Source organism: Nocardia amikacinitolerans NBRC 108937, from assembly GCF_001612615.1.
Classification (GTDB): domain Bacteria; phylum Actinomycetota; class Actinomycetes; order Mycobacteriales; family Mycobacteriaceae; genus Nocardia; species Nocardia amikacinitolerans.
Genome location: NZ_BDAU01000020.1, coordinates 1 through 57671, shown reverse-complemented (window position 1 = coordinate 57671; position 57671 = coordinate 1). Strand labels below are relative to the sequence as shown.

At 68.4% G+C, this 57671-nt stretch carries 49 protein-coding genes; 25 read left to right on the top strand and 24 right to left on the bottom strand.

What is annotated here, in order from left to right; translation table 11 throughout:
* Positions 1 to 159 precede the first annotated feature (159 nt).
* The 3 genes from NAM01S_RS16925 (at position 160) to NAM01S_RS16915 (ending at position 3179) form a co-directional block, all read left to right on the top strand.
* Entirely contained in the window at positions 160 to 1110 is a 951-nt protein-coding gene (locus tag NAM01S_RS16925) for a ParA family protein (protein ID WP_246124243.1), read from the top strand.
* A 70-nt stretch (positions 1111 to 1180) separates the two neighbouring features.
* Positions 1181 to 2200 carry a ParB/RepB/Spo0J family partition protein gene (locus NAM01S_RS16920; protein WP_067786321.1) on the top strand — a complete coding sequence of 340 codons (1020 nt, stop codon included), beginning with the start codon at positions 1181 to 1183 and terminating at the stop codon, positions 2198 to 2200.
* Positions 2201 to 2450: 250 nt separating this feature from the next.
* A complete protein-coding gene (locus tag NAM01S_RS16915) occupies positions 2451 to 3179 on the top strand; it encodes a hypothetical protein (protein WP_067786416.1) in 729 nt (242 codons plus the stop codon).
* 58 nt (positions 3180 to 3237) lie between these two features.
* Here NAM01S_RS16915 and NAM01S_RS16910 read toward each other — a convergent pair whose 3' ends face one another.
* The 8 genes from NAM01S_RS16910 to NAM01S_RS16875 form a co-directional block, all read right to left on the bottom strand.
* Entirely contained in the window at positions 3238 to 4434 is a 1197-nt protein-coding gene (locus tag NAM01S_RS16910; protein ID WP_067786319.1) for an N-acetylmuramoyl-L-alanine amidase, read from the bottom strand.
* A gap of 161 nt (positions 4435 to 4595) precedes the next feature.
* The gene (trxA, locus tag NAM01S_RS16905; protein WP_067786317.1) at positions 4596 to 4922 is read right to left on the bottom strand and encodes a thioredoxin; all 327 of its coding nucleotides are present in this window, start codon (positions 4920 to 4922) and stop codon (positions 4596 to 4598) included.
* A 32-nt stretch (positions 4923 to 4954) separates the two neighbouring features.
* On the bottom strand, positions 4955 to 5941 hold the full coding sequence (trxB, locus tag NAM01S_RS16900) for a thioredoxin-disulfide reductase (RefSeq protein ID WP_067786315.1): 987 nt from the start codon (positions 5939 to 5941) through the stop codon (positions 4955 to 4957).
* Between the two features lie 90 nt (positions 5942 to 6031).
* Complete coding sequence (locus tag NAM01S_RS16895) at positions 6032 to 6865, bottom strand: RsmA family anti-sigma factor (protein WP_067786313.1); 834 nt, start codon at positions 6863 to 6865, stop codon at positions 6032 to 6034.
* A 119-nt stretch (positions 6866 to 6984) separates the two neighbouring features.
* A complete protein-coding gene (gene sigM, locus NAM01S_RS16890; RefSeq protein WP_067786414.1) occupies positions 6985 to 7533 on the bottom strand; it encodes an RNA polymerase sigma factor SigM in 549 nt (182 codons plus the stop codon).
* A 315-nt stretch (positions 7534 to 7848) separates the two neighbouring features.
* On the bottom strand, positions 7849 to 12105 hold the full coding sequence (locus tag NAM01S_RS16885; RefSeq protein ID WP_253798935.1) for a murein biosynthesis integral membrane protein MurJ: 4257 nt from the start codon (positions 12103 to 12105) through the stop codon (positions 7849 to 7851).
* A gap of 288 nt (positions 12106 to 12393) precedes the next feature.
* Entirely contained in the window at positions 12394 to 14985 is a 2592-nt protein-coding gene (locus NAM01S_RS16880) for a DUF6049 family protein (RefSeq protein ID WP_084483014.1), read from the bottom strand.
* Positions 14982 to 15518 carry an NUDIX hydrolase gene (locus NAM01S_RS16875; protein WP_067786306.1) on the bottom strand — a complete coding sequence of 179 codons (537 nt, stop codon included), beginning with the start codon at positions 15516 to 15518 and terminating at the stop codon, positions 14982 to 14984. The genes NAM01S_RS16880 and NAM01S_RS16875 overlap by 4 nt, the downstream gene beginning before the upstream one ends.
* Positions 15519 to 16015: 497 nt before the next feature.
* On the opposite strand from NAM01S_RS16875, the gene NAM01S_RS16870 reads away from it, so the two are divergent.
* A complete protein-coding gene (locus NAM01S_RS16870) occupies positions 16016 to 17473 on the top strand; it encodes a CCA tRNA nucleotidyltransferase (protein ID WP_067786412.1) in 1458 nt (485 codons plus the stop codon).
* Between the two features lie 15 nt (positions 17474 to 17488).
* On the opposite strand, the gene NAM01S_RS16865 is transcribed toward NAM01S_RS16870, so the two are convergent.
* Positions 17489 to 18304 (bottom strand): hypothetical protein, encoded by an 816-nt coding sequence (locus NAM01S_RS16865; protein WP_067786305.1) that lies wholly within the window; start codon positions 18302 to 18304, stop codon positions 17489 to 17491.
* Between the two features lie 138 nt (positions 18305 to 18442).
* Between NAM01S_RS16865 and NAM01S_RS16860 the strand changes: the two genes are divergently transcribed.
* The 3 genes from NAM01S_RS16860 to NAM01S_RS16850 are packed head-to-tail and all read left to right on the top strand — an operon-like array spanning position 18443 to position 20739.
* Positions 18443 to 19195: a LamB/YcsF family protein gene (locus NAM01S_RS16860; protein WP_067786303.1), complete on the top strand. Its 753-nt coding sequence runs from the start codon at positions 18443 to 18445 to the stop codon at positions 19193 to 19195.
* 12 nt (positions 19196 to 19207) lie between these two features.
* Complete coding sequence (locus NAM01S_RS16855; protein ID WP_067786301.1) at positions 19208 to 19885, top strand: 5-oxoprolinase subunit B family protein; 678 nt, start codon at positions 19208 to 19210, stop codon at positions 19883 to 19885.
* Positions 19882 to 20739 carry a 5-oxoprolinase subunit C family protein gene (locus tag NAM01S_RS16850; RefSeq protein ID WP_067786299.1) on the top strand — a complete coding sequence of 286 codons (858 nt, stop codon included), beginning with the start codon at positions 19882 to 19884 and terminating at the stop codon, positions 20737 to 20739. The genes NAM01S_RS16855 and NAM01S_RS16850 overlap by 4 nt, the downstream gene beginning before the upstream one ends.
* A 1-nt stretch (position 20740) precedes the next feature.
* On the opposite strand, the gene NAM01S_RS16845 is transcribed toward NAM01S_RS16850, so the two are convergent.
* On the bottom strand, positions 20741 to 22393 hold the full coding sequence (locus tag NAM01S_RS16845) for a glycoside hydrolase family 183 protein (protein WP_067786297.1): 1653 nt from the start codon (positions 22391 to 22393) through the stop codon (positions 20741 to 20743).
* A 134-nt stretch (positions 22394 to 22527) separates the two neighbouring features.
* On the opposite strand from NAM01S_RS16845, the gene NAM01S_RS16840 reads away from it, so the two are divergent.
* Entirely contained in the window at positions 22528 to 23109 is a 582-nt protein-coding gene (locus NAM01S_RS16840; protein WP_067786295.1) for a hypothetical protein, read from the top strand.
* Positions 23110 to 23268: 159 nt separating this feature from the next.
* Here the strand turns inward: NAM01S_RS16840 and NAM01S_RS16835 are convergent, their stop codons facing one another.
* A complete protein-coding gene (locus NAM01S_RS16835; protein ID WP_084483013.1) occupies positions 23269 to 24615 on the bottom strand; it encodes an MFS transporter in 1347 nt (448 codons plus the stop codon).
* Between the two features lie 24 nt (positions 24616 to 24639).
* Positions 24640 to 25101 carry an NUDIX hydrolase gene (locus NAM01S_RS16830; protein WP_067786293.1) on the bottom strand — a complete coding sequence of 154 codons (462 nt, stop codon included), beginning with the start codon at positions 25099 to 25101 and terminating at the stop codon, positions 24640 to 24642.
* Between the two features lie 262 nt (positions 25102 to 25363).
* Here NAM01S_RS16830 and NAM01S_RS16825 point away from each other — a divergent pair, with 262 nt between their 5' ends.
* Entirely contained in the window at positions 25364 to 26152 is a 789-nt protein-coding gene (locus tag NAM01S_RS16825) for a pirin family protein (protein ID WP_067786291.1), read from the top strand.
* A 137-nt stretch (positions 26153 to 26289) separates the two neighbouring features.
* The gene (locus tag NAM01S_RS16820; protein ID WP_067786289.1) at positions 26290 to 26781 is read left to right on the top strand and encodes a DUF4190 domain-containing protein; all 492 of its coding nucleotides are present in this window, start codon (positions 26290 to 26292) and stop codon (positions 26779 to 26781) included.
* A gap of 6 nt (positions 26782 to 26787) precedes the next feature.
* Here NAM01S_RS16820 and NAM01S_RS16815 read toward each other — a convergent pair whose 3' ends face one another.
* Positions 26788 to 27330: a hypothetical protein gene (locus NAM01S_RS16815; protein WP_067786287.1), complete on the bottom strand. Its 543-nt coding sequence runs from the start codon at positions 27328 to 27330 to the stop codon at positions 26788 to 26790.
* A 129-nt stretch (positions 27331 to 27459) separates the two neighbouring features.
* Here NAM01S_RS16815 and NAM01S_RS16810 point away from each other — a divergent pair, with 129 nt between their 5' ends.
* From NAM01S_RS16810 to NAM01S_RS16800, 3 genes are all read left to right on the top strand, one after another.
* The gene (locus NAM01S_RS16810; protein ID WP_067786285.1) at positions 27460 to 28311 is read left to right on the top strand and encodes a Scr1 family TA system antitoxin-like transcriptional regulator; all 852 of its coding nucleotides are present in this window, start codon (positions 27460 to 27462) and stop codon (positions 28309 to 28311) included.
* Positions 28312 to 28321: 10 nt separating this feature from the next.
* Positions 28322 to 28699, top strand: a complete 378-nt coding sequence (locus NAM01S_RS16805) for a DUF397 domain-containing protein (RefSeq protein WP_067786283.1) — start codon at positions 28322 to 28324, stop codon at positions 28697 to 28699.
* A 99-nt stretch (positions 28700 to 28798) separates the two neighbouring features.
* Entirely contained in the window at positions 28799 to 30826 is a 2028-nt protein-coding gene (locus tag NAM01S_RS16800; RefSeq protein WP_301318048.1) for a M13 family metallopeptidase, read from the top strand.
* Between the two features lie 13 nt (positions 30827 to 30839).
* Here NAM01S_RS16800 and NAM01S_RS16795 read toward each other — a convergent pair whose 3' ends face one another.
* The 4 genes from NAM01S_RS16795 to NAM01S_RS16780 all read right to left on the bottom strand — a co-directional run bounded on the left by NAM01S_RS16795 (position 30840) and on the right by NAM01S_RS16780 (position 35347).
* Positions 30840 to 31922, bottom strand: a complete 1083-nt coding sequence (locus NAM01S_RS16795) for an ABC transporter ATP-binding protein (protein WP_067786279.1) — start codon at positions 31920 to 31922, stop codon at positions 30840 to 30842.
* Between the two features lie 239 nt (positions 31923 to 32161).
* Positions 32162 to 33064: a L,D-transpeptidase gene (locus NAM01S_RS16790; RefSeq protein WP_067786276.1), complete on the bottom strand. Its 903-nt coding sequence runs from the start codon at positions 33062 to 33064 to the stop codon at positions 32162 to 32164.
* Positions 33065 to 33434: 370 nt separating this feature from the next.
* On the bottom strand, positions 33435 to 34778 hold the full coding sequence (locus tag NAM01S_RS16785) for a cytochrome P450 (RefSeq protein WP_067786274.1): 1344 nt from the start codon (positions 34776 to 34778) through the stop codon (positions 33435 to 33437).
* A 50-nt stretch (positions 34779 to 34828) separates the two neighbouring features.
* Positions 34829 to 35347: a DUF6764 family protein gene (locus NAM01S_RS16780; protein ID WP_067786272.1), complete on the bottom strand. Its 519-nt coding sequence runs from the start codon at positions 35345 to 35347 to the stop codon at positions 34829 to 34831.
* 210 nt (positions 35348 to 35557) lie between these two features.
* Here NAM01S_RS16780 and lppU point away from each other — a divergent pair, with 210 nt between their 5' ends.
* Positions 35558 to 36175 carry an LppU family putative lipoprotein gene (lppU, locus tag NAM01S_RS16775; RefSeq protein ID WP_084483012.1) on the top strand — a complete coding sequence of 206 codons (618 nt, stop codon included), beginning with the start codon at positions 35558 to 35560 and terminating at the stop codon, positions 36173 to 36175.
* Positions 36176 to 36191: 16 nt separating this feature from the next.
* Entirely contained in the window at positions 36192 to 37649 is a 1458-nt protein-coding gene (locus tag NAM01S_RS16770; protein WP_067786268.1) for an MFS transporter, read from the top strand.
* A 52-nt stretch (positions 37650 to 37701) separates the two neighbouring features.
* On the opposite strand, the gene NAM01S_RS16765 is transcribed toward NAM01S_RS16770, so the two are convergent.
* Positions 37702 to 38376: a S1 family peptidase gene (locus tag NAM01S_RS16765; RefSeq protein WP_067786266.1), complete on the bottom strand. Its 675-nt coding sequence runs from the start codon at positions 38374 to 38376 to the stop codon at positions 37702 to 37704.
* 526 nt (positions 38377 to 38902) lie between these two features.
* Between NAM01S_RS16765 and NAM01S_RS16760 the strand changes: the two genes are divergently transcribed.
* From NAM01S_RS16760 to NAM01S_RS16720, 9 genes are all read left to right on the top strand, one after another.
* Positions 38903 to 39721, top strand: coding sequence for an MlaE family ABC transporter permease (locus NAM01S_RS16760; protein WP_246124245.1), 819 nt, complete (start codon positions 38903 to 38905; stop codon positions 39719 to 39721).
* Between the two features lie 4 nt (positions 39722 to 39725).
* Entirely contained in the window at positions 39726 to 40589 is an 864-nt protein-coding gene (locus tag NAM01S_RS16755; RefSeq protein ID WP_067786262.1) for an MlaE family ABC transporter permease, read from the top strand.
* A 7-nt stretch (positions 40590 to 40596) separates the two neighbouring features.
* On the top strand, positions 40597 to 42069 hold the full coding sequence (locus tag NAM01S_RS16750; RefSeq protein WP_067786261.1) for an MCE family protein: 1473 nt from the start codon (positions 40597 to 40599) through the stop codon (positions 42067 to 42069).
* Positions 42066 to 43109, top strand: coding sequence for an MCE family protein (locus NAM01S_RS16745; protein ID WP_067786259.1), 1044 nt, complete (start codon positions 42066 to 42068; stop codon positions 43107 to 43109). Before NAM01S_RS16750 ends, NAM01S_RS16745 begins: the two co-directional genes overlap by 4 nt.
* A gap of 8 nt (positions 43110 to 43117) precedes the next feature.
* Positions 43118 to 44104 carry an MCE family protein gene (locus tag NAM01S_RS16740; RefSeq protein ID WP_301318017.1) on the top strand — a complete coding sequence of 329 codons (987 nt, stop codon included), beginning with the start codon at positions 43118 to 43120 and terminating at the stop codon, positions 44102 to 44104.
* Entirely contained in the window at positions 44104 to 45213 is a 1110-nt protein-coding gene (locus NAM01S_RS16735) for an MlaD family protein (protein ID WP_067786256.1), read from the top strand. Before NAM01S_RS16740 ends, NAM01S_RS16735 begins: the two co-directional genes overlap by 1 nt.
* Before the next feature lie 8 nt (positions 45214 to 45221).
* Complete coding sequence (locus NAM01S_RS16730; protein WP_067786408.1) at positions 45222 to 46313, top strand: MlaD family protein; 1092 nt, start codon at positions 45222 to 45224, stop codon at positions 46311 to 46313.
* On the top strand, positions 46310 to 47488 hold the full coding sequence (locus tag NAM01S_RS16725) for an MlaD family protein (protein WP_067786254.1): 1179 nt from the start codon (positions 46310 to 46312) through the stop codon (positions 47486 to 47488). The genes NAM01S_RS16730 and NAM01S_RS16725 overlap by 4 nt, the downstream gene beginning before the upstream one ends.
* Positions 47489 to 47614: 126 nt before the next feature.
* Positions 47615 to 48382, top strand: a complete 768-nt coding sequence (locus NAM01S_RS16720) for a hypothetical protein (RefSeq protein ID WP_067786252.1) — start codon at positions 47615 to 47617, stop codon at positions 48380 to 48382.
* Between the two features lie 94 nt (positions 48383 to 48476).
* On the opposite strand, the gene NAM01S_RS16715 is transcribed toward NAM01S_RS16720, so the two are convergent.
* The 6 genes from NAM01S_RS16715 to NAM01S_RS16690 all read right to left on the bottom strand — a co-directional run bounded on the left by NAM01S_RS16715 (position 48477) and on the right by NAM01S_RS16690 (position 54480).
* Entirely contained in the window at positions 48477 to 49127 is a 651-nt protein-coding gene (locus NAM01S_RS16715; RefSeq protein ID WP_067786249.1) for a ribonuclease H family protein, read from the bottom strand.
* Between the two features lie 10 nt (positions 49128 to 49137).
* Positions 49138 to 49608 (bottom strand): SRPBCC family protein, encoded by a 471-nt coding sequence (locus tag NAM01S_RS16710; RefSeq protein WP_067786248.1) that lies wholly within the window; start codon positions 49606 to 49608, stop codon positions 49138 to 49140.
* 160 nt (positions 49609 to 49768) lie between these two features.
* Positions 49769 to 50932: an L-2-hydroxyglutarate dehydrogenase gene (gene lhgD / locus NAM01S_RS16705; protein ID WP_253798937.1), complete on the bottom strand. Its 1164-nt coding sequence runs from the start codon at positions 50930 to 50932 to the stop codon at positions 49769 to 49771.
* 170 nt (positions 50933 to 51102) lie between these two features.
* A complete protein-coding gene (locus NAM01S_RS35055; RefSeq protein ID WP_157107768.1) occupies positions 51103 to 51870 on the bottom strand; it encodes a hypothetical protein in 768 nt (255 codons plus the stop codon).
* Between the two features lie 354 nt (positions 51871 to 52224).
* A complete protein-coding gene (locus tag NAM01S_RS16695) occupies positions 52225 to 53016 on the bottom strand; it encodes a TIGR03084 family metal-binding protein (protein ID WP_067786242.1) in 792 nt (263 codons plus the stop codon).
* Positions 53017 to 53124: 108 nt separating this feature from the next.
* Positions 53125 to 54480, bottom strand: coding sequence for a DUF445 domain-containing protein (locus tag NAM01S_RS16690; RefSeq protein ID WP_067786240.1), 1356 nt, complete (start codon positions 54478 to 54480; stop codon positions 53125 to 53127).
* Between the two features lie 267 nt (positions 54481 to 54747).
* Here NAM01S_RS16690 and lon point away from each other — a divergent pair, with 267 nt between their 5' ends.
* Entirely contained in the window at positions 54748 to 57102 is a 2355-nt protein-coding gene (lon, locus tag NAM01S_RS16685) for an endopeptidase La (RefSeq protein ID WP_067786404.1), read from the top strand.
* Positions 57103 to 57671: the final 569 nt, after the last annotated feature.

Here is a 57671-nt window from a genome sequence, read left to right as displayed (position 1 = left end):
CGTCCCGACGGAGCATCATGTTCGATCCGACACAGGCTGTTGAAGACACGGCGTCGGCATGGGCCGAGGGCACGTGGTCTGTAGTTCTCGGGTTAGGAGCTGTCTATGTCGAGCGGTCCGGCGAATGTTTCACGGGAAACTACGTCGCGCGTGCCGGGGATGCTGGACTCCAGCAACTTCGACGCGGAAGCATTCGGTAGCACACCGTTCGGGCACATCTCCCCCAGCGAGACCCCGATCGCGGCCGAAGCTCAGCGCGCAAGTCAGATATTGCATCCAGGAAAGGTGACAGTGCCGAAACCTCGCGAGCAGCGCATCATCACCATCGCGAATCAGAAGGGCGGCGTCGGTAAGACGACGACGGCGGTGAATCTTGCCGCGGCCCTTGCGCATCAGGGGATGAAGGTGCTCGTGATCGATCTCGATCCGCAGGGCAACGCAAGCACCGCCCTCGGCATCGAGCATCACTCGGGTGTCCCGTCCTCCTACGAACTGCTCATCGGCGAGGTCTCCGTCAAGGACGCTATTCAGCAGAGCCCGCACAACGAGCGGCTGCTGTGCATCCCGGCGACGATCGATCTCGCGGGTGCGGAGATCGAACTAGTCTCGATGGTCGCCAGGGAGGGCCGCCTCAAGGGCGCCATCCAGGAGGCCAATATCGCGGGCTACGACATCGATTACGTGATGATCGACTGCCCCCCGTCCCTCGGACTGCTGACGGTCAACGCGCTCGTCGCGGCCAAGGAGGTGCTGATCCCGATCCAGTGCGAGTACTACGCGCTGGAGGGCGTCGGCCAGCTGCTCCGCAATATCGGTCTGGTGCAGGCGCATCTGAATCCCGAGCTGCACGTGTCCACGGTGATCCTCACGATGTACGACGGCCGCACCAAGCTCGCCGACCAGGTCGCGGAGGAGGTGCGCGGCCACTTCGGTGATGTGGTGCTGCGCTCGGTGATTCCCCGCAGCGTGAAGGTCTCCGAGGCGCCGGGTTACGGAATGACCGTGCTCGATTATGATCCAGGCTCCCGGGGTGCGATGAGCTACCTCGACGCCGGGCGTGAGATGGCTCAGCGGGCGATGGCCCGGCAGGCCGCGAACGGCGCGGAGTGATTCGGGTACTGGTGACCCGGGTCGGCGTGACCCGGTTTGGTGGCGAACGAGGGAAGGGATCGGTGGGCCGATGAGTCAGGCGAAGAAGGGTGGGCTAGGACGAGGTCTGGCCGCGCTGATCCCGACGGGGCCCGCGACAACGCAGGGACTCGGCAGCGCCGCGGCCAACGTGGTGATCGGTCTCGATCCCGTCGGTCCGCAGCCCGCTTCGGCGTACCTGCACCGCGTCCCCGACCCCGACGACACCGCCGACGAGGCCGACCTCGCCACCCCGGGCGGTGCGATCTACCGCGAGATCCCGCCGGACCAGATCGAGCCGAATCCCAAGCAGCCGCGCCAGGTCTTCGAGGAAGAAGCGCTCGCCGAACTGGTCCACTCCATCCGCGAATTCGGCCTCATGCAGCCGATCGTGGTGCGTCGCGTCGAGGCGGACCGCTATCAGCTGATCATGGGCGAGCGCCGCTGGCGGGCCGCTCAGGAGGCGGGCCTGGAAGCGATCCCGGCGATCGTCCGGGAGACCGCCGACGAGTCGATGCTGCGTGACGCCCTCCTGGAGAACATCCACCGGGTGCAGCTGAATCCGTTGGAAGAGGCGGCCGCGTACCAGCAGCTGCTCGAGGAATTCGACGTCACCCACGAAGAACTGGCCACCCGGATCGGTCGATCCCGTCCGGTCGTCACCAACATGATCCGTCTGCTGAAGCTGCCGATTCCGGTGCAGCGGCGGGTCGCGGCGGGCGTGCTGTCCGCCGGTCACGCGCGCGCCCTGCTCGGATTGGAAGCGGGCGCCGACGCGCAGGAGGTGCTGGCCGCCCGCATCGTCGCGGAGGGCCTGTCCGTGCGTGCCACCGAGGAAGCCGTCACCCTGGCCAACCGTGATCCGGACGCGGCCACTCCCCCGGCTCCCCGGCGCAAGCCGATCCACATGCCCGGTCTGCAGGACGTGGCCGAGCGGCTGTCGAATTCGTTCGACACCCGGGTGACCGTGAGTCTCGGTAAACGCAAGGGCAAGATCGTCGTCGAGTTCGGGTCCGTGGAGGATCTGGAGCGCATCGTCGGTCTGATGGCACAAGAGCAGATCGGTCAGTGACAGAAGAGGCAAAATAGCCCCGTGTTCTCGGTATATACGGGCCCGGCGTCGAAACGTCACTGTGACGGCGTCGAAAAGGGCGGCGCGACAGCGACATTGCGCGCGCGGACGACTCGGCACGAGGGCTCCAACCAACAGCACAGCGACGTGGAATGAGGCGGATTCGCTTGATCGCTTATTCTTGCTGGCGAGAAGACATTGATGCGACGTGAGCGTGGACGAATCGGACAGCTGGAGGCTGAGCAGAGCGGTGTCGACCAGCGTCACAGCACTTACCCTCGACGGACTGGACAAGCTGCCCGCGCATGCCCGGCGCTGTGTCTTCTGGGAGATCGATCCCGCCGTCGCAGAGGACTCGCGCGCGTTCAGTGATCCGGTTTTCGAAAAGGAAGCCTGGCTTTCGACGGTCATGCTCGAATGGGGTTCCTGCGGCCAGGTGGCCCGCGTGGACGGAAGCGTGGCGGGCTGCGCGCTGTACTCGCCGCCCAGCGCGGTGCCGCGTGCGACGCTGTTCCCCACTTCCCCGGTCAGCCCGGACGCCATCTTGCTGACCACCCTCCGCACCGAGTTCCCGCACCGAGACGAGGACATCGCCCACCGCCTGGTGCAGGCCGTGGTGTCGGACCTCGTGCGCCGCGGCGTTCGCGCGCTGGAGGCGTTCGGCATCCGTAACGATCCGCCGACCAAGCGGCTTTCGGACCGTTTGGTCGGTTCGATGACGCTGATGGAACGGATCGGTGCACCCGTCCGCGGTTCCGCCGCGGCCGCCCCCACCGAATGCTCACCGCAGACCTGCATGATCGAGGCGGACTTGCTGGAGGAGTTCGGCTTCGAGGTGGTCGCGCCGCACCACCGCTTCCCTCGGCTGCGTCTGGAGCTGGATTCCGATCACGGCTGGAAGGAAGACGTGGAGCGCGCGCTCGATCAGCTGCTCGCCGCCGCGTCCATGACGGCCCCCACCCGGGCCGGCGCACGCTGAGACGAGAAAGCCCCCGCCGATCACAGCTTCGGCGGGGGCTTTCTTTCGAGACGGAGACTCAGGTCCGGTCGGCGGCGGCCAGTTCCTCGGCAAGCAGCTCGGCGAACGTGTACGTGCCGGTCGGCTGATCGTCCTGACCCAGCAGGTACAGGCGCTTGACCGAGATCAAGATGGCCTCGGCGATGACGTCGCGCATCCGCGGGTTGGTGAGGACCGAGGCGTCGTATTCGTTGGTGAGGTAACCGATGTCGACCTGAACCGTCGGCATCTTGGTGAGCCGCAGCAGATCCCAGGTGCGCGAATGCGTACGGCAGTCCTGCAACGACGTGCGGGCCACCACCTCGCGCTGGATGAACCCGGCAAGCACCTGCCCGATCATCGAGACCGAGCCGTGTGAGTTGCCGAAGTGGAAGCTGGCCACACCGTTCGCCGACGGGCTCGGGTTGGTGGCACAGCGCAGCGAGATCATCAGGTCGGCGTCGAAAGCGTTGGAGGTCTCCGCGCGTTCGGCGTCGGTGGGGTTGGCTCCCCACGGCCGGGACAGGAACGTCTCCATGCCGGTGGCGGCCATCCGGCCTTCCAGCCTGCTGGCCAGATCCCACAGGATCTCCGACTCGTAGACGTCGCCGTACTCGGTCGGCACCGCGTATCCCTTGTCGGGACCGCCGAGACCCGGATCGATGACGATCCGCTTGCCGGTGAGCTGCGGCCCCGCCCGGTGCACCACCTCTTCCTCGGCGATGCGATGCGGATTGCCGCCGGTGACGCGCGCGCCGAGCAACTCCAGCGAACGCAGCGTGTCCGGACCGCAGATGCCGTCGGCGGACAGGCCGATCTCACGCTGGAACGCGGTGAGCGCTTCGTGGGTGTGCGGGCCGAAGTACCCGTCCACCCGATGAACGTAGAAGCCGAGGTCCTGCAGTTTGCGTTGCAACGTGGCGACATCGTCGCCGTACAGCGGCGCGGACAGCTGGTAGATCAGCGTGCGCGCACCGAGGCGGTAGGACGCCTCCTTCAGGGCCCGGTACGTGGCCGGACCGACCACACCGTCGACGAGCAGTCCGCGATGTTGCTGGAACGCGCGGACCGCGGAGTCGAGGTGGTGGTCGAAGGAGGCTTCGGTGTCCTTCCAGTACTCGCGCGCGTCGCCGTGATCGGCGCCGATGGCGTGTGCGTGCAGGAAGCCGAGACTTGCCAGGGTGCTCCGAACCTCTGCGACGGCTGGACCGGTATCACCGTGACGAAGTCGGTGCATGCGTGAGAGCCCTTTCCTTCCGTCAACCCGGGTACCCACTCATGCGACGGCATACACCCTCGCACGACCGGAGCGTCGGTCGATTGTCTCAGACCTGCCCCGGAATCCGACAATTACGGGGGTGGTGCAGGCATCCTACGGCGCGTCGTGGATTCGCGCCGTCAGATCTCGCCTTCCAGTTCGCGCAGGAGGGCAGCCTTGCCCTTGGCGCCGACGATCTGCTTGACCGGCTTGCCGCCGCGGAAAAGCATCATAGTGGGCAGGGAGAGCACCTGGTACTCGCGAGCCGTCTCCGGGTTGGCGTCCACGTCCAGCTTCGCGATGGTCAGCTTGTCCTTGTTCGCGGCGGCGATCTCCTCCAGCACGGGAGCGACCATCTTGCACGGACCGCACCAATCCGCCCAGAAGTCGACGAGCACGGGCTTCTCGCTGAGCAGCACCTCGTCGGCGAAGGACTTGTCGGTCACGGTGACCGTGTTCTCGGACATGGGTATCTCCTTGTGAATCTGTTCGAGAGAGATCAGTTGGCGTTCACGGCGACCGGCTGACCGGCGGCGTCCAGGGTGTTCGCGGTGATGTCACCCTGTTCGGCCAGCCAGCGCTCGGCGTCGATCGCGGCGCGGCAGCCGGTGCCCGCGGCGGTGATGGCCTGCCGGTAGGTGTGGTCGACGAGGTCGCCCGCGGCGAAGACGCCGGGGACCTTGGTGGCCGTCGTCGGATGCTCGACCTGTACGTAGCCTTCGTCGTCCAGCTCCACCTGACCGCGCACCAGCTCGCTGCGCGGGTCGTGGCCGATCGCCACGAACAGGCCGGTCGCGGCCAGCTCGGAGGTCTCGCCGGTGCGGGTGTCGCGCAGGGTGAGACTGGTCACCGCGTTCTCGCCGTGCACCTCGATCACTTCGGCGTTCAGCACGAACTTGATCTTCTCGTTGGCCTTGGCCCGCTCCAGCATGATGCGCGACGCGCGGAACTCCTCGCGGCGGTGCACGATGGTGACGCTCGACGCGAACTTGGTGAGGAAGGTCGCTTCCTCCATGGCCGAGTCGCCGCCGCCGACCACCACGATGTCCTGGCCCTTGAAGAAGAAGCCGTCGCAGGTGGCGCAGGCGCTCACGCCGCGGCCGAGCAGCCGCTGCTCACCGGGCACGTTCAGGTAGCGGGCGGCCGAGCCCATGGCCAGGATGACCGCGTACGCCTGGTAGGTCTGATCGCCGACCGTGACCGTCTTCACCGGTCCGCTCAGGTCGATGGCGTCCACGTCCTCGGTGCGGATGTCCGCGCCGAAACGCTTGGCCTGCTCGCGCATCTCGTCCATCAGGTCCGGGCCCATGATGCCGTCGCGGAAGCCGGGGAAGTTCTCGACCTCGGTGGTGGTCATCAGCGCGCCACCGAACTGGGTGCCCTCGAAGAGCAGCGGCTCGAGTTCGGCGCGTGCGGCGTAGACGGCTGCGGTATAGCCTGCGGGGCCGGAGCCGACGATGATCAGGTCGCGAACTGGCGTGCTCATAGGGCCCTTCCGAGAAGATCTGAGGGGGAACGTGACGGTCAACAACAGCCTAAACGCTGTTGTTCCCGCGCCGGTGGGGCCCGTACTCGGTCAGCCGATGTCCGTGACTTTGCGCACCTGCGGGTCGCCCGTGGTGCAGCCGGGGCCGACGACCAGCGCGGTGATCTTGCCATGGGCGGTGCCGCTCAGCAGGATGAGCACCGCGTCCTTCCCCTGATATCGCATGTTCATCGAGCCGAGGACGGCCCGGTCCATCCCCGCGGCGGCGACGCAGCGGGTGAGCGCGGGGCGGCTGCCGAGCGGCCCGGTGACGTCGTTGCGGCCGAGGGCAGCCAGCGCGGCGGTCGGAGTCAGGTCGTCGCCGAGCTGATCGTCGGTCGGCGTCGGCTTCGCGGTGGTCGTCACGTCACCGCCGCGGAAAAGCTGGACGCCGATGCCGGTGCCTGCGAGCACCGCGAGGACGGCGGCCGCGGCGGCGATCCAGCGCAAGCGTCTGCTCCGATGCTGGGCGAGCGGAATCGGCGCGGCGATGGGTTCGGTCCGGTCCTCGGAAGCCGTTGGCTCGCTGCCGTTTCCGAGGACCCGTTGATCTCGGAGTGCCGCGTCGTCGGATGACGTGGCACCGAGCCGATGGACGGTGCCGATGCGTTCGGTCGGCTCCTCCCCCAGCTCCAGTTCGGCGACGAAGGCCGCGAGCCGCTCGGAGACGTCCTCGGGCATCGGATGGACGACGCGCTCGTCGGTGCGCAGGGTGCGCAGCCGCGTGGTCACCTCGTCCAGTGAGCGCAGGTAGCGCACCGCGTCGGAGTCGGCGCGGACGGCGGGCCACAGCTGAGCGCCGAGCTCGGGGTCCACATTGTCGGCATGCAGGTCGGCGAGCAGCTCCTGCGAAAATGGAGGCTGCGGTACGGACCGGGTCGCCATCGCACCTCCAGTGTTCTCATCCGACGTAACTGTCTTGTCTGCCGCGGTCGCGCCGCGGAACTCGCGGGCGCCATCTGTACATCGCTCGGGTGTTCGTCACTATTAATGACGCATCGCCACTACTTCCGGTTCCCCGGATCGCGGAGAAATTCCAAACGCTCTTGCAGGCGTTGTCGACCCCGCGCGCAGCGGCTCTTGATCGTCCCCTCCGGAACCCCCAGCATCGCCGCCGCTTCCGACACGCTATACCCCTCCAGGTCGATCGCGACCAGCGCGGTGCGCTGATCGGGCGGCAGCGAGAACAGGGCGCGGTCGACCACGATCGACATCTCGACCTCGGCGAACTCGTCCCGCTCGTCGCGCGGTTCTGGCAGCGTATCCGGCGAAAGCGAGACCGCCCGACGAGTCTTGTTGCGGCGAATCCGATCCAGGCAGGCGTTCACCACGATCGCGTGCAGCCAGCTGCGCACCTCGGCCTCGGCGCGGAACGATCCCGCGGTGCGGTGCGCGGAGAGCAGCGCGTCCTGCAACGAGTCCGCGGCGTCTTCGCGGGTGTACGACGTGCGCAAGGCCGTCTGCCAGAGGTGATCGTTGTGCCTGCGTAGTAGTTCGGCGAAGGCGTGCCGCTCGCCGCGCGCGTGGGCGCTGAGCAATTCCCGGTCGGACAGCTCGCCGGGCACGAACGAGCGCTCACGGGACGCGACCCGCGAACTTCCCCCGCGGGAATCCTCGTTCAATTCCGACGACAAAACCAACCCCTTGGACGGCGCTCAACTCACGACAGCCCAAAAGGACCATCGCCGTAAATATTTCGCAGCATCCGGGATCGAAAACCCAGGTCCCGGGAAGCTCCCCTGCTGAGAGCGCTAGCCGATCATATCGGGACTGCCGAAGCGGCAGCAACAAGACCACTCGCGATCAGGGCGGACTTCGTAGGCAGGCAACCGATCAGGCAGGGAGCGGGAAGAATTCGACGCGGGCGATCAGGGCGCGGCGTCGAACCGCAGATCGGCGATCGTCGTCTGGAACTGGTTTCCCGAGTTGCCGAGACCGGTGATCCAGACGAGCACGTAGCGCGCGGATTGGTCTGCGCTCACGGGGATTTCGGTGACACCGTCGACCAGCTGGGCCGCGCCGATCAGCTGGGTCTGGTCCAACGTCGGCGAATTCGTCGGCGAGGTACGGATTTCCACGGACGTACCGGGGCTCGGCGAGGTGATCGAGACGTTCGTCAGCTTCGCCGGGCTCGGCAGCGTGGCCAGCAGGCCGACCCCCTTCTTGAGGGCCGGGAACTGCTGGAAGTACTGATCGGAGCGCCAGACGGTGGCCGGGTCGTCGTCCAGCACCGCGCCGACGCCGCTGACGTTGTCCGGGGTGCCCTCCGGCGAGAACACGGTCGCGTTGGTCACCGGGACAGGCACGCCGCCTGCCGCCGGGTTGCTCGGGACCGCTCCTGGCGGGGTCGTCGGCGAGACGGAACTGTTGGTGGTCAGGCCGATGTTGCGCGATTCGTCGATCGGTGCGTCGGACGCGCCGGGCGCGAAAACGCTGACCATCCACCAGATCACGATGCCGACGACGAGCGCCGCGAGGATGCCGAGGCCGACCATGATCCACATCATGCGCTGGGACCGCTCGCGTTCGGCGGCGAGCAATTCGGGATCGGCGAGCGAATCGTCGGCGTTGACCGGCTGCGCGCGCTGCCCGAGCCGCAGCACCGGGATGAAATCGGTCTTCTGGTCGACGACCGAGGCCTGCTCCAGCACGTGCTGGACGGTCGCGGCGGTCCGCACGCCCTTGTTCGACTCCAGCGAGCGCACCGCGACCGCGGAGATCTCGAAGGGCACCTCGGGCCGAATCTGTCTGGGCTCCACCGGCGTTCCGTCCGGACCGAAGTCCGCGAGGCGCAGTCCGCCGACGGTGGCCGCGGTGCCGGTCAGGCCGCCGGAGCGGATCGGCCAGCGCGCGGTGATGAGCGCGTAGAGCATCGCGCCGAGGCCGCGCACGTCGGACTGGGCGTCGGAATCGCCGAGCGTGCCGGGGAAGGCGAGCACGGCGTCACCGGTGGCGCTGATGCGCACGCGGTCGGGGTGGTCGATGGACAGCGAACCGCCACCGCGGTGGGCCAATTCGGCGGCCGAGGCGAGCGCGCGGATCGCGCGGGCCGCGCCGATCGGGGAGGGCACCGTCTCGGCCATCTCGCGCAGCGAGCGACCGGGGGTCCACTCGGCGACCACGATGCCGCCGGAGCTGCCGCGCACCACGTCCAGAACGCGGGCAAGACCGGGCGAATTGATGCGGCCGAGCCGCAGGGTGCGCGAGAGGATGGCCTGCGGACCGTCGTGGCCGGAGTTGTCGGTGGCCTTCTGATCGGCGTCGACGAAGGTCAGCGCGACCTCGCGATCGAGTTTGATGTCGAGGGCCTGCCAGAACTTGAGCCCACGCGCGCCGCCGTGGCTGGCGAGCAGACGATAGCGACCGCCCGCGACCGACGCACCCGGAATCAGCTTGGGGCCGCGCGGAGTTCGCCGCGCACCCGTCGCTTCCGCCCCGGCGGGCGGCAGCTGCGGAATGGGGATCATTCCGGTGTCGTACATCGGGTCGCGCTGTGGCGCCTGGTGATGCGTCTCGCGCGGGGCGTGCTGCCCGTCGGCGGAGGGCGGGGTGTCGGGGCCCGCGTTCGGATGCTGGGGGTCCGACGGGTTCTCCGCGGCGGGCGGGTGGTCGGTGGACAGGCCGCCGGCCTTGGTCGCAGAAGGATCGGCGGCTGGGACGCCGCCCACCGCCGCGTCGTCGCTCACCCTCATTCCTCCTTCGCCCTGGTATGTCGAAGTTCCGGCGAATTCGCCACTTGTGCTTCTCTGCCGAACAGGGTACGGGAACTCACCCCGCCCGGTGCGGTCAACAGCATCCGGTCTGATCACGGGCAAGACCATCGTGGCCTGCGAATCAAGGTAGGGGTCGAAGCCCGAGTACATGTACGGATCGGGCCTGCGGAACACCTGCGTTGCGTAGTCGTCCTCGACCGGCCCCTCGAGGTCCAGATCCGGTGCGGGCGGCGTGATGCCGAGGCGCCGGGAGATGGCCACGGTGATGGCGACGATCTCGGGAATGCCCGCGAGCCGCATGAGTCCGAACGCCGTCGCGAACATGACGATCGCCGTGATCATCACCCGGATCAGCGAACCTGGACCGCCCATGGACTCCGACAGCCGTTCCAGGCCGAGTACCTTGTCCACGATCAACATCACCGCGCCGCCCGCCACCGAGGCGAGCACGACCCTGGTGACGGTGCGGCCGACGTTGGCCATCCGCAGATCGCCGAGGCTGCGGTGCAGCAGGTAGCCGCCGATGATCGCGCCCGCCGTGAAGCCGAGTCCGTTCGCGACGCCGAGCACGATGACGACCTGATCGCTGTTGTCGGCGATGAACGGCGCGAGGGCCGAGAGGGCGATCTTGACGGCCGTGATGCCGAGGATGATCCAGGTCGGCGTCCACGCCTGCTCGCGCGCGTAGAACACCCGCAGGTGGATCAGCACGAGGGCGTAGGGAATCAGCGCGAAGGCCGACCAGCTCACCGCGTAGCCGAGCCGTTCGGCGTCGCCGGTGAAGCGCGCGTACCCGAACAGCGCCTCGCCGAGCTGCGGCCCCGCGAGCGTCAGGAAGGTGACGACCGGAAAGAGAGCGATCATGGTCAGGCGGGTCGCGACGGACAGATCGTCGACGACGGCCGGGGTGTCGCCCTCGGCCGCGTTGCGGCTCAGGCGCGGCATGATCGCGGTGAGCACCGTGACGCCGAGTACGCCGTAGGGCAGCTGGAGCAGCAGCCAGGCCAGCGAATAGATGGCAGGGCCCGCCTCGTCCGCCGTCGAGGCGACGTGGTTGGCGAAGACCAGGCCGACCTGGCTGATCAGCACGTACAGGATGATGGCCGCGCCCATCACGCCGAACTGCTTGAGTCGGGTGTCGACGCCCCAGAGCGGTCGCAGGTCGATCCCCTCGCGGCGGATCGCGGGCAGCAGCGCGGCCGCCTGGGTGAAGACACCGAGCGTGACGCCGATACCGAGGACGAGCAGCTTCGGATCGCTCATCGACACCGGATCGAGCGTGATCTCACCGGGCGTCACCGCGTAGAGGCCGAGCACCGCGAGCATGACGACGTTGTTCAGCACGGGCGCCCACGCACCGGGTTTGAACACCTGGCGGGTGTTCAATATCGCGGTGAACAGCGCCGACATGCCGTAGAAGAGGATCGCGGGCAGCAGCAAGAAGGTCAGCGCGGTGGTCAGCTGGGTGTTGACCTTGCCGTCGGCGGACACGAAGACGTGCGTCGCCAGCAGCGGCGCCGCGGCCGTCGCCAGCAAGGTGGCGCCCATCAGCACCACGAACGCGGCCGTGACCAGGCGCCGGACGAAGGCCGCCCCGCCGTCTGCGTCCTCCTTCTCCGCGCGCACCAGCGTCGGAACCACCATCGCGGTCAGTACCGCGCCGAGCACCAGCTCGGTGATCATGTTCGGGATCAGGCTCGCCGAGGTGAACGCACTGGCGATCGCGGGGCCGAGCACCGCGGCGAGCAGCAGCTGCTTGCCGAAACCGGTGATGCGGCTGATCAGCGTCGCGATCGCGATCGAACCGGAGTCCCTGAGCAGCCGGGAGCTCGCGCTCTCCTTGGTCTCGGTCGGCTCCGGCTCGGCCTCGGTGACGGCCCACTCCTGGGTGCGCGGCCGATTGGCGGGCGGCGGCGTGTCGCGTACCGCGGCCGCGGGCCTGCCACGCAGCGGCGCGGGGTTCGGCTGCTGCGGCGCGTACTTGGGCGGCGGCGCGAACCGCTGCGGCGGCGCCGGGGTTCGCGGGATCGGCTCACCTTGGTCGTACGGCACCCTTGGCGGTGCCGGCCTGCCCTCCGGAGGTGCGGGCGGACGCTGCGTCGGCGACGGCGGGACCGGTGGCACCGGCGGTAGGGGACGTCCCGGCGGTGCGGGACGCGGTCCTTGGCTCGGCTGCGGCGGATACTGGCGCTGACCGGGATGTGGCGCGGCGCCGGGCCGCTGCGGCGGCACGGGCGGGCGACCGGCCGGTCCGCGCTGGGCGGGCATGGGGCCGGACTGTCCGGGAAGCGGTCCGCGCTGGGCGGGCATCGGGCCCGACGGCGGCGCCATCCGACCGCCCTGCGGCGGTCTGGACGGGCGGCTGACCCGAGGCACCCTCGGATACTCGCCGTAGGGGTCCCGGTGCGTCATGCCGGGATCCTCCTGCGGTTCGCTCTGCGGCCGCATCCCCCGTTCCCAAGGCGCGGCGGGAGCCCGACGGGCGGGCGGCCCGTCAGGTCGTTCATCAGGTCGAGGCCGATGAGCGGATAAATCATCGTCGCTCATCATGCCTCCTGTGTCGTACCGGACCTGCGCATCCGGCATGCCCGATCGGCGTTTCGCCCATCGAGCCTCCCCCGTCGTGCTGGTACCCGCCCGCGCTCCGAAGCGGGCGCGGACGTCCACCGATTGTCCCGCACGGTGAGGGCATCGGATCGATCATCCCTCATCGTGCCCTTGTGCCTGTTCGCGTAGTACTCGCTGGCGGGCACGACGGTACCGGTTGACCCGACGCCGGATGCCGGGGTCGAAACCCTCGTCTGCGGGATCGGGCTCGCCGCGGAAGCGCCGCCACAGCCGACGCCCGGCCAACAGGAACAGCAGCAGTCCGGCACATGCCGTAATTATGGCCAAGGCCTGCCCGTAGGCATTGGAACGCACCGAGACCGATGTCGCGTTGCCCAGCGCGACGCCGTCCGGCGTGTTGAGCGAGATCGGAATCACCAGGTTGCGGCTGTCGCTGACCTCGGTCGGTATCTGGAACGACCGGGTGCCGTTCGGCGGCAGCTGCTGTTCGCCGATGTCGGTGATGTTCGTCTCGGCGGGCGCCTCGATGCGGAACCTGATGCGGATAGCGACCGGCAGATCGTTGCGCGCGACCAGCAGCAACGGGCTCTGTTCGGAGGCCAGCGTGTACACACCGCCCGGCGGAAGCACCGTCACCGACCGATACAGGTTGTTCATCGTGCGTGTCGTCTGGTCCAGCCGCCGCTGCGCGAAGGTGTCCGGCTGGGTGGCGTTGCCGGTGCGGCGATCGGAGAGCGAGAGCACTCGGATCAGGTCGTCGCGTAGCGGGGTGAGGAACTGGCGCGGCGTCGGCTCGATCTCCGGCACGTCGACGAGGGCACGCATCAGCTCGGTGATCCGGTGGCCCTGCTCGCGCGTCGGCAGGACGAACCGCGCGGGTACCGCGTCCTCGGCGGCCTGCGGCAGATAGTCGAGTTCGTAGGGCTGCGGGTCCGGTGGCAGCGCGAGCAGGTCCGCGAACTGGCGCGGCGTCGCGAGATTGCTCTGGATGAGCAGGTCGAGCTGTTTCAGCAGCGCGGCGGCCTCGTCCCGGTTGGCGCCCCACTGCTGCGGCGGGACGAGCAGCAGCGAACGCGGTTTGCCCGGCTCCGGGTGCAGCGCGCTCCACGAGACCGCGCCCAACGCGTCCTGCAGGCGGGCGGCGCGCGAGTCGTTGGTCACGTCGTAGCGCACCCGGTCCGGCGTGAACGAGGGCGTCGGTGGATTCGAGCCGACCGCCGCGAGCGCCGTCGCCGACCAGATGTCGAAGGTCGCCGCGTGCAGCGCGGGATCGGGTCGCGGAGCGGGCGGCGCGGAAGGATCGGCGGGCGCGGCGGGCGGGGGCGCCTGCTCGGGCGTCGGCGCGGTGACGCCCGGCAGCCGGACGAGCTCCGGCGCCGCCGTCTCCGTGGCGTCCGCCGTCGTGAGCGCGGAACCGCGACTGCTGCTGAAGTCCACCGAATCGGCCTGGCCGACTGGCACCGCTGCCGAGTCGGCGAGCACGGCGGTACCGAAACCGAGGCTGCGCAACAACATTGCGCCGCCCGCGTCGATGCTGCCGGAATCGGGCAGGCTGACGCCGCGCAGCGAGCGGGTGGCCAGGATCGAATCGATGATCTCCGCTGGCGCGTCCAACGCGCGGGCGGACAGTTCGGGATCGTTGACCGCCGCCAGCGCGTTCACGTCGACCTGCGCGAACGGCAACGCCACCGTGCACACCGACGAGGCGAGCGCGCGCAACCGGTCCAGCCAGGTCTGCGCGTGTTCGGCGCCGGTGCCCTCCCTGGTCGCGCCGTCCGGGTCCGACGGGCTGGCGAGCACGCGATAACCCCTTGTCATCGCCTGCACCGTGAGCAGCAGATCCGGGTCGACGGCGACACACACCGCCGAGGCGAGCCCGCGATCCCGGTTCGGCCCGGTGCCGATCGCCGACTCCAGCGCGCCGAGCAACTGTTCCAGCCGACCGCCCTTGCCGAGCGACGCCGCGAGCTCGTCGTCGGTCAGCTCGACGTTCCCGTTCACCGAACCCGGCACGCCGGCCACCAGCCGCGGCCGGTCGGCCAACGGCCACAGCAACGTGGTCGCCACCGGCGCGTCGGTCGGCGCGGGCACCGGCTCGGTCGCGTCCGGCCCCGCGGGCGGCAGACCGAGCACCGGCAGCAGGAACCTGGCGTCGTCCAGCCGCGCCTGGCTGCCGTATGCGGGCTCACCGTTGACGTTCAGCAGCAGCGGATACACGCCTGGCTCATCGATCTGCAACGACGCGTCGCCGCCGGAGCGCAGCGGAATGCTCAACGTGAACTGCTTGCGCTGGCCGGGACTGAGCCGCTCGACCACATCCTCGAACGGACCGGTCAGCTCGTAGTTGACCTGATCCAGCCGCAACGCCGAGCGCAGCCCGCTCGGCGCCGACACCGCGGGCGCCCGCTGAATGCGGACGCTGATGTCGTCGACGACCCGGTCGCCGATGTTGGTCACCGTGCCGGAGACGGTGAGCAGTGGATCACTCGTGGTGGTCACCGCCGAGGGGGTCACCGAATCCAGCGACAACTTCAAGAATTTGGGCGTCGTGGAATTGTTCGACCCGGTCGGCTGCGCGCCCGCAGGCGCCGCGAGCAGCACCGGCACGGCCGTCACCGAACCGAGCAGGGTCAGGACCGCCACGATGATCCGGAACAGGCCCGCCCGTCGCCCGGCCACCACCCTCCACGGAATCGCTGCGCGATGCCGAAAAGTCTGGGTCATCGCTTGCCGGTCTCCATCCGGTCGATCAACCGGTTCGCGACCTCGGCCAAGCGGCGCTCGTCGGCGTAGGCCAATCGAGAGTCGAGCTCGCTCAACGGAACCCACGCGACCTGGGTGACCTCCACGTCGGCGTCGGACAATTCGCCGCCGACGGAACGCAAAAGATAATGATGCACGGTCTTGTGTACCCGGCGGCCCTCGGTGACGAACCAGTAATCGATACTGCCCAACTCGGCCACCACCACGCCGTGGATGCCGGTCTCCTCGGCCACCTCACGGATCGCGGTCTGCTCCGCCGTCTCGCCTTCCTCGATATGACCCTTCGGCAACGACCACAGCAACCGCCCGCGACGATCGGTGCGACCGATCAAGGCGGCGCTGCGTTTATCGCTCGGTCCCTCGAGACCGTCCACGACCAATCCCCCCGCGGAAGTCTCCCTCACCGTGCGCATGCGCGGTTTCGCCGCGTTGGCCGCCGAACCGCGGCGCCGAGGCTGGCGGCGTCGACTGTTCGCGCGATCGGCCGGAGACACCAAGCAATCCTACTGTGTTGGATGGCCGCGCCTTCGGCGCGGCGTGTTCGCGGCCCCTTATGTCTCGCTTCCCAGCGACCGAGACTCGCGACTTCGTCGCATGCGTCTCGGCCGCTGGGAAGCGAGACGGCCGCGAACGGTCGCTCGTCGGGCTCGCTCCGTGGTGGGTGGGTGGGGATGTGATGTTCCGTTCTTTTCCGATCCCTGCGACTGACTGGCTAGCGGTCGAGCTCACGACTGCGTCGCATGCGCTTGGACCACTCGGAAGCGAGACGGGCGCGAACGGGGCTCGTAAGACTCGCCCTCGGGGTGGTCGGCAGTGCGTGAATGCTCTGTTCGTCAGCGGGATTGTCCGGAGCGGGATCACCATTGCCTGTCAGGTGGAATGTACGTCACCGGCCGTTCGATGCCCGCGTTCGGTCGCGTGCCCGAATTCCACTTTTCCCGCCTCGGTAAGCTGCTGCTTCGTGGTTTCGTCCAAGTCCGAGGATGCGCAAGTGACCGATCCAGCCCCGTTGCCTTCCGAGGATCGGCGTACCCGGTTGCTTGCCGCGGCGGCGGTCACCCTCGGCGGACTCGCCGATGTGCTGACGCCGCTCGGCGAACTGTTCGCGGCGCGCGGGCACGAGCTGTACCTGGTTGGCGGCAGCGTGCGCGACGCGGTGCTCGGGCGGCTCGGCACCGATCTGGACTTCACCACCAGCGCGCGACCGGAGCAGGTGCAGGAGCTGATGCGCGGCTGGGCCGATCACCTGTGGGACACCGGCGGCTTGGCGTTCGGCACGGTCAGCGCGGCCAAGGACGATCAGCAGCTGGAGATCACCACCTTCCGCAGCGACACCTACGACCGGGTCTCGCGCAATCCCGAGGTCACCTTCGGCGACACCCTGCAAGGCGACCTGGTGCGCCGCGATTTCACCGTCAACGCGATGGCCGTGAAGATCGCCGCGGACGGCTCGCTCGAGTTCATCGATCCGCTCGGCGGCATGGACGCGCTGCTCGAGGGTGTGCTGGATACGCCTGCGGCGCCGGAGGATTCGTTCAACGACGATCCGCTGCGCATGCTGCGGGCGGCCCGCTTCGTCTCCCAGCTCGGTTTCGAACTCGCCCCGCGGGTGCGCACGGCCATCGAGGCCATGGCGGGTGAGATCGATCGCATCACCGCCGAGCGGGTGCGCGTCGAACTGGACAAGCTGATCGGTGGCGCGCATCCGATCGACGGCATCAATGTGATGTGCGAGACCGGTCTGGCCCAGCGGGTGCTGCCGGAGGTGCCCGCCATGAAGCTGGAGATCGACGAGCATCACCAGCACAAGGACGTCTACTGGCATTCGCTGACCGTGCTCCAACAGGCGATCGACCTGGAGGACGGCGATCCGGACCTGGTGCTGCGCTGGGCCGCGCTGCTGCACGACATCGGCAAGCCGGACACCAAGCGCAACGAGCCGGGCGGCGGCGTCAGCTTCCACCACCACGAGGTGGTCGGCGCCAAGATGGTGCGCAAGCGGATGCGTGCGCTGAAGTACCCGAAGCAGTTCACCGAGGACGTGGCCCGGCTGGTCTTCCTGCACCTGCGTTTCCACGGCTACGGCAAGGGGCAGTGGACCGATTCCGCGGTGCGCCGCTACGTCACCGACGCCGCCGAGCTGCTGCCAAGGCTGCACAAGCTGGTGCGCGCGGACTGCACCACCCGCAACAAGCGCCGCGCCGCCGCCCTGCGCGCCACCTACGACGACCTCGAGACGCGCATCGAACGACTCCAGCAGGAGGAGGACCTGGCCAAGGTCCGCCCCGACCTGGACGGCAACGCGATCATGGAGCTGCTCGGCCTGCGGCCGGGTCCCGAGGTCGGCAAGGCATGGCGCTATCTCAAGGAGCTGCGCCTGGACCGCGGCCCGATGACGCGCGACGAGGCCGAGGCGGCGCTGTTGGAATGGTGGAAGACACAGAGCTGACCAGGTTTTCGGCGCTCAGAAGACGATGAGCGTGGTGCCCGCGACGATCGCGTCGCGGATCTGCGCGAGATCGAACGAGCCGGTCGTCTCGGGCAGGTCGACGCGGAACCGGACCAGGTCACCGTCCCTTGCGGCCCGCGCGATGCGCGCGTGCCGCGGCAGGTTCTCCAGCAGGATCGCGGGCGCGGTGATCATCCGCCGCGGTATCCGCAGGCCGAGCCAGTTGGCCCGGTGGATCTCGATGGTGAGCAGGTTGTTCTCGACCTCGGCGTCGACCAGCGCGGTCAGCCTGCGTCTTCGGTGCTCGGCGCGGATCAGGCCGGTCTCGTGCACGCTCAGCCGCCAGTCCAGCGGCTGGGTGTTCAGCCAGCCGACCAGGGCCGCCGTGGTGACGGTGCCCTCCAGGTCGAGCTGTGCGGCCCGCAACTTGGTGGGGACACCGGGGATCAGCCGCACGCCGTGCGCGATCACCGTGACCGCTTCGATCGGATGCTCGTCCCAGCTCAGCCGCGACAACACCGTCTTGGTCTGGAAGTGCGCACCGCGCCTGCGGACCTTCAGCACCTGCAATGTCGCGTTGACCTCGTGGCCGAGCAGTGTGGCGTGCACCTCTTGCCCGCCGAACCGGCTGAGAATGCCTTCGCTCAGCACCGTCATCAGCACGTCCGGCATCAGCGCGGTGACCGTGCCAGAGCCGAGGTCGACAACGGGATCCACCCACGAGGTGGTGGTCGCGATCCACTGCTCCAGCCAGGACTGATCGAAGAGGCGCTTGCCTAAGTCGACGGCCCGCAGCGGTGACCATGACTTCGGATCGAAATACGTGGCCATGATTGCTCCGAGAGTACTTGCCGTCGAGCGGTGCGACCATCCGCGCAGGAGGGCGCGGGTCTGCCGATTCTTTGGCCCGCGCGCCGCGCGAGGACGAGAATGTCACGGGCACGCAGGTTCGACGGCGGGAGGACACCGATGGCGCTGGATCTCAACAGCGATCTCGGCGAGGGCTTCGGCCCGTGGACGATGGGCGACGACGCGGCGATGCTCGACATCGTGACCAGCGCCAACATCGCCTGCGGCTTCCACGCGGGCGATCCGTCGATCATGCGGGCCACCTGCGCGACGGCGGTGCGCAAGGGGGTGCGGATCGGCGCGCACGTCGGGTACCGGGATCTGGCCGGTTTCGGCAGGCGCGCGATCGCGGTCGCGCCCGCCGAGCTGCGCGACGAGGTGCTGTACCAGATCGGTGCGCTCGACGCCTTCGCCAAGGCCGCGGGCGATCGGGTCCGCTATGTGAAGCCGCACGGTGCGCTGTATCACGCCGCCGCGGCGGATGGCGAGCTGGCCGAAGCGCTGCTCACCGCGATGACCGAGTACGACACCGAGCTCGCGCTGCTCGGCCCGTCCGGAACCGAGCTCGAGGCGGCCGCTACCGAGGCGAAGGTCCGGTTCGTCGGCGAGGGATTCGCCGACCGTGCGTACACCCCGACCGGATCGCTCGCGCCGCGCGGACTGCCCGGTGCGGTGTTGCACGCCGACGAAGCTGTCGCCCAGGCGATTTCGATCGCGACGACGGGTAAGGCGCGGACCGTGGACGGCGGCGACGTCGCGGTCTCCGCCGCGAGCCTGTGTGTGCACGGCGACACGCCTGCCGCGGTCGAGATGGCGCGGCGGATTCGCGCCGCGCTCGCGGAATCGGGTGTGCCGGTCGCGTCGTTCGGGTGATCGGAGCGCCAGATGAGGGAGCCGAAATCGCCCTGGCTGCGATACATTCGCGCCGCCGGAGACCGGGCGCTGCTCGTCACGCCCGACGAACCCGCGCGCGCCGCATGGTTGGCCGAGGCTCTGCGGGTCAGCGCACCGGCGGGTGTGCAAGACGTGCTGCCCGCCGCGGAAACCGTTCTGGTGACGCTGTCCTCCAGCGACCACGCCGAAGCGGTGCGCCGCGAGATCTGCGCCTTGCTGGAAAACTCGCAGCAGCAGGCTGATTCGGGCGATGTTTCCCGTGGAACATTGCCGCACAACGTCTCTCCCGAACCGCTGGTCGTCCCGGTGCGCTATGACGGCACGGATCTGGCTGATGTCGCCGAGTTGCTCGACATGACCGAGAACGAGGTGATCGCCGCGCACACCGGCACGGTGTGGCGGTGCGCGTTCGTCGGATTCGCGCCGGGTTTCGGATATCTCGAGTCCCCCGACGGGAGACTCACTGTGCCGCGCCGGGATACCGCCCGCACGTCCATACCGGCAGGCGCGGTCGCCCTCGCGGGCGGCTTCTCCGCGGTGTATCCGCGCAGTACACCCGGCGGGTGGCAGTTGATCGGCCGCACCGATCTGACGATGTGGGACGTCGACCGGGATCCGCCCGCGCTGATCAGGGCAGGCGGGCTCGTTCGTTTCGAGGTGGCCGAATGATGCTCGTCGAATGGGTCGGCCCGCTGGCCACCATCCAGGATCTCGGTCGCCCCGGCTGGTTCGATTCCGGCGTCGGGGTCTCGGGCGCGGCCGACCGCGCGTCGTTGCGGCTGGCCAATCGCCTGGTCGGCAATCCGGAGGACGCCGCGGCGATCGAGGTGCTGCTCGGCGGGCTGGTGCTGCGCGCGGAGCGGCACCACACCGTCGCGGTCGCGGGCGCGCCGGCCCAGGCGGTGCTGGACGGCATCCCGGTCGGCCACGCCAGCGTGCTGGAAATCGAAGAGGGACAGACACTTCGGCTCGGCTTCGCGGCGAACGGGTTGCGCAGCTACGTCGCCGTGCGCGGCGGCATCGACGTCGCGCCGGTGCTCGGCTCGCGCAGCCGCGACACTCTCTCCGGCATCGGACCGGAACCGCTGCGCCCGGGCGATCGGCTGCCGATCGGGCCCGTTCCGCGTGCGTTGCCCCTCGTCGACGTCGCGCCGGTCGACGCGCCACCCGCCGACGTCGTCATGGTGCGCGCGCTGCTCGGCCCGCGGGACGACTGGTTCGAGGACGCCGCAGCGCTTTTCGCGGCCGAGTGGGCGGTCTCCCCCGACACCGACCGCGTCGGCGCCCGCATCGACCACGTCGGCGGCCCGGAGCTGCGCAGGCGGATCACCGGCGAATTGCGCACCGAGGGCATGGCCCTCGGCTCGATTCAGGTGCCGCCGAGCGGCCAGCCGGTGATCTTTCTCGCCGACCACCCCATCACCGGCGGCTATCCGGTGATCGCGGTGGTGCTCGACGCCGATGTCGACGCGGTGGCGCAGGCCAGACCCGGTCAGCGACTGCGGTTTCGGCGCGCGGGCTGAATCACTTGGGCGTGCCGACGTCGGCGCGCATCAGGTACACGTTGTAGGTGTCCCAAGCCGAGATGGTGAAGTACAGGTCCCGGCCCGAGGACCACGGGTGGATGAAGCCGCCGTAGGCCTTCGGGTAGTCCGAGGTGTTCACCAGCGGCACCGTGTCGGTCCAGATGCCCTGCGGCGCGGCGGCTTCGCGCAGCACGATGGCGCCCTGCGCGGAATCCAGATACACCATCTGCCACTTCTCGGTGGCCGCGTCGTAGCGCACCGAGACCTCGCTCGCGATGCCGAGAAACAGTGGCGTCGCGTGGTTTTCGATCGCGGGAGCCCATGCGCCGTTCACCCAGTACTGGTAGGCGGTCTTGTTGAGCACCTGATCCTTCGGCACCCTCGCCAAGCCGACAATGCCGACCCGGCCGTTGGGCGTGCCGAACATGTAGACGTAGTCGCCCTGCGGGACCATGGCCGCGACCTGGAAGCGGCCCATGCCGAAGAGGTTGTCCCACCTGGCGTGCTGATCCTTGGTCCAGGTGCTTCCGTTGTCGTCGGAGTAGGCGATGCCGCCGTAGTTGGTGAACCACATGCCTGGCACGCGGCTCCACTTGTTCACCGACATATAGCTCAGGTACTGGCGATTCCCGATCGCGAACCCGGAGGTCGGGATGACGGTGGTCTCCCAGTTCTTGATCTTGCGGCTGCTCAGGATCTCCGCCGCGTGGCAGCGGCTGTCCTGCACCATGGTGTCCAGCGTCAGACCGTCGGAGAGGTCGCGGTCGGTGCTGTAGGCCAGCACGTTGCTTCGCCAGTCCGGGCCGCCCGCCCCACCGGTCACCCAGCCCTCGCCGAAAGTGTCGCCGAAGACGACGGCGACCTCGCCTGGCTTGGTCTCCCACATCAGGCCGAGGTCGGTGCCGTCGACCTGCCAGCGCATATCGGTGCGGTTGTTCGAGCCGTGACCGGTGACCTGGCCGACCAGGTCGACCTCCCCGACCCACGGCGCGACGACGGCCTCGGCGACCGGTCCCGGTTCGATCGGGTGCACGACCGGCGGCGGCGCGGGCTGCGGCTCGTCGCCGGGACCGCCAGGCACCGGAATCGGGATCGGCTCGATCTCGGGACGGAACTCGATGCGCGGCAACTGGATTCCGCCGTCGCCGGAACCGCTGCCAGAACCGGAACCGCTTCCCGAACCCGCACTGCCGGTGTCCGCGCTGCCCGAGCCGGAACCGCTGCCGCTGCCGGAGCTCGATCCGGTGCCGCCGGGAGCGGGGGCCTCGGGCGTCTCCGGGTCCGCCGCTTCGATATCCGGCTTCGGCGTGTCCCGGATGTCGGGGCACGGGTTGCGGCACGGATCCTCGGGCAGCGGCTCCGGCACGATCCTGGTCTTGTCCTGCGGCGGATCCGGCACCGGCACCGGCGTGATCTCCGGTATCGGCACGGGGATATCGATCTGCGGCGGGATCACGATCGGAGGTGGCGGCGGCAGGCTCGGATCGGGCTCGCGGGCCAGCGGATCGAAACCCGTTTCGCCGCACCTGTTCACCGGCGGCGGCGCCCACGGGTGCGGCGCGGCCTGCACGGGCGCGGGGACAGAGAGCACGCCGGCGAGCAGCACGCCGAAGAGCGCTGGGGATTCCAGCTTCCGCGGCAGCGCTCCCATACCTGTTGACTCCCTGGTCGAATCGGTCGCAGCGTGATCAACTTACCGGAACCGACGGCCCGCGGCCGGGCGCCGTGCGGAGCCGATCGGAATCGCGAGGGAACCGGATCAGGGCGGGTCGCGTCCAAGCAGATATGAACGACATCGAGTACGGCTTCGGGACGGGCGACGGCGCCGTCCACGTCTGGTCGTCACCCGCCGATCTCGACCTGGCCCGCACCGGCACGGCCGACGCCATCCAAATGGATTTCGACGGCGACGGCCTCGCCGACGACGCCCTGTGGGATTCGCACGGCACCGGCATCGCCGACGTCGCCGCGCTGGACCTGGACGACGACGGGGTGCTCGACCACTTCTATACCGACCCCACCGGCCTCGGCACCTGGAACCACCAGATCACCGGCGCGGCCGCCGACGCGAACAGCGAACCGCTCGACTGGATCGTGCGCACCGGCCCCGACCCGCTCGCCGCCCCGCAGAACGCCGCCGATCCAGCGGTCACCGAAGCGCTCGCCGACTACCCGATCGCGCCGGAGCCGACCGTCCACGGCGGCGCGGTGGATCAGCCGATTCCGCCCAATAGGTTTGAGCCGCCGTACGATTCGGCGCAGCTGGGCGAGCACCCGATCTGGTCGAACCGCCCGCCCGAAGGGGTCCCGCCGAAGACGGAGACCGCGCCGAACACCGAATTACCAGCCGCAACAACGGATCTCTAGGGTTCGCGCTTCTGATCGGTCGGCTTCTCCGCAATGCTGCGCTCGGGCGGAAACGCCAGGCCCTACCGCAGGCCACGCGCCGACGACCGGCACGGTAGCGCGTCCGGGGAAGGATCGATCGCGTGCTGTGCCACCTGCTGCCCGCCACCGGCCGCGGTCCTACGCCTTGGCTCGCCGCCTGCTGTTCCACGCGATCGCCAGAATCCCCAACCCGTATCCGACCGCGCCCGCGACCACCACGGGCAGCGATCGCCCGTCGTCCGGGACCACCAGCGCGGCCAGCGCGATGGCCAGGACGAACGCGATGTTGAAGACCGTGTCCTGGAGGGCGAACACCTGTCCGCGCCTGGCGTCGTCGATATCTATCTGCATGGTGGCGTCGCCGGTGAGCTTGATCGTCTGCCCGGCCAGCCCGAACAGGAAGGCGCCCACGAGCAGCAGATGATGCGCGCGCTCGGCCGCCGCGCCCGCCTCGGCGACGGCGATCGGCGTCACCAAGGTCAGCTGCACGATCGTCGCGGCGACGAGCCCCGCGACCACCGTGCGCGAACGACCCAACCGCGGGATCACCAGCGGCGCGACCACGGCGGCGACCAGCATGCCGCCCGCTGTCGCGGCGATCGCCACGCCGAACCCGATCAGGCCGCTGCTCAGACCCGAACCCTCGGGCGCCTGCCGCAGTACGAGCACCATGATCAGCGTGTTCGCGCCGAACACCACGCGGTGCGTGCCGATGCCGACCATCGCCGTCGTCACCGAGACCGACTGCCACACCGCCCGCGCCCCGGTGCGCAACCCCGTGAGGATCGCGTGCACGGTCCCCTCGTGGACCGCACTTCCGTCCTCCGGTCCGAGCACGCCGTGCCGGAATCCGGCCGCGAGCAACGCACCGAGCACCGAGCCGACGCCGCTGATCGCGACGGCGACGGCGGAGGCGAAATCGCCCGCCCCGATCACTCCGATGACGGCCACCGCGATCGCCGCGCCCGCACCCGCGCAGCCGGAGGCGACGGTGGCGAGCACCGAATTCATCGGCACCAGCCACTGCTGCGCGAGCACCTTCGGCAACGCCGCCGAGACACCCGCCATCACGAATCTGCTGATGCCGACCACGGCGAGCGCGAGCAACAGCAGCGGCGGTTCGGCGATCCCGGCGACCAGGCCGACGCTCGTCACGCCGATCAGCACGCCGCGCAGCACGTTGGCTACGAGCAGCACCGCGCGCCGGTCCCAGCGGTCCAGCAGCGCACCGGCGTACGGCCCGATCAGCGAATACGGCAGCAGCAGGACGGCGAAGCCCGCGGCGATGGCCAGCGGATCGGTCTCGCGCTCGGGGTTGAACAGGATCGCCCCGGAAAGCGCGGCCTGGAACATCCCGTCGCCGAACTGTCCGGCGAAGCGCACGATCGCCAACCGCAGCACGCCTGGACTCTCGCGAAGCGCCGTGCGCAACGGAACGCGCGGCGCGTCGGCGGGCGGGCTGTCTTCCTGGCGACCGATCGACACCGCCTTGATTGTGCCCTGCTTTCCTCAGCCGGAGCTGACCAGGGAACTGACCGCCGCCCGCATATCCGTCGTCATCGGAAGTTCGTCGAGCGCGCTCGCGTCGATCCAGGCGAAGGCGTCGTGTTCGCCGGGCGCGAGTGCCACGTCGCCGGGCTCAACCTCGACCAGGAAGCTGAACTTGCGCACCCGCGGCTTGGTGCGGGTGGCGTAATCGATGCCGCCGAGGAACTCGGTGATGGTGCGCACCCGCAGCCCGGTCTCCTCGAACAGCTCCCGCACCACGCACTCGGCGAAGGTCTCCCCCGATTCCACGCCGCCGCCGGGCAGTTCGTACATGCCCCCGTGATAGTCGTCGGGCACCCGCCGGACCACGAGCAGCTTGCGGTCGCGGAAGACCGCGACGCCGACCACGAAGTCGCTGATGCCGTCGCGGCGCGCCTCGGCGCGGAGCTGTCGCTCGATGCGATCGAGCGCTTCCGGTCGCATTCGGCTCTCACCTCCGGTTCCGTTGGGGCGCTTCGTGTTACGAACCCGGTGCCGTCGGGAAGGGGCTCCGTCGCCGGTAACCCTACGTGTCCCGTCCCCGCTTCACCGCACCGGTAGGTACTGCTCGCCTGCCGTTCACCCGCTGGTCGCTCGCGTAAAATGCCGAGTGCTGGACAATTTACTAGGAATCAGGAGTGCCGCGACCTCGAGTGCTCCTACCCTGAAAGGTGATCGGTGCACGGTCGGAGAGAGGAGGACCCTGATGTCCACACTCACGACGCCTCACATCGATATCCACCGTGGCGGCGACCGCATGAAAACGCGGGTGTCCTGGTTGGATTCGAAGCATTCGTTCTCGTTCGGTGAGCACTACGACCCGGAGAACACCCACCACGGCCTGCTGCTGGTGAACAACGAGGACATCGTGCTGCCCGGGCAGGGTTTCGACACCCATCCGCACCGTGACATGGAGATCGTCACCTGGGTGCTCGGCGGCAGCCTGGTGCACCAGGACTCGCTCGGTCACAGTGGCGTCATCTACCCCGGCCTCGCCCAGCGGATGAGCGCCGGCACCGGCATCCTGCATTCGGAGAAGAACGACTCCTGGCGGCTGGACGACAGCGCCGAGCACCAGGAGCCCGTGCATTTCGTGCAGATGTGGGTCGTGCCCGACGAGCCGGGCCTGACCCCCGGCTACCAGCAGCTGGAAATAGACGACGAGCTGGCGGGCGGCGGTCTCGTCACGGTGGCCTCGGGCCTGCCGCGATACCGCGAACGCGCCGCGATCGCCATCAACAGCAGCCACTCCGCACTGCACGTTGCCCGCATGCCAGGCGCGGAGCCGGGCGCCGCACCGCAGGTGATCGACCTGCCCGACGCGCCGTACCTGCACCTGTTCGTCGCCCGCGGCGAGGTGGAGATGGAGGGCGTCGGCCCGCTGTACGAGGGCGACGCCGTGCGGCTGACGCGCAGCGGCGGTCAGCGGATCACCGCGCACGGTCCTGCCGAGATCTTGGTCTGGGAGATGCACGCGCGACTCGGCGGTCAATGAGCGGTCCACCGTCCGGTTCGCCCCATTAACATCCGAGCGTAGGGAGCGCGATCAGTAGGCGACCGCCGCGCAGCGCACCCGCAGGACCCGCGAGACCCGCAGCGAGTCCCCCAGCGGCACCGACTGAGAGGAAGTCCATGTCGCAATATCCACCGCCCGGCCAATACCCGCCGCCGGGCCAGTATCCGCCGCCACCCGGCGGATACCCACCGCCGGGACAGGGTGGCTACTGGCAGGAATCGCCGAAGGGCAAGGGCCTGGCCATCACCGCGTTGGTGCTCGGCATCCTGGCGCTGCTTACCTTCTGGTCCATTCTCGGCGGCTTCCTGTTCGGGTTGTTCGGACTCATCTTCGGCATCATCGCGTTCGTCAAGGCGCGCAAGGGGACCGCGGGCGGCACCGGCATGGCGGTCACCGGTCTGATCTTGAGCGTGCTCGCGCTGATCGGCGCGGTCCTCATCGCCATCGTCGGCTGGAGCTTCTTCGTCGATTCCGGGGGCAAGGATTTCATCGACTGCCTGGACAAGGCGGGCAACGATCAGGCCAAGATCGACGAGTGCGAGCGGAAGTGGAACCAGAACATCGAGGACCGCTTCAGCGTGACGCTCACGCCGCGGCCGACGCCGTAGCCGAACTCACTTGTCTTTGGACGGGATCGCCGCGGTCCTGGTAGCGGCGATCACCTCGGGTAGCTCCGGCCGGTAGTCCATATCCGGCCGCGCGATCCAGGTGCGGTAGCCGCTGTGTTCGTCGGCGGGCGAGGGCAGCACGATCGTGCTGCCTGGCAGGGCGACCGAGGCGCAGACCCGGAACAGGTCGGCGAACAGGGCCATGTCCAGGTAGGAGTTGTCGGTCGGCCCGGTCAGGAAGGTCCAGCGTCCGGAACGCGGATGCCCGATGATCGGTCCGCCGCGTCGCCCGCCCGCGGTGAGCAGCGCGCGCACTTTCGTGCCGAGCGAGGCGGGCATGACGACCGCGCCGACGGCGCCGACCTCCAGCATGATGCGGCCGAGCGCCGGGTCGACCACCGCGTAGAGCCCGTTGTCCTTGCGGTAGTGGCGGCAGCGGACGAACGCGTCCTGGGTGGCCGAGAACTCCGGAGCGGCCGCGTGGGATGGCGAGGCGTCCGGTTGCCCGAGCGGACCGTGACTGCCTGATTCGGTGCGGAACGTGCTCATGACGAACCTCGCCTCGATGCGGAGGGAACGTGACGGGTGAATCGGCCGCTGGTGTCGACCCTAGTCCTGCGCAACTAGGTTGACAATAGTCACACGCTGGCGTGTTGCCGAGGCGTAGCATCGCGTGTCATGGCACCCGTCTCGCCTACTGTCGCGCGTTGGGAACTGGTGCTGCGCCTTCGCGAACTGCGCGAGCAGCGCGGCTTCGACTCCGCGACCTTCGCCAAGCGGGTCGGCTTCACCCCGGCCAACTGGTCGCACGTGGAGAAGGGCAGGCGCGTGCTCACCGGCAACACCATCGGTCCCGTGCTCGAGCTGCTGGAAGTCACCGCCGAGGAGCGCACCGAGTTGCTCGCCCTGCTGGACGCGAGCAAGCAGCGCGGCTGGTGGGCCAAGTCCTCCGCGCTGATCGGTCCCGAGTTGCAGCGGCTGTACGGCATGGAGCACGGCGCGCAGAGCATTCGCAGCTACGACAGCCTCATCGTTCCGGGTTTGCTGCAGACCGAGGCCTACGCTCGCGCGCTCATCAGCGCCGACGTGATGATCCGCCCGGTGCAGGTCGAACAGCTGGTGGCCATTCGCATGCGTCGGCAGGATCGGTTGCGTGGACCCGACCGCGTCGAGCTCACCGCCGTCATCGGCGAGGCGGCGTTGTTGCAGCAGACCGGCGGCCCCTCGGTGCTGCGCGGTCAGCTCGAGCACCTGGCCAAGCTGATCGAAGAGCTGGACAGCGTCGAGGTGCGCGTCATCCCGTTCGCCGCGACCGCGGGCGCCACCCTCGGCGGATGCAGCTTCCACCTGATCGATTTCGCGGGCGAGCAGTTGCCGACCTTCGGCTGGGCCGAGAGCGCGGTGTTCGGCGGCGCGGTCGACGACCCCGATCTGGTGCGCGATCTGAGCTTCGCCTACCTGCGGGCGCTCGAGCAATCGCTGACCCGTGACGAGTCATTGGCCCTGATCAGGCGGCACGCGCTCGGGTAAAATCCTGCCCATGGCCACCACCGCTAGCGACCGGCCGGAATCCTCCGGCTGGTTCACGTCGACCCGATCGAACAACGGCAACCAATGCGTCGAGGTCAGGTTCGATGGTGATGCGGTGCTCATCCGTGACAGCAAATACCGCCGCAACCCGGCCAACCGCCCCGCCGAAGAGCCCATCATCACCGTCACCGCGAGCGCATGGACCTCGTTCCTGACCTTGCTCACCAGTGGACGACCGCACACCGACCTGGTCGTTCACACCGCCGCGGACGGCACCACCACGCTCCGCCACGGCGACGTCGCCCTCACCTACACCCCCGAAGAGTGGGAAGCCTTCCTCGCAGGCGCCTACGACGGCGAATTCGACCGCATCATCCTTCCTGCCTGACCGCCCACCCCGGTCGCCCGCGCGGCCGGGGTTCACTCTGCGTGAAAGTGCCCCGGCCCCGACGACTCGCACCTCGCCGCGCCGCGCCAACTCGGCATACTGGAGATCGTGACTTCCGAACCGATCAGCCCGTCCGGCCTGGACCTGTCCCACCTCGACGACGCCGTGCGCGTGCAGGACGACTTGTTCGCGCATGTCAACGGCAAATGGCTGGACGAATATCGGATTCCGGCCGACCGCGCGGTCGACGGCGCGTTCCGCGCGCTGTACGACCAGGCCGAACTGGACGTTCAGGCCATCATCCAGAACGCCGCCGCCGCCGGCGCCGAGCCGGGCACTGACGCGCGCAAGATCGGCGACCTGTACTCCAGCTTCATGGACACCGAGACCGTCGCCGCCGCCGGGCTCGCGCCGATCTCCGCCGAACTCGCCGCCGTGCACGAGGTCGCCGACCGCGGCGCCTTCGCGGCGCTGCTCGGGCGGCTCCAGCGCACCGGTGTCGGCGGCGCGGTCGCCCTCTACGTCGACACCGACGACAAGGACTCCACCCGCTACCTGGTGCACGCCACCCAATCCGGCATCGGCCTGCCCGACGAGTCCTATTACCGCCAGGACGAATTCGCCGAGATCCGCACCAAGTACATCGCGCACATCGGCCGCAAGTTCGCGCTCGCCGCCGCCGATCCGCGCATCGCCGCGCTGCTCCCGGAGGACCTGGACTCGATCGGGCAGCGGGTGTTCGAGCTGGAGCGCAAGCTGGCCGCGGGCCACTGGGACGTGGTCCGCCGCCGCGACGCCGAACTGAGCTACAACCTGGTCACGTTCGACGCGCTGGTCGCCGAGAACCCCGAATTCGATTGGCACGCCTGGGCTTCGGCGCTCGCCGAGGGCGTCGGCAAGCCGGTCGCGGAGTTGTTCGCCGAGGTGGTCGTGCGCCAGCCCTCCTACCTGCGCACCTTCGCGCAGACCTGGGCCGAGGCGGATCTCGCCGACTGGCGGGCGTGGGCGGCGTGGCGTGTGCTGCGTTCGCGCGCACCGTATCTCACCGAAGAACTGGTCGAGGAGAACTTCGACTTCTACGGCCGCACGCTCACCGGCGCCCAGGAGAATCGGGAGCGCTGGAAGCGCGGCGTCTCCCTCGTGCAGGAACTGCTCGGCGAGGCGGTCGGCAAACTGTATGTGGCCGAGCACTTTCCGCCGGAGGCGAAGGCTCGGATGGTCGAGCTGGTCGCCAATCTCCAGGAGGCCTACCGCCGCAACATCTCCGAGTTGGAGTGGATGGGGCCGGACACCAGGAAGGCCGCGCTGGCCAAACTGGAGAAGTTCACCCCGAAGATCGGCTACCCGGAGCGCTGGCGCGACTACTCCGCCGTCGTCATCGATCCCGCGGACCTGGTCGGCAACTACCGCAGCGGCTACGCGGCCGAGCACGATCGCGACCTGAACAAGCTCGGCGGACCGGTCGACCGGGACGAGTGGTTCATGACCCCGCAGACGGTCAACGCCTACTACAACCCCGGCATGAACGAGATCGTCTTCCCCGCGGCGATTCTGCAGCCGCCGTTCTTCGACATGAACGCCGACGACGCGGCCAACTACGGCGGCATCGGCGCGGTGATCGGTCACGAGATCGGCCACGGCTTCGACGATCAGGGCGCCAAGTACGACGGCGACGGCAACATGATCGACTGGTGGACCGACGCCGATCGTGCCGAGTTCGCCAAGCGCACCAAGGCGCTGATCGATCAGTACAACGTGCTCTCCCCGAAGGACCTGTCCGACGAGCACACCGTCAACGGCGAGTTCACCATCGGCGAGAACATCGGCGATCTCGGCGGCCTGTCCATCGCCCTGGAGGCGTACAAGATCTCGCTGAACGGCGCCGAGCCCCCGGTCATCGACGGCCTCACCGGACTGCAGCGGGTGTTCTACGGCTGGGCCCAGGTCTGGCGGACCAAGGCCCGCACCGAGGAGGCCATCCGCCGCCTCGCCGTCGATCCGCACTCGCCGCCCGAATTCCGGTGCAACGCCGTCGTGCGCAATATCGACAGCTTCCACGAAGCCTTCGACGTTCGCCCCGGCGACGCCCTCTACCTGGAACCCGGCGAACGCGTGAAGATCTGGTAGCGCCGAAAAGGATTCAGCGAAGGCGGGTTTCGGTCTCGGCGTCGAAGAAGAAGACTTCGTCGGGCTTGGGCCGCAGCTGCAGCGGGGCACCGAGGGCGGCGCGGAAGTGGTGGTCGACGCGGACAACCACTCTGCCCGTGCGGCTGCGCCAGTCGTCGGAGAGCGCGTGGCCGTACAGGAACGATTCGCCGCCGACTTCGTCGACGAGCTCGGCGGCGATCGACAGGCTCGCGGCGGAATCGGTGGTGATCTCCCAGGCTTCGGGGCGGACGCCGACGATGACGCGCGCGCCCGGCCGCACGCTACGCGGCAGCGGGATACGCAGGTCGTCGAGTACCGCGGCGTCGTCGCGCACCGGGGCGTCGAGCAGGTTCATGCCCGGTGCGCCGATGAAGCCGGCGACGAACGTGTTGACCGGGTCGTCGTAGAGAACGCGCGGGGCGGCGAGCTGCTGGAGCTTGCCTTCGCGGAGCACGGCGACCCGGTCCCCCATGGTCATCGCCTCGATCTGATCCTGGGTGGCGTAGACGGTGGTGGTGCCGAGGCGCTTCTGTAGGGAGGCGATCTGGGACCATGTGTTCACCCGCAGCCCGGCGACCAGGTTGGACAGGGGTTCGTCCATGCAGAAGACCTGCGGCCTGCGCACGACCACCCGTCCAAGCGCGACGCGCCTGCGTTCCCCGTCGGAGAGTTTCGCGGGTTTGCGGTCGAGCAGATCCTCGAGCTCGAGCAGCTTCGCGGCCTCGTCGACCCGAACCTGAGCGTCGGCCTCGCGCACGCCAGCGTCGCGGAGCGCGAAGCCCATGTTCTCGGCGACGGTCATGTTCGGGTAGAGCGCGTCGTTTCCGAAAACCATCGCCACGTCGCGGTCGCGCGGCGGCAGGTCGGTGACGTCCCGCTCGTCGATCAGGACGCGCCCGCGCTCCACCGTCGCCAGTCCGGCGAGCATGCGCAGAGCGGTGGACTTACCGCAGCCCGATGGCCCGACCAGCACGACGAATTCCCCGTCGGCGATCTCGATATCCAGGTCTTCGACGGTTGGCCTCGGCGCACCGGAATATCGGTGCGTCACCCGGTCGAAATGCACCGTCGCCATGCTGTCGTCTCCTCGTGTCGGCGCTTCAGCCGTATTCGCACGTCGGAAACTTTACGACCTGAACAGCTAATGATCGGTGAACATCGCCCGGCGGCGCGTTGAACACGCGACCAGTCCGGCGGTGCGTTGTCGAATCGCGAACCCCGCGCGGCTATTTCGCGGCGAAGCGAGCCGGAGAAACGAAAACGCCGACCGCGCGGAAGTGCGCGGTCGGCGTTTCGGTGGCTATCGCCCGGATATCAGTTCCAGTCGCCAAGCCCGTCGCGCGAGTTCAGCGTCCCGCCGTCGGTGTTCTGCACGATGACCGGGTCGCCCTTCTGCGCGTTCTCGAAGAACCAGCGGGCGTTCTCGGTACTCACGTTCAGGCAGCCGTGGCTGACGTTCGACACGCCCTGCTGGCCGACCGACCACGGGGCGGCGTGCACGAAGATGCCGCTGTTGGAGATGCGGGTGGCGTACTCGACCTCGAGCTTGTAGCCCTCGGGGGCGTCGATCGGGACGCCGTAGGTCGACGAGTCCATGATCATCTTGCGCTGGCGCTCGCCGACGATGTAAATGCCGTTCGGGGTCTCGTACTTGGGCTTGCCCATCGAGACCGGCATCTCCATCACGACCTCGCCGTTGCGGGTGACGGTGACGGTCTTCGTGGTGTCGTCGGCGGTGGTGATCAGCGCGTCGCCGATGCGGAACGAGCTGGTCGTGCCGCCCGCCACCACCGTCACGTCGGTGTTGTCCGGCCAGAAGTCGTTCGGCCGCCAGCGCACCTGCTTGTCGCTGAACCAGTAGAAGTGGCCGGGCGCGTCCTTCGAAGCGGTCACCTTGATGGCCTTCTCGGCGGTGGCGTGGTCGGTCACCGGCTCCTGGAAGGTGATGATGATCGGCTGCGCGACGCCGACCGTCTCGCCGTCGGCGATATTGATGCTCGGCGGCGCGAAGTTGGCCTGGGGGGCGGGATCGGTGGCCGCGGCCGCCGATCCCGAACCGACTCCGGGGAGGCCCGGCTCGGCCTGAGCGGGAGCGACGATCATGGCACCGGCCGCCGCGATCGCCGCGGACAAGAGAACGCCCCGCCGGATCCGGCGGGCTAGCCGTCCTTCCTCGCGGAAAGTCGACAGCGTTCTGTTGTTCGAAGCGGCATGCATAGGTTATTCGTCCATTCCAGCTCTCGCGCGCGCGTACGCGGGCGAGATGGCTCATCGGTGTGGTGCTCGGCGCCCGCGCGCGGACGTCACGGGTCCCTCGGAGCTGCCACGGATACTGACGGGGGCCTGCGAAGCACCCCACGGGTATTGACGCCCGACCCCGTTCATTCCTACCGTCCGGATGCAACGGCTAGCCAGTACCAATATTCGGTTATTCGACCTACTGGTCAGATGTGTCCTGGGACACATAAGCCATTGGCAGTCACCAGCTTTGGACAAACGGCCCGGTCAGGTCGGCAAGTCCGGTTCGAGTGCGGCAACCTGCGGTCCGTCCGGTTTTGCGCAAGCCAAAACGCTTTCGTGACCGAAATCACGCCAGGACGTCGAAGGGGATCGACCGATGCGGTCCCGTCGCGATGTTGTGCGGCACCGAGAGCGGCGCCCGCCCGCGCGCGTAGCGCGGCGGCAGCGCGAGCCGCACCCGGCCGAGCAGAGTGGCGAGCACGACGCGCAGTTCGTACTCGGCCAGGCTCGCCCCGACGCAGCGCCGATGTCCGCCGCCGAAGGGTGCGAACTCGAAGGGGCCGTAGCGATGGTCCAGGAACCGTTCGGGGCGGAACCGCTCGGGATCGTCCCAAATGTCCGGATCGCTGTGCAGCAAGGGTAGCGCGAGCCCCATCGTGTCGCCCGCCGCCAGGTGGACGCCGCGCAGCTCGTACGGCTCGGTCACCCGGCGCAGCACGATCGGCACCGGGGGACGCAGGCGCAAAGTCTCCTGGCAGACGGCGTCGAGGTAGGGCAGCGCCGCGAGTTCCGCGGGCGAATCGCCTGCCTCGCGCAGCTCCGCGCGCAGCTTGCGCAGTGCCTCCGGCGCGCGGTGCAGGTGGTACAGCGCCCAGACCAGGCTCGTCGCCGTGGTCTCGTGCCCGGCGACCAACAGGGTGCGCAGCTGGTCACCGAGTTCGGCGTCGGTCGGTGCGCTTCCGTCGTCGTAGCGCGCGCTCAGCAGCAGGCCGAGGATGTCGGAGTCGTCTTGGCGCGCAGTGCTTTCGCGCTCGGCGAGGTCTTCGCGGATCAGCCGATCCAAGCGGGCGCGCGCCGCGACGAACCGGTCCCACGGCGCGCGGCCGAACGCACCGCACCGCAGGGCGGGCACGAGCAGCAGCGGGCCGGAGAAGGCGGTGAGGAACTCGGTGATCGCGGCGGTGTACGCGGCCCGTCGCCGGTGGGCGCGTACACCGAAGACCGCCTCCAGGATCACCCGCAGCGTGATCGACCGCGCCGCGGCGCGCGAATCGACGCGCGCACCCGGACGCCACGGCGCCGGGCCGCCGCCGATCTCGTCGAGCGTCGCGGTCCGGATCAGCTCGCCGTAGGCGCGGATCCGCGCGCCGTGGAACAAGGGCGCGAGCAAGGTCCGGTCCCGTCGATGCGCGGCACCCGAGGTCAGGATCAGTGAGGCCGGTCCGACCAGCGGCTCGATCGGATTCGGCCGCGGTGGTTCGAGCAGGTCGATCGGTGCGCGGAACAGGTCACGCGCGCCCGCGGGCGTTCCGGTGAACAGCACCGCGCCGAAGCCGGGAAACCTGACGTAGAACGGATCACCCTCGCGCGCCCGCCGCCACCGGAAATACCGCTCGAAGTCCAACCCCGCCGCGAGCGCGTGCAGCGCGAACAACCGCGGCTGAGCGGGTGCTGCGGTCTCGGTCGCCATGCCCTTACCTACGAGACGCCAACGGCGGCGGTTCGACCGTGGGGGCTCGCTCAATGCGACGCGGCCCAGCGGCCGAACGGCGTCGCGAGGCAGGACGCACCGGTGGCCGCGTTCCACGCGAAGGCCGCGGACCCGAGGCACACCACGGTGCGTTCCTCGCTGCTCACCTGGGCGCGCGAGCCTTCGAAGGCGATCGAGACCGCGATCGTCCTGCCGTCCGCCGCGTCGGGATCGGTGATCGAGGTCAGTGCGAGCGCGTCCGGGCCGAAGCCGAGCGCGACCGGAATCCCGCCCGCGCCCTCGGCGGCGCCGATGCCGCCCGCCGCGCCGACGCCGAGCGCCGTCGCGCCAGCGGTTGCGCGGGCGTAACCCACCCCGTCGAAACCGGCCGATCGCGCCTGCCCTTCCGGGTCGGCGGTGGCCCGGCACCCGGCACGACCATCGATGACGGTGACGTCCACGCCGTGCTCCGCACCGCAATGCACATCGGTTGCCGAAGCGAGGGCCGGAAGTGCGAAGGAGGATCCCACCGCGGCGGTCGAGCAGATGATCGCGCTGATCAGCTTCACGGTCTACCCCTTTCACACCGTAGGGCCCACCATACCCAGGTCGATTGCCTGCGAGGCCTTTCCGCAGCACGCCTCGGACTGTGTCCCTTTCGACTCGACTACCGCGTCCGTGATGGTGTATGCATGGCGTGATATTTGAAGATCAGATCGTCAACTTCGGATTCTTACGGGGGTGTGAGTTCGGAGCGTTACAGCTCGGGAGGACTGTACGTGTCTCGCCAACTGCTATCCGGTCTCGCGCTCGCGCTCGGAACCGCCGCCACCGCGCTCACCCTGATGGCGTGTAGCTCGACCATCGACGGCACCGCGCAGCCCGCGCTGGACAGCGGGACCGTCGACGCCGTCAACACCAGCACACCGAAAACCTCCGCGCCCAAATCCAGTGGCAGGCCGACCTCCGGCCGCCCGACGCCGACCGGCGGCAGCACCGATTTCGAGGCGTCCATCGGCGACTGCGTCACCCTCGGCGGCACCACGACCAACGCAACCATCGCGAAGGCGTCCTGCGGCAGCCGCGCGTCCAACTACAAGGTCATCGGAAAGACCGAGACCAGCTCGGCCTGCCCGTCTGATCGCGACAACTACTACGCCGAGACCATCAACGGCGTGCAGCAGGGCGCGCTGTGCCTGGACATCGACTGGGTGGTCGGCGGCTGCATGGACGTCGGCGGCGACGACCCGAAGCGGATCGACTGCACCGAGCGCGGCACCCAGGGCGTTCGGGTGACCAGCATCGAGCAAGGCGTCAGCGACTCGGGCGCCTGCGCCACCGGCATCGGATTCGAGTACGGGGAACGCGATTTCGTGGTCTGCGTCGAGGAACTCTGACCGATAGGTTGGACCGGTGAGCACCGTCTCGGAGCTACCCCGGCTGCGTTCGGCCACCGGACGCTGGATCCTGCTCGCCACCATCCTCGGCTCCTCGGTCGCCTCGCTGGACGCCACCGTCGTCAATATCGCGCTGCCGCGCATCGGGGAGTCGCTGGACACCGATGTGGCCGGGCTGCAATGGACGCTCAACGGCTACACCCTGACCCTGGCCTCGTTCATCCTGCTCGGCGGCTCGCTGGGCGACAAGCTCGGCAGGCGCAAGGTCTTCGTCTGGGGCGCAGTGGGTTTCGCGGTCACCTCGGTGCTGTGCGCGGCGGCGGTGAACATCGAGATGCTGGTCGCGGCGCGGGTGTTGCAGGGCGTGGCTGGGGCGATGCTCACGCCGGGCAGCCTCGCGCTGATCTCCTCGTCGCTGGACGAACGCGACCGCGGCGCGGCGATCGGGCTGTGGTCCGGCTTCGGCGGCGTGGCGGGCGCGCTCGGGCCGTTCCTCGGCGGCTGGCTGATCGACTGGGTGGGCTGGCAGTCCATCTTCCTGATCAACGTGCCGCTGGTCGCCGTGGTCGTTGTCGTCGCGCTGCGCCACGTGCCGGAGAGTTCGGACCCGAACGCCGCCGCGCGGCTCGACGTCCCCGGCGCGGTGGTGGTCGCGCTTGCCCTCGGCGCGCTGACCTTCGGCCTGATCGACGCGATGCCGCTGCTCGCCGTCTCCGGCGTGCTGCTGCTCGCGGTCTTCGTGGTGATCGAGGTACGCAGCGACCATCCGCTCGTGCCGCCCGCGCTGTTCCGTTCCCGGGTGTTCACCGCGGCCAATCTGGTGACGCTGGCCGTCTACGCCGCGCTCGGCGGCGTCTTCTTCCTGCTCGTCATGGAGCTCCAGCTGGTGGCGGGCTACTCGCCGTTGCTCTCCGGGTTGGCCACGGTGCCGATCACGCTGATCATGCTGGCGCTGTCCGCGCCCGCGGGACGGTGGGCACAGGTGCACGGGCCGCGCGTCCCGATGACGCTCGGACCCTTGCTGGCAGCGGCGGGATTGATCCTGCTACTTCGCATCGGACCGGCCGCCGGATACGTCGGCGATGTGCTGCCGGGCGTGGTGGTCTTCGGGCTCGGGCTCGCCGTGCTCGTCGCCCCGCTCACCGGCGCCGTGCTCGGCGCGGTGCCCGCGTCCGAGGCCGGGATCGCCTCCGGCGTGAACAACGCCGTGGCAAGGACCGCTCAGCTGCTCGCGGTCGCCGCGCTGCCCGGGCTCGCGGGCATCTCCGGCTCGCTCACCGACCCGGCCGCGTTCGACGACGGGTTCGAGACCGCGATGTGGATCTGCGTCGGGCTGTTGGCCGCCGGCGCACTGATCGCCGCCGTGCTGCTGCGTCCGCCGCGCCGGGCGCCGGACCCGGCGAGCGTCGAGTGCCTGCCGCAGTGCGCGGTCGCGGGTCCTGCGGTCGCGCCGAAGGCTACGAACCCCGCGTAAAAGAAAGGAGCGGGCGATGTCGCCCGCTCCTCGTCGTCTGTGCCGTGGCCGATCAGATCGGCACGTAACCAGCGCCGGGGCCGCCGCGCGCGTTCAGGTCGTTCATGATCGCGCTCATGTTGGTGCCGACCTCGGGGCCGAAGCACGCGATCGCCAGGTAGGCGTTCACCATGCCGACCAGGGTCGTGCCCGCGACCACGGGTGCGCCGGAATCGCCTTCGACGACGCACATCTGGGTCCAGGTCTCGATGTTGGTGCCGAACACGTCGCCGTAGGTGATGCCACAGGTGTTGCCGGTGGTCCGGCCTTCCTTGCAGACGATCATCGGGAACTGGGCTGGTCCGCCGATGCCGGTGATGGTGACGTTGCCGACCCGGTTGACCGGGGTGATCGCGCCCGGCTCGAACTCGATGACGGCGTAGTCGAGCTCCGAGTTGGAGTAGACGAAGCGACCGATCACGCCCGCCTCGCGATCGACCTCCGCGTACACCTCCGCGCCAGGGTCACCGCAGTGTCCGGCCGTGAGCCCGACCAGTCGGCCCGCGTTGTCGTGACCAACCGTGGTGACGGTGCACTCGAACATGTTGTCGATGACGATGCCGGATCCGCCCCCGATCACCGGCGGACCTGGCGCGGCGGCCGCGGGGCCTGCGCCCGTCCCGAGCAGCGCCGCACCGAGGGCGACGGCGAAGACGGCGTTGGCCGCCTTGGCGAGTTTGCTGAACATGTCCCTCCAGACGTCGGAAGCCCGCACGATATCAATCTGTCGCATACATCGTGTCAGTATTCGGTCTCGGGCGCGTCCCGTACGGGTGCTCCGGCGGAGGGTGCCGCCGAATCGTAATAGTGATAGCTACGATCTATAACAAAGGTCGTCGTTCGACACGCCCAATGCGTTTCCAATCGGGATCGAACACATTCGGAAGGCCTTCGAAAAGGCGTCAAATTTAGATGAATAGTTTCCGTGTAATTGATCGGTGATAGAGGACGACGCCCATATAGAGGGGCCTCAACTGTAACCTGTTCTAAAATCTGGACGCTTTATTTTGGGACGCAAGACAAAGGTTGGAGCACGTGCTCGAGGGCTTTTCCCGACAGTGACTCGCATCTATGACTGCAATCACATGACGATGGTGTGTTCCGCACTACTCCGTAGTAAGGTGCGTCAAGCAAACAAGTCGTCGGGGTGAGCAACCGGCGTCGAGAGGGGTTAGCCAGTGCAGTCGACCAAGAGTCCTCCCACGGGATCACGGATAAGTGAAGCGGTCGATTGGACGAGGTCGTACTGGGAAGACCATCCCAAGCGGTCACTGGAGACCTTCGGCCGACAGATCACGATGGGCATCGCCGCGGTGGCGGAACTCGTCCTCGCCATCTTCCGGCGACGGTTCCCCTTCGGCGAATTCGTGCGTCAGTGCGCCTTCATGGCCAATGTGGCCGCGGCGCCGACGCTGCTCGTCGCGATTCCCATCGGCGTCATCGTCTCGATCCAGGTCGGTGCGGTGGCCGGACAGGTCGGCGCGACGTCGTTCATCGGCGCGGCCAACGGCCTCGGCATCATCCAGCAGGGCGCACCGCTGGTCACCTCGATCATGATCGCGGGCGCGGTCGGCTCGGCCATTTGCGCCGATCTCGGCTCGCGCACCATCCGCGAGGAGATCGACGCCATGAAGGTGATGGGCGTGGACCCGATGCGCCGCCTGGTCGCGCCTCGGCTCGGCGCCGCGATGCTGGTCAGTGTCCTGCTCTGCGGCTTCGTCGTCTTCGTCGGCTTCCTGACCGGCTACATCTTCAACATCTTCGCCCAGGGCGGTACGCCGGGCTCGTACGTCAGCACCTTCTCGTCGTTCGCCGTGACCCGCGATCTGCTCGTCGCGCTGGTGAAGTCGCTGATCTTCGGTCTGCTCGCCGCCATCATCGCCTGCGATACCGGCCTGAACACGCGCGGTGGACCCGGTGGCGTCGCGAACTCGGTCAACTCGGCGGTGGTGAGTTCCGCGCTGATGCTCTTCGGCGTGAACCTCATCATCACCCAGGTCTACAACGCACTCTTCCCCCCACAGGTGGTCTGAGCCGGTGTCATCAACCTACGTACCGCCGCTGCTGCGGCCACTCCAGGGACTCAAGCGTTCCGCGCAGGCGCCGGTCGATCTCGTCGCTCGGCTCGGCCACCAGGTCTTCTTCTTCCTGCGTTCCGTCGGCTCCATTCCACTGGCGCTCAAGCAGTACCCCAAGGAAGTGTGGCGGCTGCTCTCCGACGTCACTTGGGGCAACGGCAACCTGGTCGTCGGTGGCGGCACCATCGGCGTCATCGTGATCCTGAGCGCGTTCGGCGGCATGACCGTCGGCATCCAGGGCTACACCTCGCTGAACCTGCTCGGCCTGAGCCCGATCACCGGCGCGATCTCGGCGTTCGCGACCACCCGCGAACTCGGTCCGCTGCTCGCCTCATTGGCCTTCGCGGCGCAGGCGGGTTGTCGATTCACCGCGCAGCTCGGCGCGATGCGCATCTCCGAGGAGATCGACGCGCTGGAGTCGGTGGCCATCCGGCCGCTGCCGTACCTGGTCAGCACCCGGATGTTCGCGGCGATCATCGCGATCGTCCCGCTGTACTGCCTCGGTCTCGCGACCGCCTACATCTCCTGCTCGCTGACCGTGCAGCTGATCGGCGGCACCGCGAGCGGCACCTACGCGCACTACTTCTATCAGTTCCTGATACCGACCGACGTGCTGTACTCGCTGCTCAAAGCGATCATTTTCGTCGCGATCACCACCTTCATCCAGTGCTACTACGGCTTCTTCGCCTCGGGTGGGCCGGAAGGCGTGGGTGTCGCGGCGGGGCGGGCGATCAAGATGTGCATCATCCTGGTCGTCTTCGCGGACCTCTTCATGACGTTGGCGATCTGGGGCGTCAACCCCGGAATCCGGATCTCGGGGTAAGGGCCAGATGATCATCGATCCCAGTGGGCGCGGGCCCACGATGCGGCAGTTGCTGATCGCGGGCGTGTGCGGACTGATCGTCTTCGCGCTGGTGCTCGGCTTCCTCATGGCGCGCTACACCGGCTACTTCGTACCGAAGGTGAACGTCGTCGCGCAGCTGACCACCACCGGTGACGGCCTGCCTTCGGAAGCCGACGTGAAGTTCCGCGGCGTCCTGGTCGGCGCGGTCGACGAGGTCGAGGTCGCGGCCAAGGGCGAACTGCAGAAGGTGCAGATCGAGCTGAAGCCGGAGTACGCGGGCGACATCCCGTCCAACGTGACCGCGCGCGTCGTGCCGAGCAACCTGTTCGCCGTCACCTCCATCGAACTGGTCTTCAACGGCCCGTCCGACACCTACCTGAAGGAAGGGTCGGTCATCGAGGAGGACCGCAGCAAGGGCACGATCGCGCTCCAGGACACGCTGACCACGGTCCGCAACATCCTGGAGAAGCTCGACCCCGTGCAGTTCGGCCGGGTGCTCGGCACCCTCTCGCAGGCGCTGGACGGCAGCGGCCGGATGCCTGGCTCGACCATCGAGCGGCTGGACCGCTGGGTGCTCGCCGTCGACGAGTCCATCCCGGATCTCGGCGTCTTCCTGAACGACTTCTCCAGCTCGTTCCGCGCGCTGAACGAGTCGGCCCCCGAACTGCTCGACGTGCTCGGCAGCTCGGTGCAGACCGCGAGCACCATCGCCGAACGCCGCGACGAGCTCGTCGCGCTGATCACCGGGACAAGCGGCACCGTCGACCGGGTGAACGACCTGTTCGCCCGCAACCCGAACGTCGGCAAGGAAGTCACCGTCGGCACCTCCGACCTGTTCGGCGCGCTCACCGCCGACCCCACCGCGATCACCAGGACGCTGCTGAACCTGAGCGAGTCGGTCCGGGCGATGAACACCACGTTCCGCTGGGGTCCGCAGCAGCAGCAGATCTGGAACGCGGGCATCACGCTCACGCCGTACAAGCCGTACACCGTCGCGGACTGCCCGCGCTACGACGAGATGGCCGGACCGAGCTGCGCCACCGCGCCCGAGGTGAATGAGCTGCCGCCGCTGCCGGAGAACCTGCGGCCGCGCGCGCTGGAATCGGCCGCCGGATTGCCTCCGGTGGTGCCGATGCCCGGCTTGCCGCTGATCCCCGGCGTCACCATGCCGGATCCGGGCCGAGTCGTCGCCGACCTGCAGGAAACCGCGCAGCAGCCGTTCGCGGGTACGCCGCTCGAGGGTCTGTTCCCGGTCCTGCCCGGCCTGCTGCCGCCCGCCCCCGCACCCGCGGCGGCCCCGGCGGACGCGCCCGCGGCCGGCAGGCCGATCTCCTACCAGGGTGACGCGGCGATCGAGAAGCTGCTCGGCCGCAAGCCGACCACCGCGGAATACTTGCTGCTGAGTCCGATTCTGAAGGGCGGAACGATGGAAGTGTCCGAAGGCGGTGCTTCGCGATGAGTATCAAGAAGCCGCTGATCGGGTTCGGTATCTTCGCGATCGTCTCCATCCTGGTGACGGTGGTCGTCTGGAACACCCTCGCGCGAGTCGTCGCGGGCGATACCAAGACCTATTCCGCGACGTTCACCGATGTGCTCGGTCTGCGCGAAGGCGACGACGTGCGCATGGCGGGCGTTCGAGTGGGCAAGGTCGAGAAGATCGAGCTGGCCCGCGACGATCGGACGAAGAAGTCGGTCGCGAACGTGACGTTCATCGTGCAGAGCGACCAGACCATCTACGACGACACCAAAGCCCTTGTCCGCTACCAGAACCTGATCGGCCAGCGGTACGTGGCGCTTGCTCCCGGCGAGGCGTCCAACCCGGCGCCGCTGAAGGACAAGGCCTCGATTCCGCTGGAGCGGACCGAGCCGTCGTTCGACGTGTCGGGTCTGCTCAACGGGTTCCAGCCGCTGTTCCAGGTGCTGCAGCCCGAACAGGTGAACCGGCTCTCGGAGACGTTCATCCAGGCGCTGCAGGGCGACGGCGTCTCGCTGAGCTCGTTCATCGTGCAGGCCGCCCAGCTGGCCACCGATTTCCAGCGTCGCGACGCGATCCTGTCCGACGTGATCGCCAACCTGTCCGGTGTGATGGCGGGCTTGGCCAAACGAGGTGATGAATTGGAGACCCTGGTGACGCAGACCCGGGCCTTGATCGGCGGACTGTACGAGCAGGGTCAGTCGCTGCTCGCCTCCACCGAGCAGATCGCGAGCGCGACCACGTCGCTGGTCGGCATGGTCGGCAACATCCAGCCGCGGCTGCAGACGGCGCAGAACTCCACCAGCGCCGCGCTGACGCTGCTGCTGGACAACGGCGCCAAGCTCGACCAGGCCGCGATCGACCTGCCGCACGTCCTCTCGGCGGCGGGCAGGCACACCTCGGAGGGCGCCTACGCCAACGCCTACCTCTGCGGCTTGGACGTCTCGCTCTACGGCGTGCTGTTCCCCCGCGGTCTGTTCTCGCAGATCGGTGGCACTGCGCACTCGGCGGTGTGCCGCCCATGATCGCGAAGATGAGGAACCGCTTCGACAGCAACCGCTACTTCTGGCTCGGCATCATCGGCGCCGTGCTGATCGTGGTGCTGCTGATGGCCTCGGGCATCATCCGGATGCTCGGTGTCGGCGATCAGACGGTCAAGGCCGAGTTCGTGCAGGCGGCCGGGATCAAGGTCGGCGACAAGGTCAACGCCGCGGGCGTTCCGGTCGGCACCGTGACCGGCGCGAAGCTCGAGGGCAGCCACGTGCTGCTCACGATGAACGTCGACAACAACGTCAAGCTCGGCCCCGACGCCCGCGCCTCGATCAAGATGGCGACGCTGCTCGGCGCCAGGTACGTCGACCTGGATCCCGGCGACGGCTCCGGCCTGAAGGACGGCCGAATCCCGGTGTCCAACACCGCGGTTCCGTACAACCTCGCCGACGTGGTGCAGATCGGCACGCCGAAGTTCGAGGCGCTCGACACCGCGAAGCTGGCCGAATCGCTGAACGTGATCAACCAGTCGATGGGTGACTCGCCCGAGCTGACCGCGCAGGCGCTGGACAGCGTCGGCGCGCTGGCGAAGGTGATCGACACCCGCCGCGAGGAGGTCGACAAGCTGCTCAAGGACCTGGACCGGGTCACCACGATCCTCGGCGAGAACCGCAACAGTGTGCTGCTGGTGATCACCCAGGGCGAGGCCATCGCCAACCGGGTGATGGAGCGCCAAGACCTGCTGCGCCAGCTGCTCGACAACATCGCGGCGCTGACCAGGCAGCTGCAGGAGATCGGCGCGCAGAACGAAGGTCAGCTCGGCCCGACCATTCAGCAGCTGAACACGATGGCCGAGGGTCTGCAGAAGAACAAGGACAATCTGGACCGGATCCTGTCGTTGCTTCCGCCGACCGTGCGCTACCTGGCCAACTCGTGGGGTGGCAGCGGCCCGTACGGCGACGTGGGTCTGCCGTGGCTGTTCCCGGACAACTGGTTGTGCTTCGCCCAAGCTATCGAGGGGTGCCAGTGATGAAATTCGCCACCGCTGCCAAGCTGAGATCCGCCGCCAAGCTGGTCGCGATCAGCGCCGCGGCCCTCACCGTCGGCAGCTGCTCGTTGCTACCGACCTCGGTCAACGACGCGCTCGGCGGCACGATGAAGATCACCGCCGACTTCGAGAACATCGCGGGCATCTACGAGGGCAACCCGATCACGGTGCTCGGGCTCCAGGTCGGCAAGGTCGACAAGATCGTGCCGAAGGGCACCCTCGTCGAGGTGCACCTGTCGGTCGATTCCGGCGTGAAGATTCCGAAGAACGCCGAGGCGGCGATCGTCTCGCCGTCGATCGTCACCGATCGGCACATCGAACTCACCCCCGTCTACACCGAGGGCGAGACGATGACCGACGGCACCCACCTGCCGAAGGCGCGCACCAGGACTCCCGTCGAACTCGACACGATGATCAAGACCATCGATCAGTTCGCGGCGGCGCTCAAGCCGCAGGAAGGCGTCGAGGGTCTCGGTCCGCTTTCCGGACGGGTGCTGTACCCGATGATGAACGGCAACGGCGAGAAGATGCGCGACACCCTCAACGCGCTGTCCGGCGCGCTGAAGGTCGGCGTCGACAACAAGGACGCGATCTCCAACATCATCATCCAGCTCAACGAGCTGACGACGATGCTGGCCGAGAACGACCAGTCCGTGCGCGATTTCAGCAACCGCGTGACCCAGATGACCGGGCTGCTCGCCGAGCAAGCCCCGGGTCTGCAGGCCACGCTCGACCAGCTCAACGACTTCCTGGCCAACACGAGTACGACGCTCGGTGACTACCAGGGCGAGCTGGCCGCCAGCCTCGCCGGTCTGACCAACGTCACCAACCAGCTGCGGGACAACGCCTACGGCCTCACCGAGGTCGCCGACGTGGCCCCGATGGCGATGCAGAACATCGACAGGATCATCAACCGCGAGGGCCGCTTCGTGCGGCTGCACGCCATCATCGGCACCGCGCTCAACGGCGAGATCGTCGCCCTGTTCTGCGAGCGGATCCAGATGAAGGCCGACGGGTGCCGCACCGGAAATATGCAGGACTTCGGACCCGACTACGGGCTCACCGCCGCACTGCTTGGACTGACGAAATGACGTACCGCATGACGATCAAGGCACGCAGGGCGCTCGTCGCCATCGCGGCGGTGGCCGGGGTGGGCATCACCTCCGGCTGCGGGTTCACCGTCGAAGACCTGCCGCTGCCCAAGCCGGGACAGGCGGGCGAGACCTACACCGTGCAGGCAGTGTTCGAGAACGCGCTGAACCTGCCCGACCAAGCCAAGGTGAAGATCGGTGGTTCGGATGTCGGTGTGGTCACCGGCATCACGACCAAGAACTTCCAGGCCGTCGTCGACCTGAGCATCCGCAGCGATATCGAGTTGCCCAAGGGCAGCACCGCCGAACTGCGCCAGGCCACCCCGCTCGGTGACGTGTTCGTCGCGCTGTCCAAGCCGAAGGTCGAGCCGGGCGCGCCGATGCTGCACGACGGCGACACACTGACGATCGAGGACACCTCGGCGGGCGCCTCCGTCGAGCAGCTGCTCATCTCGGTGTCCATGCTGTTCAACGGCGGCGGCATCGCCTCGCTCACCAAGCTGACCTCGGAGCTGGATTCCATCGTCGGCGGGCGCGGGCCGCAGGTCGCGCACCTGATCAACGAATTGACCGGTGTGGTCGGCAGTTTGAACGACAACACCGCCCGCGTCGACTCGGTGCTGAACCAGTTCAGCACGCTGGCGACCACCCTCGAGTCGCGGCGAGCGGAACTTGGTCAGGTCGCCGACACGCTGCCCCAGATGATCGGCGCCGTCGCCGAGAACAACCGGGCGATCGGCGAACTGCTGACCAAGATCTCGGAGACCAGCGCCGCGCTCGGCGACTACTCCGACACCACGGGTGACCAGCTGGCCAGCCTGCTGGACAACACCCAGGCGCTGATGGACGCGCTCGCGCGAACCGGCGACGACTTCGGCCTCCTGATGGACCGTCTGCACGAGATCCGGCCGAAGGTCGACGCCACCTTCCGCGGCCGCAGCTTCGCCGTCTACGCCACCGCGACGAACCTCGATATCAGCGCGCTGACCGACCCGCAGCACGGCAGGCTGCCGAACCTGGAAGACCTGCAGGACTTCGCGGGCAGCCTGATCCAGGTGCTGCAACTCGTGCAGCAGCGGGTGACGGGGGGCCACCGGTGAGCGCGGTCTCGAAGATCTGGTCGAACAAGCTGATCCTCTCGGGGATCGGCCTGGTGCTCGTGCTGCTCGTCGGCGCGTCGTACCTGCTGGTGAGCGTCATGCGGATCAATCCGCTGCGGTCCAGCTACACCGTGACGGTGAACCTGGACCGCTCCGGCGGTCTGCAGCCGGGCAACGACGTGACCCTGCGCGGCTACCGCGTCGGCAAGGTCACCTCGATCGAGCTGACCGACCGCGGCCAGGCCATCGCCGCCCGCGCCGAGATCGACAGCCGATACAAGATCCCGGTCGACACCGACGTGGCGGTGCAGGCGCTGTCTGCCGCCGGTGAGCAGTACATCGACTTCCGGCCCGGCACCGAGGACGGACCGTTCCTCGCCGACGGCGCCGTCGTCCAGTTCGATCCAGAGACCGTCAAGACGCCGACGCCGGTGTGGTCGGTGCTGGACAACACCAGCGCGCTGATCGCGCAGGTCGATCCGGACAAGTTCAGCGTCATCCTCGCGGAGCTGGACATCGCGCTCAGCGGCGGCCCGGATCAGCTGCGCGGTCTGGTCAACGGCATCAGTCTGGCCACGTCCGGCCTCGACTCGCTGCTGCCGCAGACCACCAGCCTGATCACCAACCTGCGCACCATCGCCGACACCACGTCGCAGGCGCAGCCGGATCTCGCCATTCTCACCGCCAACTCCGGGGAACTGTTCGCACAGTTCAACGCGGCCAACGCGGAGCTGCAGGGCGTGCTGGACTCGGGCCCGGGACAGCTGGAGAGCCTCGGCGCCGTGCTGGACAAGACCGCGGACCCGATCACCAGCCTGGTCACCAACTTCGTCGCCATCACCAAGGCCGCGCAGTTGCGCCTGCCCGCGCTGCGCGCGTTGTTCCCGTCGCTCGCGCTCGGCGCCGAGGCGCTCGGTGTCCCGGCGTGGGACAACGAGTTCCACGCGATGATCGATATCTGGCCCCGGCCGTACTGCACCTACAACACCCCGCAGATCCGCAACGAGGTCGTCCAGGACGGCAGCATCCCGAAGTGGAACTACTGCGTGAACCCGCCGCCGGGTCAGCAGATCCGTGGCGCCGCCAACGCGCCGCGACCGAACGTGCCGAACAACGGCGCCCAGATGCCTCCGGGTGTGGATCCCAACGAGCGGACCCTTCCCCCGGTGCGGTGAGTGACCCGGGCCACCGGCTGTCCGGTCGGCCCGGCATACTCGCTGGTAGAACCCGTACGGTTTGCCCATGCGGGCCGGCCAGCCGAATCGGTGCGTGCGCGCGCCGGGAAAGAGCAGGATTTATCGATGTCCACCGACGACGCCGACACCAATAAAGACGCCGAGACCACGAAGAAGACCGCCGAGGAGAGCGCCGCGACCGACGCGGCGGGGGCGAGCGACGCGGCGACGGCCAAGCTTGACCTGGGGAAGGCGGGCGAGAAGCAGACGAAGAGCGAGCCGAAGCCGAAGCCGACACCCGCGGCGAGCCAGGACCGCTCGAATCTGCTGCCGGTGATCGCGGCCTTCGTCGCGGGCATTCTGCTCGTCGCGGCCGTCACCGCGGTGGTGGTCTTCTACCTGCAGGCACAGAAGAAGTCGGACGAGCTCGCCGCCGTCAACGACGCGACGCGGGCGGCCTGCGATTTCGGCCGCGACGTCTCGGTCTACGACTACTCCAAGGACCTCGAGGGCTACTTCACCAAGGTCAAGGAGGGCTCCACCGGCGAGTTCCTGAAGGAATTCACCGACGCCACCACGGCGCTGACCGACGCGATGGTGCAGGCGCAGGTCAAGTCCTGGGCCGACGACGTGCAGTGCGGGTACCAGTCCGGTGACACCAGCGAAGCCAAGGTGCTGGTGACGCTGACCCAGTTCCGTACCAACTTCACTCAGCAGCAGCCGGATCGGCAGTTCGTGGTCATCGTCGCCGACCTGAAGAACGAGGACGGCAAGTGGAAGGTGGCCAAGCTCGACTCGCCGATGCTGAAGGGCGGCGGCACCGGCCTGCCCGGCGGTGCGCCCGCGCCCGCTCCGGCCCCGACCGAGCAGCCGCAGCCGCAGCCAGGCAACTGATCGCTCGACAGTTCTCCGAAAGCGCCTCCGGCGGTGGGCCCAGTCACCACCGCCGGAGGTCTTTCGGGCGGTCCTCCTGCGGTCGCGGAGCTGCTCAGAACAGAGTCAAAGTCTGAGGAGCCGACGCGACCGCCTTCCCCGAGGCCCGCGGCCCGGTGGTCTTCTGTTGCGGTGCGGCATTTCGCTGTTGCGGTGCAGCGCTTTTCGCCAGCGTCACCGACAGCGGCACGGTCGTCTTCGCCAGCGGCACCGTGGTTTTCGGCGTATCCACCGCGGCGAGTTCGGTGGCGTCGACCTCGGCGGCGGACGCCGAAGCCGCGGCCTTCCGCGCCGCTTCGCCCGCGAGGGTGTCAGCCATCTCGTTGAAGTAGTTGCCGACATGGCCGCGCACCCAACGGAATCGGACCGGACCCGGCCTGCTCGCGATGGCGCGGTCGATCTGCTTGATGATCTCCACGTTCTTGACGGCGCCGCCGGTAGACGTGCGCCAGCCGTTCAGCCGCCAGCTCGAGATCCATTCCGACGCGCACTTGATCGCGTAGAGCGAATCGCTTTCGATCAGAAGGGGTTCGGCGCCGGGGTGTGCCTCGATGGCCTCCAGGACCGCGCGTAGCTCGGCGATCTGATTCGTCCCCGTCGCGGCTCCCCCGCTGCGCGAGGCGCCCCCCTGATGATTGACCCAAGCCCAGCCGATAGCGCCGCCGGGATTTCGGAGGCAGGATCCGTCGGTGCTCACGATGATCATGGCTGGCACCCTACGCAATCCGACCGACAAGATCGGTACCGTGGAATTCCTCTATCTCCCTTCGCAATTGCGACTCGGTGCGACGTAACGCCGATCGCACGGCATTGTCGACCAAGCCCGCGCACATGCGGCCGAGGAAGCCGCGAGGTGCAGCGTACTCCGCTTCGGAGGTCAGCACCGACCGTCCATAGCCGAGCGGGTCGAAACGCAGCGTCAGCGTTCCCGACAACCGCCCACGCAGCGTATACCCGATCACCACGTTGCGGCGATATTCGGTGATCTCGCAGGGGATCGTCGGACGCCAGAGACCGAGTCGGACCGTTGTAGCGAAGCGGGCGCCGGGACCTTGGTCCAGTTCGCCGGTGGGCTCGAAGGAGGCGACGCCGAACATCCAGTCCGGCACGAACAGGTGGTTGTCCGTGTACGTGAACGCCACTTCGACGGGTGCCCCGACGTCACTCGCGTACTTGATGTGGCCCATAGGCCCTCCCTGATCCACGGCTGCGGACAAAAGTACTACAGCTCTCCTCTTTATTCGAGGGGTTGGGAGGATTTCGGGTAGCAGTCCTTTCCATATCGCGACCGGCCGGTTGCTTGGTTCTCTGCGTATTTCCGGTCCGGTTTCCGCGGTCGGCGTTTCGTCAGATCAGGTCGACGATGTACTCCGCGATGGGCATGGCCGAGGTCGCCGCGGGCGAGGGCGCGTTGAGCACGTGCACCGAGCGCGCGGTGCGTTCGATCATGAAGTCGTGGACCAGGGTGCCGTCGCGCAACACCGCCTGCGCGCGGATGCCTGCCGGGCGCGGTCGCAGGTCGGCGGCGGTGAGTTCCGGGCAGTACCGGCGACATTCGGCCAGGTAGCCGCGCTTGAACACCGAATTGCGCAGTTCGCGCAGACCCGTTTTGAAGTGCGCGCGGGCGACCCGGTGCACGCCGGGAAAGCCCACGACCTCTTTGGCGTCGCGCAGGTCGACGCTCCCCTTTCGATAGCCCTCGCGCGCAAGGCCGAGCACCGCGTTGGGTCCGACGGTGAGCTCGCCGTCGATGGTCGGGCTCAGGTGCACGCCGAGGAACGGCAGGTTCGGGTCGGGCACCGGATAGATCAGCGTGCGCACCAGACCGGCGCGTTCGGGCGGCAGCTGGTAGTACTCGCCGCGGAACGGGACGATGCGAAAGTCGATCGGCAGACCCGCGAGTCGCGCCATCCGATCGGCTTGCAGTCCGGCGCAGACCACCAGGGTGCGTGCGGTCCACGCGCCGGTCTTGCCGGTGATCGTCACCGCCGAGTCGGTCTCCTCGATGGCGGTGACCTCCGTGCCCAGCACGATCTCACCGCCCGCCGCGCGAACCTGTTCGGCGAGTGCCGCGGTCACCTCGCGGTAGTCGATGATGCCGGTGCCCGGCACGAAAAGCGCGCCGACGCCGGTGATCCGCGGCTCGCGCCGCACGAGCTCGGCGGCGTCGACGAGTTCGACCTCCACCCCGTTGGTGACCGAGCGCTCGTACAGCGCCAGCATCCGTTCGTATTCGGCGGCATCGGTGGCCACCAGCAGTTTTCCGCACACCTCGTACGGAATCCTCTGCGCCGCAGCAAATTCCTTCGTCCAATGAGCACCCCGCCTGCACAACTCGGCCTTCAGACTCCCGGGCTCGTAATAGATCCCGGAGTGGATCACCCCGCTGTTGTGCCCCGTCTGATGCACCCCCAACGCTCCGGCCTTCTCGACCAACACCACCCGAGCCCCCGGATACCGCTCCACCAGCCGCCGAGCCGTCGCCACCCCGACGATCCCACCCCCGATCACGCAAAAGTCGTACACGTCAGCCGACAGTACCGGGGTGGGGAGAAAGTGCGTCGAGACTCGTCGCGCCAGTTTCTTGCACTGGCGGCTCCATCCCGGTCCTCTCGATAGGGGCGGGTCTTTTCGTACCCACCCCTGGGCGGTGGCGTAAGCCTCCTGGCTGGTGAGTCGGGTCAGATGGTGGTGGCGTGGGCGTCCGGAGCGTCCGGAGCGTCCGGAGCGTCCGGAGCGTCCGGAGCGTCCGGAGCGGCCTGGGCGTCCAGAGCGGCGGGGGCGTCCAGAGCGGCGGGGGCGTCCGGAGCGGCGGGGGCGTCCGGAGCGGCGGGGGCGGCCGGGTTGGTTGGGGCCGGGTGGCGTTGGAGTTCGATGGTGTGTTCGCCGAGGTTGGCGTCCGAGAGGACGAAGGCGATTTCGCCGCTGCGGGTGTCGATTTCGGCGCGGATCTGGGTGATTCCGGTGGGGTCCAGGTCGATGCCGAGGTGGTCGCGCACAGGTTCGGAGAGCACGAGGCCGGTGAGCGTCGAGAAGGCGTTGGTGTCGACGGTGAACGCGACGGTGCCGGTGCGGACCGGGGCGACTTGCGCGCCCACGTAGGCGGTGCCGAGGCCGAGGCGCCCGCCGAGTCCAGTGGGCCGCGCCGGAGCGGCGGCCGGATCTGATTGCGGCACAACAGCTTCCGCCGGAAAAACGGAGGCTTGGTAGGTCGGCAGCACGTGCGCCTCACCGGCGAGCAAGGTTTCGACGGGTCGCGGACCCTGGTGTGGCGCGAAGGGCTCGACGATCGGCGCGGGCGGCGGCGCGGCTCGTCCGGCGCCGGAGTGGGTGTCGGCCATCTGGTTCACGACGTACGCGCCTGCGACAAAAGTGAGGCTGAGGCTGGCCGCGCCGGCCAACACGATCGCGGTATGACGCACGATCTGAGCAGGTTTGTGTGCCGTCACGATGCGTTCCTTTCCCTCCGCCCCGACTCCCCTCGCGTCGTCGGCCCGCATCGTTGAAAGCCGAACGCCTGTCCAGGTTACGACGCTTCGCGATCTTGGACGGCATCCGTGCGAGCAGGATCACAATAGACCGCGCTACGGATGTTTCCGGCATCTGACGAGGGGGTAAAAACCGGTTAGCTGGCGAGCGTCATTCTCGACTGCCACTCTTAGACACCCGGCCAACGGCGTCCGGCCGTCGACGCGAACGGCGCACCCAAGTGTGGCGCTCGCCCGCTCCCGAGTTCTCGGATCGGGTCGGGTGAAGCCCGGTCGGACGTTGTCCGGCCGGGCTGCCTGCCATTTCGGCAGCGGTCAGGCGAATTGCCCTGCGGCCCGGCCCTCCCCGGACGGTCCCGCGAAGACCTGGGCGATCGTCAACCACTCCTGCGCATCCGGGCCTTCGGCGCGCACCGCCAAGTCGTCGGGGTGGCGGCGCTGGGTGACGAGCAGGCAGAAGTCCAACGCGGGCCCGCTCACCCGCTGCGCCGCGTCCTCCGGACCCCACGTCCACACCGAGTCGTCCGGCGCGGTGAGTTCGACGCGGAACTCCTCGGCGGGCGCCGTCTTGCCCCGCACCGAATAGGCGAAGTTCCTGGTCCGCACGCCGAGGTGGGCCACGCTGCGCAACCGCGCGGTCGGCTCGCGCGTCACGCCGAGGGCGTCGGCCACGTCCTGGCCGTGTGCCCACGTCTCCATGAGCCGCGCGGTGATCATCGAGGCCGGGCTCATCGGCGGGCCGAACCACGGCAGCTTGGTCCCGGCAGGTACCGCGCGCAGCGCCTCGATCAGCGTCTTGCGTCCGGCGCGCCAGCGCTCGAGCAGTTCGGCGGGCGGGGCCGCGGCGGCTTCCTCGGCCGCCTCGTCGACGAAGGTCAGCGCCTTGGGCGCGGCGGCGGCGACCTGTTTCGCGAACTCGTCGGCATCGGAGGCGGCGATGGTCGCGACCTCGTCGGTCCAGGTCAGGTGCCCGATCTGGTGGGCGATGCGCCAGCCGGGCGCGGGCGTCGGCCGGGCCCAGTCCGCGGGCGCCAGCGGGGCGACAAGTCGTTCCAGGTCCGCGCATTCGTCGGCGAAATCGCCGAGCAGCGCCTCGAGGTCAGCCATGAGTTCCCTTGCCGATCGCGGGCACACCGCCGCGTGTGCCTGGTGTGACCCAGCATCGCAGCGGCGCGGAAAAAATGCAAGCACGCGTGCTTGTATTTCCCGCGTGGTCTACCACCCGAAAAGCACCAGGTGGGCCGCGCCGACGACCAACCCGAGCACGGCGCCGTGCAGGTACAGCAGCCAGGCGTCCTGCTCCACCGAGGCGTAGAACATCTCCATGAACTCGCCGGGGCTCAGCTGCTGCAACTTGCGCGCGGCGAACTCGTCGATCTTCTTCGCCTGCTCGCGCGCGAACTCCTCGTCCTCGATCATGCTCGGCGCCAACGCGACAGCGGCACCGGCCGCGCCGACCTTGAGATTGTCGAACTGCCGTTTGCCGAACGCCGCGCGCACCATCGAGTGCGTCGGCCCGAGCTGACGGTGGATCTCCTCGGAGATCAGCCGCTCGACGAGCTGGCGTGTCTTGTCGCCGTTCGGACCGTCCAGCAGTTCCGACGCCAGGTTCGGCAGCGTGAGCACCTGGTACGCCAGGATGCGCGCGAGGTCGGTCGCGGCCTGCGGCTGGCGCTTGGCCAGCAGGGCCTGGCGCCACAGGTACTTGTACCGCGGCTGCGGATCGCCCGGCTCGAAGACCATCTTCACCGCGATGACGTTCACGATGACGCCGATCGCCGCCGCACTGAGCAGGACGATCACCCAGGCAGGGACCCAGCCGAGCACCGGAATGCGGTCGTGCACGTGCAGATACAGCGCCATCAGCAGACCGAACGGCGCGCCGAGGAAGCCGATGCGCACCATGAACTTCAGCTCGGGGGCGGCGATGGTGGTGGTGAGGTCCTTGAGGATGTCCGGGTTCTCGCGCAGGTAGCGGATGACGAAGCTCTTGATGTCGATGAGCTGATCGATGTTGTCGCCGAGCGAATCGAAGGCCCGGCGCGTCAACTTCGGCAGCTGCCGGTCCACCCGCTGGTAGATGACCTGTCGCATCTGCCGCGGCACCGAGCGCCACAGGTCCGGGTTCTCCCGGTACATCACCTCGTCGACGAGCGGTTGCACCTGTTTACGCGCCAGCTCGGCGATGTAGTCGGCGATGCCGTACAGGTCGAGCTCGTGGATGAAGTCCCGTGGACTGCCGATTCGCATCAGCGCCTTGTCGACGCAGATGCTCGCCATCTTCTCCGCGCGCGCCGGAATGAAGCCTTGGAAGCCGAGTTGGCGGCCGTCGCCGGAGAAGGTCGGCAGCACCTGCACCCGCCGCGGCAGGTACGGGTACAGCACGTGCAGGCCCGGCACGCGGAAGCCGCGGAACTGTACCGGCCAGAAGAGCATCAGCACGCCGGTCCAGTTGGTCAGCCAGCCGGCGAGCGCGCTGAAAATCGGGAAAGTGACCAGGTCGACGACGAACTTCGTCTGGCCGGTGAGCTCTTCCCAGTCGATGAACACCCCTGAGGCGAGAGTGGTCATCCTGGGATCCCCCTAATGGCGCGAGCTGAAGAGGACCCCACATTCTCATTGCGATTGCGAGGGTGTCAACGCGGGAGCGGGAACTGTCACAGACGGCCGAGGTTCCGTTCTGTCTTCGCTCTGAGCGAACGTCCATGAGGGCGCGGAACAAAGACGGGAAGGGTGGGGTTGAGTAGGCATCGCTCAACTTTTGGAAGGGTCGAAGACGTGACTACACCTCAGAATCTGCCGGTGCTGTTCCTGACCGATCCGATCGTGCTGCCGGGCATGGTCGTGCCCATCGAACTGGACGAATCGGCGCAGGCCGCGATCGACGCCGCGCGCGCAGCCAAGTCCGAGGCGGTGCTGCTCGCGCCGCGACTGACCGAGGGCTATGCCTCTTACGGCGTCGTCGCGACCATCGAACAGGTCGGCCGGATGCGCGGTGGCGCGCCCGCGGCGGTCCTGAAGGCGGAGCGGCGCGCCAAGATCGGCCACGGGGTCACCGGGCCGGGCGCCGCGCTGTGGGTCGAGGCCGAACCGGTCGAGAATCCGGCGCCGGACGGCCGGACCAAGGAGCTGGCCGCCGAATACAAGAAGCTTGTCGTCTCGGTGCTGCAGCGTCGCGAGGCGTGGCAGATCATCGACGCGGTCAACCAGCTGACCGACCCGTCCGCGATCGCCGACACCGCGGGCTACGCGCCGTACCTGACCCCCGAGCAGAAGCGCGAACTGCTCGAGACTCCCGAGGTCGCCAAGCGCCTGACCACGCTCATCGAGTGGACCAAGACGCACATCGCCGAGGCCGAGGTCACCGAGAAGATCAGTGACGAGGTCCGCGAGAACGTGGAGAAGAGCCAGCGCGAGTTCCTGCTTCGCCAGCAGCTCAACGCCATTCGCAAGGAGCTCGGCGAGGACGAGCCGGATGGCGCCGAGGACTACCGCACGCGTGTGGAGCAGGCCGACCTGCCCGAGTCCGTCCGCGAGGCGGCGCTGCGCGAGGTCGGCAGGCTGGAGCGGTCCAGCGACCAGAGCCCGGAATCCGGCTGGATCCGGACCTGGCTGGACACCGTGCTCGAGCTGCCGTGGAACGAGAAGACCACCGATTCCACCGACGTCTCCGCCGCCCGCGCGGTGCTCGACGCCGATCACCACGGCCTGGACGAGGTCAAGGACCGCATGGTCGAGTACCTGGCGGTGCGGGCCAGGCGCGCGCAGCGCGGGCTGGAGGTCGTCGGTGGACGCGGCTCCGGCGCGGTGCTCGTGCTGGTCGGTCCGCCCGGTGTCGGCAAGACCTCGCTGGGTGAGTCCGTCGCACGGGCCTTGGGGCGCAAGTTCGTTCGCGTCGCCCTGGGTGGCGTGCGCGACGAGGCGGAGATCCGCGGCCACCGCCGCACCTACGTCGGCGCCCTCCCCGGCCGCATCGTGCGCGCCATGAAGGAGGCGGGCTCGATGAACCCGGTCGTGCTGCTCGACGAGATCGACAAGGTCGGTTCCGATTTCCGCGGCGACCCGGCGGCGGCCCTGCTCGAGGTGCTCGATCCGGCGCAGAACCACACCTTCCGCGATCACTACCTGGACCTGGATCTCGACCTGTCCGACGTGCTGTTCATCGCGACGGCCAACGTCATGGAGACCATCCCCGGTCCGCTGCTCGACCGCATGGAGCTGATCACGGTCGACGGTTACACCGAGGCCGACAAGGTCGCGATCGCCCGCGACTTCCTGATTCCGCGCCAGCTCGAGCGTAATGCGCTGACCGCCGAGGAGGTTTCGATCACCCAGGAGGCGTTGCGCGAGATCGCGGCGAACTACACCAGGGAAGCGGGCGTGCGGCAGATGGAGCGCCTGATCGCGAAGGCGTTGCGGAAGGCCGCGACTCGGCTCGCGGAGGACGAAGTCGGTTCCGGCGCAACGGTGTCCGACATCGGTCTGGGTTACGACCCCGAACTCGGCTACGACACGATCTCTTCCGGCCACCTGACCATCGGTCTCGGCGATCTGAAGGACTACCTCGGCCGTCCCCGGTTCACCCCGGATTCGGTGGAGCGGACCGCGGTCCCCGGCGTGGCGACCGGCCTCGCGGTGACCGGCGCGGGCGGTGACGTCCTCTACATCGAGGCCAACGCCGCCGAGGGCGAGCGCTCGCTGACCCTGACCGGCCAGCTCGGCGACGTCATGAAGGAATCGGCGCAGATCGCGCTGACCTACGTGCGCTCGCACCTGGAGGAGATCGGCATCGAACCGTCGGTGCTCGACCGCAACATCCACATCCACTTCCCGGCGGGCGCGGTGCCCAAGGACGGTCCGTCCGCGGGCGTCACCATGGTCACCGCCTTGGTGTCGCTGGCCCTCGGCCGCCAAGTGCGCTCGGACGTCGGCATGACCGGCGAGGTCACGCTGAACGGTCGGGTCCTGCCGATCGGCGGCGTGAAGCAGAAGCTGCTCGCCGCGCAGCGCGCCGGGTTGAAGACTGTGTTCATTCCGGCCCGCAACGAGCCGGATCTGGACGAGGTGCCCGCCGAAGTGCTTGCGGCGCTGGATGTTCGACCGGTCGCCGACGTGGCGGACATCCTGGCCTACGCCATCGAGCCGGTGGTGGAACCCGCGGTGAATCGGCCCGCGTTCGCCGCCACCGCGTGAGTTCAGGGCCGGGCGCGGGAAACCGACCCCGGCCCTTCCGGGTTCGGGAAGCCGCTTTCGCTGCCCCTGACTAGCGCCACACATGCTTTGCACGCCTCACATAGGCACCGCCTATGTGAGGCGTGCGAACGCTATGTGCCACCACCCGCGAATCCGATCAGCGCCGTGAGTTCTCTTTCGACGCCGCGGGTGCTGAAGGGGTGTTCCTGCCGCGGTTCGTTTGGAGCTGGGCTCGGTTTGGTGTGGGTGTTGCGTTGGGGTGACGGTTTTCGGTGTTGGGGTACCCAAGGGGGTGCGCCTACCAGTGCTTCCGCCCATTGTTGCGGGTGCTCGGTCGGTGTGCCTACCAGTGCTTTCGCCCATTGTTGCGGGTGCTCGGGTGGGTGTGCCTACCCAGGTTTTCCTCCGAGCAGTGCTGGGCACGTCGTGTGCCGTACCCGGCTTACCTCCCGCAGTTGGTGGGCGCGGGGTTCGGCTTCCGGCGTGGTCATCCGGCTGTGGTTGCGTCTAGGGAGGGGCTAGTGAAAGGAAGTCCTGGCGAAATGCTCTGCCTGTCAAGGCCCCAACCG

Excerpts from the sequence above, each read along its gene's own strand:
- NAM01S_RS16880 (WP_084483014.1), bottom strand. The coding sequence starts at position 14,985 with ATGACCCAGACTTTTCGGCATCGCGCAGCGATTCCGTGGAGGGTGGTG.
- NAM01S_RS16720 (WP_067786252.1), top strand. The coding sequence starts at position 47,615 with ATGTCCACCGACGACGCCGACACCAATAAAGACGCCGAGACCACGAAG.
- NAM01S_RS16825 (WP_067786291.1), top strand. The coding sequence starts at position 25,364 with ATGTCCACACTCACGACGCCTCACATCGATATCCACCGTGGCGGCGAC.
- NAM01S_RS16855 (WP_067786301.1), top strand. The coding sequence starts at position 19,208 with ATGAGGGAGCCGAAATCGCCCTGGCTGCGATACATTCGCGCCGCCGGA.
- trxB (WP_067786315.1), bottom strand. The coding sequence starts at position 5,941 with ATGAGCACGCCAGTTCGCGACCTGATCATCGTCGGCTCCGGCCCCGCA.
- NAM01S_RS16765 (WP_067786266.1), bottom strand. The coding sequence starts at position 38,376 with ATGTTCAGCAAACTCGCCAAGGCGGCCAACGCCGTCTTCGCCGTCGCC.
- NAM01S_RS16745 (WP_067786259.1), top strand. The coding sequence starts at position 42,066 with ATGAGTATCAAGAAGCCGCTGATCGGGTTCGGTATCTTCGCGATCGTC.
- NAM01S_RS16710 (WP_067786248.1), bottom strand. The coding sequence starts at position 49,608 with ATGGGCCACATCAAGTACGCGAGTGACGTCGGGGCACCCGTCGAAGTG.
- NAM01S_RS16785 (WP_067786274.1), bottom strand. The coding sequence starts at position 34,778 with ATGGCGACCGAGACCGCAGCACCCGCTCAGCCGCGGTTGTTCGCGCTG.
- NAM01S_RS16735 (WP_067786256.1), top strand. The coding sequence starts at position 44,104 with ATGAAATTCGCCACCGCTGCCAAGCTGAGATCCGCCGCCAAGCTGGTC.
- NAM01S_RS16730 (WP_067786408.1), top strand. The coding sequence starts at position 45,222 with ATGACGATCAAGGCACGCAGGGCGCTCGTCGCCATCGCGGCGGTGGCC.
- NAM01S_RS16850 (WP_067786299.1), top strand. The coding sequence starts at position 19,882 with ATGATGCTCGTCGAATGGGTCGGCCCGCTGGCCACCATCCAGGATCTC.
- NAM01S_RS16740 (WP_301318017.1), top strand. The coding sequence starts at position 43,118 with ATGAGGAACCGCTTCGACAGCAACCGCTACTTCTGGCTCGGCATCATC.
- NAM01S_RS16805 (WP_067786283.1), top strand. The coding sequence starts at position 28,322 with ATGGCCACCACCGCTAGCGACCGGCCGGAATCCTCCGGCTGGTTCACG.
- lon (WP_067786404.1), top strand. The coding sequence starts at position 54,748 with ATGGTCGTGCCCATCGAACTGGACGAATCGGCGCAGGCCGCGATCGAC.
- NAM01S_RS16715 (WP_067786249.1), bottom strand. The coding sequence starts at position 49,127 with ATGATCATCGTGAGCACCGACGGATCCTGCCTCCGAAATCCCGGCGGC.
- NAM01S_RS16830 (WP_067786293.1), bottom strand. The coding sequence starts at position 25,101 with ATGCGACCGGAAGCGCTCGATCGCATCGAGCGACAGCTCCGCGCCGAG.
- NAM01S_RS16790 (WP_067786276.1), bottom strand. The coding sequence starts at position 33,064 with ATGCATGCCGCTTCGAACAACAGAACGCTGTCGACTTTCCGCGAGGAA.
- NAM01S_RS16690 (WP_067786240.1), bottom strand. The coding sequence starts at position 54,480 with ATGACCACTCTCGCCTCAGGGGTGTTCATCGACTGGGAAGAGCTCACC.
- NAM01S_RS16860 (WP_067786303.1), top strand. The coding sequence starts at position 18,443 with ATGGCGCTGGATCTCAACAGCGATCTCGGCGAGGGCTTCGGCCCGTGG.
- trxA (WP_067786317.1), bottom strand. The coding sequence starts at position 4,922 with ATGTCCGAGAACACGGTCACCGTGACCGACAAGTCCTTCGCCGACGAG.
- NAM01S_RS16795 (WP_067786279.1), bottom strand. The coding sequence starts at position 31,922 with ATGGCGACGGTGCATTTCGACCGGGTGACGCACCGATATTCCGGTGCG.
- NAM01S_RS16910 (WP_067786319.1), bottom strand. The coding sequence starts at position 4,434 with ATGCACCGACTTCGTCACGGTGATACCGGTCCAGCCGTCGCAGAGGTT.
- NAM01S_RS16820 (WP_067786289.1), top strand. The coding sequence starts at position 26,290 with ATGTCGCAATATCCACCGCCCGGCCAATACCCGCCGCCGGGCCAGTAT.
- NAM01S_RS16840 (WP_067786295.1), top strand. The coding sequence starts at position 22,528 with ATGAACGACATCGAGTACGGCTTCGGGACGGGCGACGGCGCCGTCCAC.
- NAM01S_RS16815 (WP_067786287.1), bottom strand. The coding sequence starts at position 27,330 with ATGAGCACGTTCCGCACCGAATCAGGCAGTCACGGTCCGCTCGGGCAA.
- NAM01S_RS16810 (WP_067786285.1), top strand. The coding sequence starts at position 27,460 with ATGGCACCCGTCTCGCCTACTGTCGCGCGTTGGGAACTGGTGCTGCGC.
- NAM01S_RS16885 (WP_253798935.1), bottom strand. The coding sequence starts at position 12,105 with ATGACGCACCGGGACCCCTACGGCGAGTATCCGAGGGTGCCTCGGGTC.
- NAM01S_RS16865 (WP_067786305.1), bottom strand. The coding sequence starts at position 18,304 with ATGGCCACGTATTTCGATCCGAAGTCATGGTCACCGCTGCGGGCCGTC.
- NAM01S_RS16925 (WP_246124243.1), top strand. The coding sequence starts at position 160 with ATGCTGGACTCCAGCAACTTCGACGCGGAAGCATTCGGTAGCACACCG.
- NAM01S_RS16920 (WP_067786321.1), top strand. The coding sequence starts at position 1,181 with ATGAGTCAGGCGAAGAAGGGTGGGCTAGGACGAGGTCTGGCCGCGCTG.
- NAM01S_RS16895 (WP_067786313.1), bottom strand. The coding sequence starts at position 6,865 with ATGGCGACCCGGTCCGTACCGCAGCCTCCATTTTCGCAGGAGCTGCTC.
- NAM01S_RS16750 (WP_067786261.1), top strand. The coding sequence starts at position 40,597 with ATGATCATCGATCCCAGTGGGCGCGGGCCCACGATGCGGCAGTTGCTG.
- NAM01S_RS16845 (WP_067786297.1), bottom strand. The coding sequence starts at position 22,393 with ATGGGAGCGCTGCCGCGGAAGCTGGAATCCCCAGCGCTCTTCGGCGTG.
- NAM01S_RS16695 (WP_067786242.1), bottom strand. The coding sequence starts at position 53,016 with ATGGCTGACCTCGAGGCGCTGCTCGGCGATTTCGCCGACGAATGCGCG.